The sequence below is a fragment of the Variovorax sp. PDC80 genome (assembly GCF_900115375.1).
GTDB lineage: Bacteria > Pseudomonadota > Gammaproteobacteria > Burkholderiales > Burkholderiaceae_C > Variovorax.
Window position 1 is genome coordinate 1 of record NZ_FOWG01000018.1, and the last position, 55,871, is coordinate 55,871.

At 70.4% G+C, this 55,871-nt stretch carries 51 protein-coding genes and 1 pseudogene; 23 read left to right on the plus strand and 29 right to left on the minus strand.

From position 1 onward, the window contains the following. Window positions 1–252: 252 nt before the first annotated feature. Both BM109_RS36150 and BM109_RS36155 read right to left on the minus strand, forming a co-directional pair. The gene (locus tag BM109_RS36150) at window positions 253–1,095 is read right to left on the minus strand and encodes an ABC transporter permease (RefSeq protein ID WP_093354129.1); all 843 of its coding nucleotides are present in this window, start codon (window positions 1,093–1,095) and stop codon (window positions 253–255) included. A 53-nt stretch (window positions 1,096–1,148) separates the two neighbouring features. Continuing rightward, the gene (locus tag BM109_RS36155; protein ID WP_093354132.1) at window positions 1,149–2,123 is read right to left on the minus strand and encodes an ATP-binding cassette domain-containing protein; all 975 of its coding nucleotides are present in this window, start codon (window positions 2,121–2,123) and stop codon (window positions 1,149–1,151) included. A gap of 244 nt (window positions 2,124–2,367) precedes the next feature. Here BM109_RS36155 and BM109_RS36160 point away from each other — a divergent pair, with 244 nt between their 5' ends. Both BM109_RS36160 and BM109_RS36165 read left to right on the plus strand, forming a co-directional pair. Further along, complete coding sequence (locus BM109_RS36160) at window positions 2,368–3,243, plus strand: hypothetical protein (protein WP_093354134.1); 876 nt, start codon at window positions 2,368–2,370, stop codon at window positions 3,241–3,243. Continuing rightward, window positions 3,240–3,914: a hypothetical protein gene (locus tag BM109_RS36165; protein ID WP_093354137.1), complete on the plus strand. Its 675-nt coding sequence runs from the start codon at window positions 3,240–3,242 to the stop codon at window positions 3,912–3,914. The genes BM109_RS36160 and BM109_RS36165 overlap by 4 nt, the downstream gene beginning before the upstream one ends. Window positions 3,915–3,926: 12 nt before the next feature. Here BM109_RS36165 and BM109_RS36170 read toward each other — a convergent pair whose 3' ends face one another. After that, the gene (locus BM109_RS36170) at window positions 3,927–4,817 is read right to left on the minus strand and encodes a LysR family transcriptional regulator (RefSeq protein ID WP_093354140.1); all 891 of its coding nucleotides are present in this window, start codon (window positions 4,815–4,817) and stop codon (window positions 3,927–3,929) included. Between the two features lie 120 nt (window positions 4,818–4,937). Between BM109_RS36170 and BM109_RS36175 the strand changes: the two genes are divergently transcribed. After that, window positions 4,938–5,585, plus strand: coding sequence for a glutathione S-transferase family protein (locus BM109_RS36175; protein WP_093354142.1), 648 nt, complete (start codon window positions 4,938–4,940; stop codon window positions 5,583–5,585). Between the two features lie 40 nt (window positions 5,586–5,625). Continuing rightward, window positions 5,626–6,606, plus strand: coding sequence for a pyridoxamine 5'-phosphate oxidase family protein (locus BM109_RS36180; RefSeq protein ID WP_093354145.1), 981 nt, complete (start codon window positions 5,626–5,628; stop codon window positions 6,604–6,606). Between the two features lie 16 nt (window positions 6,607–6,622). Here BM109_RS36180 and BM109_RS36185 read toward each other — a convergent pair whose 3' ends face one another. Then, entirely contained in the window at window positions 6,623–7,780 is a 1,158-nt protein-coding gene (locus tag BM109_RS36185; protein ID WP_093354451.1) for a cytochrome P450, read from the minus strand. Window positions 7,781–7,892: 112 nt separating this feature from the next. Here BM109_RS36185 and BM109_RS36190 point away from each other — a divergent pair, with 112 nt between their 5' ends. Beyond that, window positions 7,893–8,594, plus strand: coding sequence for an ArsR/SmtB family transcription factor (locus BM109_RS36190; RefSeq protein WP_093354147.1), 702 nt, complete (start codon window positions 7,893–7,895; stop codon window positions 8,592–8,594). A 24-nt stretch (window positions 8,595–8,618) separates the two neighbouring features. Here the strand turns inward: BM109_RS36190 and BM109_RS36195 are convergent, their stop codons facing one another. From BM109_RS36195 to BM109_RS36225, 7 genes are all read right to left on the minus strand, one after another. Then, window positions 8,619–9,611 carry a Bug family tripartite tricarboxylate transporter substrate binding protein gene (locus BM109_RS36195; protein WP_093354150.1) on the minus strand — a complete coding sequence of 331 codons (993 nt, stop codon included), beginning with the start codon at window positions 9,609–9,611 and terminating at the stop codon, window positions 8,619–8,621. Window positions 9,612–9,758: 147 nt separating this feature from the next. Next, window positions 9,759–11,276, minus strand: a complete 1,518-nt coding sequence (locus tag BM109_RS36200; RefSeq protein WP_093354454.1) for an AMP nucleosidase — start codon at window positions 11,274–11,276, stop codon at window positions 9,759–9,761. Between the two features lie 59 nt (window positions 11,277–11,335). Further along, the gene (locus tag BM109_RS36205) at window positions 11,336–11,887 is read right to left on the minus strand and encodes a TIGR00725 family protein (RefSeq protein ID WP_093354152.1); all 552 of its coding nucleotides are present in this window, start codon (window positions 11,885–11,887) and stop codon (window positions 11,336–11,338) included. After that, window positions 11,835–12,659: an ABC transporter permease gene (locus BM109_RS36210; protein WP_093354155.1), complete on the minus strand. Its 825-nt coding sequence runs from the start codon at window positions 12,657–12,659 to the stop codon at window positions 11,835–11,837. Before BM109_RS36210 ends, BM109_RS36205 begins: the two co-directional genes overlap by 53 nt. A 10-nt stretch (window positions 12,660–12,669) precedes the next feature. After that, window positions 12,670–13,746 carry an extracellular solute-binding protein gene (locus BM109_RS36215; protein WP_093354157.1) on the minus strand — a complete coding sequence of 359 codons (1,077 nt, stop codon included), beginning with the start codon at window positions 13,744–13,746 and terminating at the stop codon, window positions 12,670–12,672. A gap of 28 nt (window positions 13,747–13,774) precedes the next feature. Continuing rightward, window positions 13,775–14,803, minus strand: a complete 1,029-nt coding sequence (locus tag BM109_RS36220; protein ID WP_093354160.1) for an ABC transporter ATP-binding protein — start codon at window positions 14,801–14,803, stop codon at window positions 13,775–13,777. Continuing rightward, window positions 14,800–15,576 (minus strand): ABC transporter permease, encoded by a 777-nt coding sequence (locus BM109_RS36225; protein ID WP_093354162.1) that lies wholly within the window; start codon window positions 15,574–15,576, stop codon window positions 14,800–14,802. The genes BM109_RS36220 and BM109_RS36225 overlap by 4 nt, the downstream gene beginning before the upstream one ends. Before the next feature lie 184 nt (window positions 15,577–15,760). On the opposite strand from BM109_RS36225, the gene BM109_RS36230 reads away from it, so the two are divergent. Further along, on the plus strand, window positions 15,761–16,675 hold the full coding sequence (locus BM109_RS36230; protein WP_057592576.1) for a LysR substrate-binding domain-containing protein: 915 nt from the start codon (window positions 15,761–15,763) through the stop codon (window positions 16,673–16,675). A gap of 55 nt (window positions 16,676–16,730) precedes the next feature. Further along, the gene (locus BM109_RS36235) at window positions 16,731–17,633 is read left to right on the plus strand and encodes a ketopantoate reductase family protein (RefSeq protein ID WP_093354165.1); all 903 of its coding nucleotides are present in this window, start codon (window positions 16,731–16,733) and stop codon (window positions 17,631–17,633) included. Between the two features lie 8 nt (window positions 17,634–17,641). Here the strand turns inward: BM109_RS36235 and gorA are convergent, their stop codons facing one another. After that, window positions 17,642–19,003, minus strand: coding sequence for a glutathione-disulfide reductase (gene gorA, locus BM109_RS36240; RefSeq protein ID WP_093354167.1), 1,362 nt, complete (start codon window positions 19,001–19,003; stop codon window positions 17,642–17,644). A gap of 153 nt (window positions 19,004–19,156) precedes the next feature. Here gorA and BM109_RS36245 point away from each other — a divergent pair, with 153 nt between their 5' ends. From BM109_RS36245 to BM109_RS36270, 6 genes are all read left to right on the plus strand, one after another. After that, entirely contained in the window at window positions 19,157–21,193 is a 2,037-nt protein-coding gene (locus BM109_RS36245) for a PEP/pyruvate-binding domain-containing protein (protein ID WP_093354170.1), read from the plus strand. Between the two features lie 16 nt (window positions 21,194–21,209). Beyond that, a complete protein-coding gene (locus tag BM109_RS36250; protein ID WP_093354172.1) occupies window positions 21,210–22,103 on the plus strand; it encodes a LysR family transcriptional regulator in 894 nt (297 codons plus the stop codon). 130 nt (window positions 22,104–22,233) lie between these two features. Beyond that, window positions 22,234–23,619, plus strand: a complete 1,386-nt coding sequence (locus BM109_RS36255) for an MFS transporter (RefSeq protein WP_093354175.1) — start codon at window positions 22,234–22,236, stop codon at window positions 23,617–23,619. Next, window positions 23,616–24,821 carry a CaiB/BaiF CoA transferase family protein gene (locus BM109_RS36260; RefSeq protein WP_093354177.1) on the plus strand — a complete coding sequence of 402 codons (1,206 nt, stop codon included), beginning with the start codon at window positions 23,616–23,618 and terminating at the stop codon, window positions 24,819–24,821. The genes BM109_RS36255 and BM109_RS36260 overlap by 4 nt, the downstream gene beginning before the upstream one ends. Next, window positions 24,818–25,825: a hydroxymethylglutaryl-CoA lyase gene (locus BM109_RS36265; protein WP_093354179.1), complete on the plus strand. Its 1,008-nt coding sequence runs from the start codon at window positions 24,818–24,820 to the stop codon at window positions 25,823–25,825. Before BM109_RS36260 ends, BM109_RS36265 begins: the two co-directional genes overlap by 4 nt. A gap of 46 nt (window positions 25,826–25,871) precedes the next feature. Continuing rightward, window positions 25,872–26,840, plus strand: coding sequence for a Bug family tripartite tricarboxylate transporter substrate binding protein (locus BM109_RS36270; protein ID WP_093354181.1), 969 nt, complete (start codon window positions 25,872–25,874; stop codon window positions 26,838–26,840). Between the two features lie 67 nt (window positions 26,841–26,907). Here the strand turns inward: BM109_RS36270 and BM109_RS36275 are convergent, their stop codons facing one another. The 3 genes from BM109_RS36275 to BM109_RS36285 all read right to left on the minus strand — a co-directional run bounded on the left by BM109_RS36275 (window position 26,908) and on the right by BM109_RS36285 (window position 30,731). Next, complete coding sequence (locus BM109_RS36275) at window positions 26,908–28,863, minus strand: TRAP transporter large permease (protein ID WP_093354184.1); 1,956 nt, start codon at window positions 28,861–28,863, stop codon at window positions 26,908–26,910. After that, entirely contained in the window at window positions 28,860–29,489 is a 630-nt protein-coding gene (locus tag BM109_RS36280; protein WP_093354186.1) for a TRAP transporter small permease subunit, read from the minus strand. The genes BM109_RS36275 and BM109_RS36280 overlap by 4 nt, the downstream gene beginning before the upstream one ends. Before the next feature lie 126 nt (window positions 29,490–29,615). After that, window positions 29,616–30,731 (minus strand): TRAP transporter substrate-binding protein, encoded by a 1,116-nt coding sequence (locus BM109_RS36285; RefSeq protein WP_093354188.1) that lies wholly within the window; start codon window positions 30,729–30,731, stop codon window positions 29,616–29,618. Between the two features lie 226 nt (window positions 30,732–30,957). Here BM109_RS36285 and BM109_RS36290 point away from each other — a divergent pair, with 226 nt between their 5' ends. Continuing rightward, entirely contained in the window at window positions 30,958–31,368 is a 411-nt protein-coding gene (locus BM109_RS36290) for a rhodanese-like domain-containing protein (protein WP_093354456.1), read from the plus strand. A 4-nt stretch (window positions 31,369–31,372) separates the two neighbouring features. Here the strand turns inward: BM109_RS36290 and BM109_RS36295 are convergent, their stop codons facing one another. From BM109_RS36295 to lysM, 3 genes are all read right to left on the minus strand, one after another. Further along, complete coding sequence (locus tag BM109_RS36295) at window positions 31,373–31,819, minus strand: DNA-binding protein (protein WP_093354190.1); 447 nt, start codon at window positions 31,817–31,819, stop codon at window positions 31,373–31,375. Next, entirely contained in the window at window positions 31,767–32,396 is a 630-nt protein-coding gene (locus BM109_RS36300; RefSeq protein ID WP_093354193.1) for a nucleotidyltransferase domain-containing protein, read from the minus strand. Before BM109_RS36300 ends, BM109_RS36295 begins: the two co-directional genes overlap by 53 nt. 108 nt (window positions 32,397–32,504) lie before the next feature. Next, a complete protein-coding gene (gene lysM / locus BM109_RS36305) occupies window positions 32,505–32,969 on the minus strand; it encodes a peptidoglycan-binding protein LysM (RefSeq protein ID WP_093354195.1) in 465 nt (154 codons plus the stop codon). A 134-nt stretch (window positions 32,970–33,103) separates the two neighbouring features. On the opposite strand from lysM, the gene BM109_RS36310 reads away from it, so the two are divergent. Continuing rightward, a complete protein-coding gene (locus BM109_RS36310; protein ID WP_093354459.1) occupies window positions 33,104–33,886 on the plus strand; it encodes a type III pantothenate kinase in 783 nt (260 codons plus the stop codon). Between the two features lie 10 nt (window positions 33,887–33,896). Here BM109_RS36310 and BM109_RS36315 read toward each other — a convergent pair whose 3' ends face one another. Together BM109_RS36315 and argE are read right to left on the minus strand one after the other, a co-directional pair. Continuing rightward, a complete protein-coding gene (locus BM109_RS36315; RefSeq protein WP_256223014.1) occupies window positions 33,897–35,162 on the minus strand; it encodes a DUF445 domain-containing protein in 1,266 nt (421 codons plus the stop codon). A 10-nt stretch (window positions 35,163–35,172) separates the two neighbouring features. After that, entirely contained in the window at window positions 35,173–36,339 is a 1,167-nt protein-coding gene (argE, locus tag BM109_RS36320) for an acetylornithine deacetylase (RefSeq protein WP_093354197.1), read from the minus strand. 103 nt (window positions 36,340–36,442) lie between these two features. Between argE and BM109_RS36325 the strand changes: the two genes are divergently transcribed. Next, window positions 36,443–37,648, plus strand: a complete 1,206-nt coding sequence (locus BM109_RS36325; protein ID WP_093354200.1) for a glycerophosphodiester phosphodiesterase — start codon at window positions 36,443–36,445, stop codon at window positions 37,646–37,648. Window positions 37,649–37,654: 6 nt separating this feature from the next. Here BM109_RS36325 and BM109_RS36330 read toward each other — a convergent pair whose 3' ends face one another. Further along, on the minus strand, window positions 37,655–38,569 hold the full coding sequence (locus BM109_RS36330) for a LysR family transcriptional regulator (RefSeq protein ID WP_093354202.1): 915 nt from the start codon (window positions 38,567–38,569) through the stop codon (window positions 37,655–37,657). A 109-nt stretch (window positions 38,570–38,678) separates the two neighbouring features. On the opposite strand from BM109_RS36330, the gene BM109_RS36335 reads away from it, so the two are divergent. The 4 genes from BM109_RS36335 (at window position 38,679) to BM109_RS36350 (ending at window position 42,930) form a co-directional block, all read left to right on the plus strand. Beyond that, window positions 38,679–40,010 carry a nucleobase:cation symporter-2 family protein gene (locus tag BM109_RS36335; RefSeq protein WP_093354204.1) on the plus strand — a complete coding sequence of 444 codons (1,332 nt, stop codon included), beginning with the start codon at window positions 38,679–38,681 and terminating at the stop codon, window positions 40,008–40,010. A gap of 30 nt (window positions 40,011–40,040) precedes the next feature. Further along, window positions 40,041–40,544 carry a nucleoside deaminase gene (locus BM109_RS36340; protein WP_218159447.1) on the plus strand — a complete coding sequence of 168 codons (504 nt, stop codon included), beginning with the start codon at window positions 40,041–40,043 and terminating at the stop codon, window positions 40,542–40,544. Window positions 40,545–40,618: 74 nt separating this feature from the next. Beyond that, window positions 40,619–41,821, plus strand: coding sequence for a M20 aminoacylase family protein (locus tag BM109_RS36345; protein WP_093354208.1), 1,203 nt, complete (start codon window positions 40,619–40,621; stop codon window positions 41,819–41,821). Further along, window positions 41,818–42,930, plus strand: coding sequence for a M14 family metallopeptidase (locus BM109_RS36350; protein ID WP_093354210.1), 1,113 nt, complete (start codon window positions 41,818–41,820; stop codon window positions 42,928–42,930). The genes BM109_RS36345 and BM109_RS36350 overlap by 4 nt, the downstream gene beginning before the upstream one ends. Before the next feature lie 25 nt (window positions 42,931–42,955). On the opposite strand, the gene BM109_RS36355 is transcribed toward BM109_RS36350, so the two are convergent. Next, window positions 42,956–44,083 (minus strand): ABC transporter substrate-binding protein, encoded by a 1,128-nt coding sequence (locus tag BM109_RS36355; protein WP_093354213.1) that lies wholly within the window; start codon window positions 44,081–44,083, stop codon window positions 42,956–42,958. An 81-nt stretch (window positions 44,084–44,164) separates the two neighbouring features. On the opposite strand from BM109_RS36355, the gene BM109_RS36360 reads away from it, so the two are divergent. From BM109_RS36360 to BM109_RS36370, 3 genes are read left to right on the plus strand one after another with little or no spacing between them, the layout of a single operon-like run. Further along, entirely contained in the window at window positions 44,165–46,249 is a 2,085-nt protein-coding gene (locus BM109_RS36360; RefSeq protein ID WP_093354215.1) for a molybdopterin-containing oxidoreductase family protein, read from the plus strand. Beyond that, window positions 46,246–47,376, plus strand: a complete 1,131-nt coding sequence (locus BM109_RS36365; RefSeq protein WP_093354218.1) for an aminopeptidase — start codon at window positions 46,246–46,248, stop codon at window positions 47,374–47,376. The genes BM109_RS36360 and BM109_RS36365 overlap by 4 nt, the downstream gene beginning before the upstream one ends. Further along, a complete protein-coding gene (locus BM109_RS36370; protein ID WP_057592553.1) occupies window positions 47,369–47,683 on the plus strand; it encodes a polyhydroxyalkanoic acid system family protein in 315 nt (104 codons plus the stop codon). The genes BM109_RS36365 and BM109_RS36370 overlap by 8 nt, the downstream gene beginning before the upstream one ends. Before the next feature lie 12 nt (window positions 47,684–47,695). Here the strand turns inward: BM109_RS36370 and BM109_RS36375 are convergent, their stop codons facing one another. The 7 genes and pseudogenes from BM109_RS36375 to BM109_RS36405 all read right to left on the minus strand — a co-directional run bounded on the left by BM109_RS36375 (window position 47,696) and on the right by BM109_RS36405 (window position 55,862). Further along, window positions 47,696–48,433: an SDR family oxidoreductase gene (locus BM109_RS36375; protein WP_093354221.1), complete on the minus strand. Its 738-nt coding sequence runs from the start codon at window positions 48,431–48,433 to the stop codon at window positions 47,696–47,698. A 163-nt stretch (window positions 48,434–48,596) separates the two neighbouring features. Further along, window positions 48,597–50,123 (minus strand): FGGY-family carbohydrate kinase, encoded by a 1,527-nt coding sequence (locus BM109_RS36380; protein ID WP_093354223.1) that lies wholly within the window; start codon window positions 50,121–50,123, stop codon window positions 48,597–48,599. Further along, window positions 50,120–51,253, minus strand: a complete 1,134-nt coding sequence (locus tag BM109_RS36385; protein WP_093354226.1) for an alcohol dehydrogenase catalytic domain-containing protein — start codon at window positions 51,251–51,253, stop codon at window positions 50,120–50,122. Before BM109_RS36385 ends, BM109_RS36380 begins: the two co-directional genes overlap by 4 nt. 153 nt (window positions 51,254–51,406) lie before the next feature. Continuing rightward, a complete protein-coding gene (locus tag BM109_RS36390) occupies window positions 51,407–52,387 on the minus strand; it encodes an ABC transporter permease (RefSeq protein ID WP_057592549.1) in 981 nt (326 codons plus the stop codon). A 9-nt stretch (window positions 52,388–52,396) separates the two neighbouring features. Continuing rightward, window positions 52,397–53,884, minus strand: a pseudogene (locus BM109_RS36395) (sugar ABC transporter ATP-binding protein); the annotation flags it as partial. 44 nt (window positions 53,885–53,928) lie between these two features. After that, the gene (locus tag BM109_RS36400; RefSeq protein WP_093354228.1) at window positions 53,929–54,849 is read right to left on the minus strand and encodes an ABC transporter substrate-binding protein; all 921 of its coding nucleotides are present in this window, start codon (window positions 54,847–54,849) and stop codon (window positions 53,929–53,931) included. Window positions 54,850–54,962: 113 nt separating this feature from the next. Next, window positions 54,963–55,862, minus strand: coding sequence for a helix-turn-helix domain-containing protein (locus BM109_RS36405; protein WP_093354231.1), 900 nt, complete (start codon window positions 55,860–55,862; stop codon window positions 54,963–54,965). Window positions 55,863–55,871: the final 9 nt, after the last annotated feature.

The window sequence follows — 55,871 nt, forward strand, 5'->3', positions numbered from 1 at the left end:
TCTGGCTGTGCCGAGGAGCGCAGGGGAAAGCGGGATAAGGGCCGCAGCTGTCTGAGCGCAACGAAGTGGAGCGAGTTCTGCGGACCCCCGCTTTCCCCGAGCACCGCAGGTTGCCCGTAGCGAAGCGAAGGGACACAGACAGCGGGGTCGCCTTTCTTTGCTTACTTTCTTTGGCGAGACAAAGAAAGTAAGTCGCCCGCCGGGGCGAGACCCGGCCTACGGCCTAAACAAAAAGTGCGCCCTAAAAAAACATCAAGCCCTGAACCGATTCCGAGTCAAAGCCAACGCCACCCAAAACGCCACCCCCGCATACACAACCAGCACACAAGCATGCCGACCCCACCCAACAGGCCACTGATCCATGAACAAAGGCCGAACCAACGCCACAGCATTAGCCAACGGCAACCACCCCGCCACCACCTGCACAGCCCCAGGCAATTGCTCAAGCGGAAAGAACACCCCACTCAAGAACATCATCGGCGTCATGAACAAGGTGAAGTAGTACGTGAAGAAGTCATACCCCTTCGCCATCGCATTGAAGATCAGCGCGATCGATGAAAACGTGACCCCCGCCCCAGCCAACACCAGCCAGGCCACGAACAGCTTCGGACTGTGACTGATCCCCAGCCCCAGCATCACGAACAGGATCGCCGTCACCGTGAAGATCGACTTGAACGCCGCCCACAGCATCTCCGCCAGCACGATGTCGTCCAGCCCCACCGGCGCGTTCATGATCCCGTCCCAGGTCTTCTGCACGTGCATGCGCGAGAAGGCCGAATACAGCGCCTCGAACGAGGCCGCGTTCATCGCGCTCATGCAGATCGAGCCGCTCGCCAGGAACAGGATGTAGGGCACCTTCGTCTCGCCCACGCTCACCTGTCCCACCAGCGCGCCCATGCCGTAGCCGAAGGCCACGAGCCAGATCAGCGGCTCGGCGATGTTGCCGATCAGGCTCGGGATCGCGAGCTTGCGCCACACCAGCAGGTTGCGCAGGAACACGGACCACCAGCGCATCGACAGCTGCGGCGGCCGCCACGCGGAAGGCGAGTGTGGCGAAGAAGAGGAGGGCTCGGTGGCGAGGGTCGGGGTGGTCATGCGATCGGTGTGTCTCTGGGTTGTCGTTCTGCGGCGTGCACGAGGCGAGGCCCTCAGCCGTCCTCGCGAATCTGCCGCCCCGTGAGCTTGAGGAACAGATCCTCGAGGTTCGCGGGCCGGTGGAAGGTGCGCAGGCCCGGGTGCTGCGACAGCGCCTCGAGCAGGCGGCGCGCGTCCTGCGTGTAGAAGAACACCGTCTCGCCGCTGACCTCCACGCGCGCGGCCAGGGCGCGCAGTGCGTCGACGTTCGCCAGCGCGAGTGCGCCGTTGCCGTAGACCTCGACCACGTCGGGCTCGAGGTGCTCGGCGATCAGGTCGCGCGGGCGGCCCTCGGCGATCTTGCGGCCGTGGTCGAGCACCAGCAGGCGCGAGCACAGGCGCTCGGCCTCGTCCATGAAGTGGGTGGTCAGCAGGATCGACTTGCCCTGCTGCAGCAGCACCTGCAGGCGCTCCCACATCAGGTGGCGCGCCTGCGGGTCGAGGCCGGTGGTGGGTTCGTCGAGCAGCAGCAGCTTGGGGTCGTTGACCAGCGCGCGCGCCAGCGAGAGCCGGCGCCGCATGCCGCCCGAGAGCTCGCCGGGCTTGGCATCGGCCTTGTGCGAGAGCGCCGCGAACTCGAGCAACTGCGGCACGCGCTCGCGCACCTGCTTCTTCGCGAAGCCGAAGTAGCGGCCGTAGACCACGAGGTTCTCGGCGCAGCTGAAGTCGGGGTCGAGGGTGTCGAACTGCGACACCACGCCGAGCTGCGCCTTGATCGCGAGCGCGTCGCGCGGCATCTGCAGGCCCAGCGCCTCGATGCTGCCGCCGTCGGGCGCGGTGAGGCCCAGGCACATGCGGATGGTGGTGGTCTTGCCGGCGCCGTTCGGGCCGATCACGCCCAGGCATTCGCCGGGCGCGATGTCGAACGAGAGATCGTCGACCACCGTGGTGTCGCCGTAGCGCTTGCGCAGGTTCGCCACGCGAAAGAGCGGCGCGGCGGGCGCGGCGGCCGGCGAGGGAGGGGAGGCAGCTTGGGAGGAGGAGTACACGGGCGGGACCAGAAAGAGAAAGACAGGGAGGACCGCGGAACGCGACGATTCTGACGCAGGCCCGCGCGCGGCGCCGTCCGTCGGGGGACCAGGGTTCACCGCGAGCCCATGGCGCGCGCGAGCGAGACACAATCGCGGCTTCGCCGGCCCTGGCCGCAGTCCCCCCCACGCATCCTTTCGTCCGACCTTCCATGCAGACAAGCCACAGGCCGTGCACTTCCTTCTTCTTCCGGGTCCGCGGCCGATGACGGCAGCGACCGCGTCGCGGCCCTGGCGCGCGCTGCTGCTCGTGCTGTGCAGCGCGCTGCTCGCGGCCTGCGCGCCCTTCCATCGTTCGATCGGCGCGGCGGAGCGCGCGAAGCTGCCCGAGGTCGACGTGCGCGTGGTGGTCGCGCAGGAGAGCTTCATGTTCTCGGCCCAGCCTCCCGGCGCGGCCGCGGCGCTCGGCGGCGGCATGATCGGCGCGCTGATCGACTCTTCGGTGCAGCAGGCGCGGCAGAAGGAGATGAGCGCCGAGGTCGGCGCCACGGTCGGGCCGCTGCTCGACTACGACTACCGCACCGAGGCCGGCATCGCACTCGGCGAGATCGGTGCCACCGGCCTCTCTCCGCCGCTGCGCATCGCCTCGGCGCAGGTGCTGCCCGCGATGCCGCCCAAGGCGCAGCACGAGGCGCGCATCGCGGCCACGCGCAACGGGCCCGCCTATCTCGTGCTGCTGCTGCAGTACGCGCTCGAACCGGGGCTCGGCGCCTTCACCACGCGCACCACCGCGCTGCTGTGGCAGGACGGCGGCAGCGAGCCGGTCTACCGCGCGGGCGCGATCTACCAGTCGCCGATCGGCGGCGGCACGCGGCCCACGGTGGTGCGGCGGCTGGTCGCCAACGATGGGCAGGCGCTGCGCGCCGTGATGCGCGACTCGGTGATGCAGACGATGCGCCTGTTCGCGCTCGACATCGCGGGCGCGCGCTCGGGGCCGGTGAAGACCGGGCGCTTCAACGTCAACGGCACCTGGGTCGTGATCGGTGGCCAGGGCATCGAGGACACGCAGGCCGGTCCGCCGCGCGTGCTGTTCCGCGACGAGGACAAGGCGCTGTATTCGATCCGGAGCACCGTGCCATGACGCGCCTTCGCTTCCATCGCGCCGCCGCGCTCGTGCTGCTGGCCGGCGCGCTGACGCCGTTGGCGCACGCGGTCGACGAGAACGAGCCGCTCAGCATGGTCTTCGAGTCCTCGCCCGAGCCCGGGCAGCGGCCCGACGAGGCACCGGTGCCGGCGTTCCGCATCGCGCAGCGCTGCACCTTGTTCCTCGCGCGCGTCGACGACATCCGTCGCAACAAGAGCCACATGGGCAACCTCACGCGCATGCTGCCGACGGTGCATGCCACGCCGCGCCGCGTGGAGTCGCTGCGCGGCGGCGATGCCGTGCCCTGGGTGCGCGACGCGCTGCTGGCCACGCGCCGCTACGGCTTCGACACGCTCGCGGCCGCGCCGCCGGCCGCGGGCCTGGCGCGCCGCCAGCTCGGCGCCGAGGTCTCGCTGCGGCTCGCGCATGCCTGGTCGGTCGACCTCAACCTGGTCTCGCACGTGGCGATCAAGGTCGACTACCGGCTGCCGGGCGGCGCCACCGTCTCGCGCCAGTACCACGGCATGGGCACGCGCGCCAACTGGGCCAGCGCCAACGGCGAGTTCATGGCGGTGCTGAACCTCGGCCTCGAGGAAGCGGTGCGCGGCATGGTCAACGACGCCGAGCGGCTGTGCGACGGCCGGCCGCTGCCGCCCGAGGCGCCCTGAGCCCGGCACCAGCTACATCCGCAGCCCGGTGAACTCGTCCTTCATCCAGTCGATGAAGGCGCGCGTGCGCGCCGGCAGCAGCCGCGCGTTCGGATAGATCACGCTGACCGGCCGCGGCGGCGGCTCGAAGTCCTCGAGCACCAGCGCGAGCCGGCCCTGCGCCACCAGCGGCAGCACCTGGTAGGAGAAGAAGGTGCCGAAGCCCATGCCCGCGGCGCAGGCCTCGACGGCCGGCGCGAGGTGGTTGAACTCCAGCCGCGTGACGGTCGCGACATGGATCGTGCGGCTGCCTTCGTGGAAGCTCCATTGCGCGGGCGCATCGAGCCGGCCGCGCACCGCGGGCGCGCCGGCCAGGTCGCGCGGGTGGCGCGGCGTGCCGTGGCGCTTCAGGTAGGCGGGGCTCACGGCCACCACGCGGCGGATGCTGCCGAGCGTCTGCGCGACCAGCGAGGAGTCTTCCAGGCTGCCGATGCGGATGCCCACGTCGATGCCTTCCTCGAGCAGGTTCACCGTGCGGTCGTAGAGCAGCACGCTGCAGCGCACGCGTTCGTGGCGCTGCATGAAGCGCGTGATCGCGGGCGCCACGTACATGTGGCCGAACAGCACCGGCGCGGTGATCGTGAGCCGGCCCTCGGGCTCGCGCGCCTCGGCCTGCAGCGCGAGGTCGGCGGCGTCGGCCGCCAGCAGCACCTCGCGCGCAGCGGGCAGGTAGTGGCTGCCTTCCTCGGTCAGCGACAGCCGCCGCGTGGTGCGGTGGAACAGCCGCACGCCCAGGTGCGCCTCGAGCGCGGCGAGCGCGCGCACCACCGCGGGCAGCGAGGTGCCGAGCGCCTCGGCGGCGCGGGTCAGGCTGCCCTGGTCGGCAATCTGCACGAAGGTCTGCATGGCCTTGAAGCGATCCATCGGGCGATTAGAGCGGATTCATCCGAAAAACGCAGCAGTCAAATCCGATGACGTGTATTCCTTCGATCGACGCAAGAGAGAAGAATCCATTCCGACGCCATCACTTCGAGGATTCCGACCATGACCGCTTCGCGCCAACCGGCCCAGTTCATCAAGCTCTACGGCACGCCGATCTCGGGCCACGTGCACCGCGTGCGCCTGTTCCTGTCGCTGCTGGGCCTGCCCTTCGAGGCGATCGAGATCGACATGCGCGCCCGCGCCAACCGCACGCCCGAGTTCCTGGCGCGCAATGCCTTCGGCCAGGTGCCGGTGATCGAGGACGGCGAACTCACGCTCGCCGATTCGAACGCGATCCTGGTCTACCTCAACGAGCGCTATGCGGCCGACCCCGGCCGCTGGATGCCGCGCGATGCCTTCGGCGCGGCGCAGGTGCAGCGCTGGTTCTCGGTGGCCGCGGGCCAGCTCGCCTTCGGGCCGGCGGCCGCGCGCGTGTTCGCGCTGTTCGGCCGGCCCGACGATCCGAGCGAGGTGCGCAAGCGCGCCCATGCGCTGTTCGAGGTGATGGAGCAGCACCTCGCGGCCCAGCCCTTCCTGGTGGGTGAGTCGGCCACGCTGGCCGACATCGCGAACTACGCCTACGTGGCCCATGCGCCCGAGGGCGGCGTGTCGCTCGATCCCTATCCCCACGTGCGGCAATGGCTCGCGCGCGTCGAGGCGCTGCCGGGCTTCGTGCCGATGGTGCGCTCGCCCGTCGCGCTTGCCGCCTGATCGCGTCCATCCTCACTGAAGAAACTCGCGGAGGTCCGCCATGATCGATGTTCCCTTCCACGCCGGCGAACGCGCGATGCAGCTGCAGGCCGGCTCGCGCGAGGTGATGGCCGCGGCCGGCTCGCGCGTGATCCGCGACTTCATGCCCGACCAGCACCGCGACTTCTTCGCGCTGCTGCCCTTCCTGGTCACCGGCAGCATCGACGCGCAGGGCCAGCCCTGGGCCAGCATGCTGGCCGCGCCGGCCGGCTTCGCGCATTCGCCCGACCCGACGCACCTGCGCATCGATGCGCTGCCCGCTGCCGGCGATCCGCTCGCGGCCTCGCTGCGCGACGGCGCGACGCTCGGGCTGCTCGGCATCCAGCCGCACACGCGGCGGCGCAACCGCATGAATGGCACGGTCGAGGCGCTCGATGCGGCGGGCTTCACGCTCGAGGTGCAGCAGAGCTTCGGCAACTGCCCGAAGTACATCCAGGCGCGCGAACCGGCCTACCAGCCGCCGGCCTCGGCGCCCGCGGCGGCGCAATGGCTCGATGGCCTCGACGACGCGGCGCGCGCGCTGATCCGGCGCGCCGACACGCTGTTCATCGCCAGCGCCCATCTCGCGAGCGCGGCCATCGAGGGCGACGAGGTCGATGCCAGCGCGCGCGGCGTCGACGTCTCGCACCGCGGCGGCCGGCCCGGCTTCGTGCGCGTGGACGACGTCGGCGGCGGCGTGCTGACGGTGCCCGACTTCACGGGCAACCGCTTCTTCAACACCTTCGGCAACCTGCTGGCCTATCCGCGCGCGGGCCTGCTGTTCGTCGACTTCGACAGCGGCGAGATGCTGCATGTCGCGGCCACGGCCGAGATCGTGATCGACGGGCCCGAGCTCGCGTCCTTCGAGGGCGCCGAGCGGCTGCTGCGGCTGCGCGTGCAGCAGGTGCTGCGCCGGCCCGGCGCGCTGCCGCTGCGCTGGGGCGCGGCGCAGCTGTCGCCGTTCCTGGAGCGCATGGGGCAGTGGGCCGAGGCAACGGCCTGAGTACCGGGCGCCGTGTTCAGTCGAACTGCGGAATGCGCCCGTTGACCGAGGGCCGATAGCGCCAGCCGCGCTCGAGCAGCCGCTCGACCTCGGCGCGGCGCTCGCGCAGCAGGACCTCGAGCCCGGCCGCCGCGAGCGTGCAGGCCAGCGCCTGCCCCGGGCACGCATGCAGGCCATGACCGAAACCCAGCATGCGGCGCCGCGCGCGCAGCGGCTGGAAGCGATCGGGCTCGGGATTGAAGGCCGGGTCGCGGTTCGCCGCCGCCAGCACCAGCAGCACCGCATCGCCCGCGGCCAGCGTCGTGCCCGCGATGTCGACCGGCTCGGCCACGAAGCGCCGCGTGTTGTGCACGGAAGGGTCGTGGCGTGCGGTCTCCTGCACCACCATCTGTAAGCCGTCGCGCGTGGCCGCTGCCTCGCGCGCGGCCGGTTCGCGCCGCCAGGCGATCAGGCCGTTGCCGAGCAGGCCGGCCGTGGCATCGCAGGTCTGCGACAGCAGGCCGACGAGGTTCGCGAGCAGCGCGCGCGAGGGCGGCGTGCCCGCGGGCTCGGCCTCGCGCACCGCCGCGAGCAGCGTGCCGCGCGCGGCCGGTGCGTCGGCCACCAGGGCTTCGAAGCGCGTCATCAGCGCGGCCGCCGCAACGCTCGCCGCACGCAGCTGCGCTTCGCTCGACAGCGGCGACAGGCAGGCCACGAAGTCGCGCATCCAGCCATCGACCCGCAGCAGCGCCGCATCGCCGAAGCCCAGCAGCCGCGCCACCGCGCGCAGCGGGATCGAGAACAGCGCGTCCGACAACGGCAGCGCGCGCGTGCCCGTGGCCGCTTCGAGCGCGGTGGCATGCGCGCCCTGCAGGTCGAGGCCCGCGAGCGCGCGCTGCAGCGCGGGCCGGTGCGCCTGGTGCGCCGCGCCTTCGTTCATGCGCACCAGGTGGCCGAAGACCTCGCCCGCGGGCTGGCCGACGATGGCGCGCGGCACCGGCTCGGCGGCCGGGCGCACGCGCAGCGCGCCGTGGGCCTGCAGCAGCGTCTCGATGACCTCGGCGCGGCTCGCGACCCACAGGCGCGGCGTGGCGTTCCAGGCCAGCGGCGGGCCGTCGCGCAGGGTGGCGTAGTAGGGGTAGGGATCGGGATGCACGACGGCCGCGACTGGGTCGGTTGGGTCGGTTTGGGCCATCGTCTCGAGGGTGGGGTGCGGCGTGCTCATGGCCGAAGTCTGCGCCGCGCGTGTCCGCCACACTTCGCTCGCGGCCGAAGTGTGGGATGGCATGGCGCCTTAGGATCGCCGCATGAACACCGCCGCCTCCGCGAACCCGGACCTCCAGCTCGCCCGCCTCGCCGGCGCCATCGCCGAGCCCGCGCGCGCCCGCATGCTCAGCTGCCTGATGGACGGCCATGCGCGCACCGCCACCGAGCTCGCGACCGTGGCCGAGGTCGCGCCCTCGACCGCGAGCGCGCACCTCGCGCGGCTCAGGGAGGAGCGGCTGGTCGCGCTGCTGGTGCAGGGCAAGCACCGCTACTTCCGGCTCGCCGACGACGACGTGGCGGCCGCGCTTGAAGGCCTGATGGTGGTGGCCGGCGCGCCGCGCGTGGCCGGGTTCAAGCCCAGCACCCCGAGCCGGCTGCGCAGCGCGCGCACCTGCTACGACCACATGGCCGGCACGGCGGGCGTCGCGCTGCACGACCGGCTGCATGCGCAGGGCTGGCTCAGCGGCCTCGCGAGCGGCTCCTACGAACTCACGGCCGAGGGCGCGGTCGCGCTCGAGAGCCTGGGCGTGGAGGTCGATGCGGTGCGGCGTTCGCGCCGCCGCTTCGCCTGCGCCTGCCTCGACTGGAGCGAGCGCCGCCCGCACCTGGGCGGCGCGCTCGGCGCCGCCTGGCTGCAGCTTTCGCTGAAGCGCGGCTGGGTGCGCCAGGAGCTCGACGGCCGCGCGCTGGCGCTCACGCCGAAGGCCGTGCGCGAGATGCCCGAGCTGTTCGCGGGCGCCTGACCGCGCCTCGAATCGAGCTTCGAATCAGGCCTTGAGCTTGAGCAGGTAGATCAGCGGGCCCGCCATCGCGGTGTCGAGCTCGAGGAAGCCCTCGAAGTCCTTGCCCGCCATCCAGTAGGCGTCCCAGTTGTTCTTCCTGATGGTCTTCTGCCAGAGGTCGGCCACGGTCGCGCGGCGCACCGCCTCGAGCAGCACGGCGCGCCGCTCGGGCGCCACCTTCCTGCCGGTGAGCACGCCGCGCCAGTTGGCGAGGTCGGCGTCCACGCCCTGTTCGCGCACCGAGGGGATGCCGAGGAAGGGCCGCTTGGCCGACACGCCGATGGCGCGCAGCTTGCCGCTCGCGAGGGCCTCGCTGAATTCGCTGTAGCCCGAGATGCCGGCCGCCGACTTGCCCGACTCGAGCGACTCCACCACCTGCGCGCCGCCCGGGTGCGGCTGATAGACCAGCGCCGCGGTGTTCCCCGCCACGCGCGCGAGCATGCCGGCGTACATGTGGTCCACGCCGCCGGCCGAACCGCCGGCGATCACCGTCTTGGCGGCGTCGGCGCGCAGCTGGGCGATCAGGTCCTTGGGCGTTTTGATCGGCGAATCGGCGCGCACCGCGACCACCTCGTAGTCGCTGGTGAGGCGCGCCACCGGTGCCACCTGGGCCAGCGTCACGGCCGGCTTCTGCAGCGCCACCGCGCCGACCATCACCATGCCGCTCATCAGGATCGCGTCGGGGTCGGCGTCGTACTTCTCGACGTACCTGGCCAGGCCGATGGTGCCGCCCTTGCCGCCGATGTTCTCGTAGACCACGTCGCCCACCGCGCCCGAGGCCAGCATCGCGGCGCCGAGCGCGCGGCCGGTCTGGTCCCAGCCGCCGCCCTCGTTGGCGGGGATCACGATGCGCAGCTTCGCGGTCAGCTGCGGTTCGGCCGCGCGCACGGCCCCCGTTCCCAGCACGGCCATCGCGCCCAGCCAGGCATGGAAGCGCCGGCGTCCGGGCGAAGGCGGCAGGGCGGTCGGGTGCGGCATGTTTGTTTCCGATTGTCTAAAAAGGTAAACAAATGATGACGCACAGCGCTTGTCGTGTCGGTGACAGGCACCCAGGGGAAAACCCGGGGAATGGGCCTCCAGTCCTGCCAAATGCGGAACTAAGTCACGCTTTTGGCGGGCCAGGCCTTACTGGAACGCCACTTCCGCGAAGCTGCGCAGCTTGCGGCTGTGCAGCCGGGTCGAGCCTTCCTGGCGCAGGATCTCGATCGCCCGCATGCCGATGCGCAGGTGCTGCTCCACGCGCTCGCGGTAGAAGTGGTTGGCCATGCCGGGCAGCTTGATCTCGCCGTGCAGCGGCTTGTCGCTGACGCACAGCAGGGTGCCGTAGGGCACGCGGAAGCGGAAGCCGTTGGCCGCGATGGTCGCGCTCTCCATGTCGAGCGCCACCGCGCGGCTCTGGCTGAAGCGGCGCTGCGGCTGGTTGCCGGGCAGCAGCTCCCAGTTGCGGTTGTCGGTGCTCGCCACCGTGCCGGTGCGCATGATCTTCTTGAGCTCGGGCCCCTCGCACTTCGTGACGTCGGCCACCGCCTGCTCGAGCGCGAGCTGGATCTCCGACAGCGCCGGGATCGGCACCCACAGCGGCAGCTCCTCGTCGAGCACGTGGTCCTCGCGCACGTAGGCATGGGCCAGCACGTAGTCGCCGAGCTGCTGCGTGTTGCGCAGGCCTGCGCAGTGGCCCAGCATCATCCAGGCATGCGGGCGCAGCACCGCGATGTGGTCGGTGATGGTCTTGGCATTGGCCGGGCCGACGCCGATGTTGACCATGGTGATGCCGCTGTAGTCCTCGCGCACCAGATGGTAGGCCGGCATCTGCGGCAGCCGCGGCGGCGCCGTGCCCTGGCTGCCGTCGAGCAGGTGGCCGAAGGTGGCGCTGGCGCCGGCCGAGAGCCCGCGCCGGCGCGTCACCACGTTGCCGGGCTCGATGAAGGCGATGTACTCGCTGTTCTCGTCGGCCATCGCCTCGTGGCCCAGGCGCACGAACTCGTCGATGTAGAACTGGTAGTTGGTGAACAGCACGAAGTTCTGGAACCAGTCGGGCAGGGTGCCCGTGTAGTGGCGCAGCCGGTGCAGCGAGTAGTCGACGCGCGCGCCGGTGAACAGCGCCAGCGGCTGCGCCTCGCCGGGCAGCGCCTCGAAGGTGCCGTTGGCGATGCCGTCGTCCATCGCGCCCAGGTCGGGCAGGTCGAACACGTCGCGCATCAGCGCGCGCCGCTCGGGGCTCATCGTGCCCTCGATGTGGTCGTTCTCGGCGAACGAGAAATGGATCGGGATCGGCTGCGTGCTGGTGCCCACCTCGAGCTCGACCTGGTGGTTCTCGAGCAGCAGCCGGAACTGGTCGAGGTAGTAGCGCGCATAGAGATCGGGCCGCGTCAGCGTGGTCTCGTAGCGTCCCGGTCCGGCCACGAAGCCGTAGCTCAGGCCGGCATTGGCCGGCGGCGTGTGGCGCGCCACCGTGTGGGTGTGGACCCGCACGAAGGGATAGCAGGCGCGCACGCGGCCCGGCAGCTCGTCGCCGTCCACGAAGCGCAGCATCGATTCGCGCAGATGGGCGAGTCCGCCCTGGTAGATGGCCTTCACCTGGTCGAGCGCGGCGGCGGCGTCGGTGAAGCGGGCGGGTGCGACGAAGGGGGGCATGTAGGGCATGGCGGCATTGTGCAATGCCGTCGTGACCGCTTTCGGAACGCTTCCGGCCGGCTCGCCCTTCAGGCCAGCAGGCAGCCCAGCACCTTCGCGAGCATGTCGTCCGCATCCGTCGCGGGCACCGCGCCCGGCAGCTCGACGTCGCCGTGCATCACGAACACCGGCTTGCCCCACTTGAGGCCCATCGCCATTTCCGACAGCGTGCCCATGTTGCCGCCGATGGCGACCAGGCACAGGCCGCTGCGCGCGACGATGCCGTTGCGCAGCTCGCCCATGCCGGTGGGGATGGCGACGCTGAGCCATTCGTTGGCGTTGCGGTCGTCGTCCTCGGGCAGGATGCCCACGGCGATGCCGCCGGCCTCGGCGGCGCCGCGCGAGGCCGCGGCCATCACGCCGCCGCGCCCGCCGCACACCACCGCCATGCCCGCGCCGGCCAGCGCATGCGCCACCGCATAGGCGGCCTCGCACTCGGCGGGCCCGCCATCGCCCGGGCCGATGATGGCCACCGGCTGGCGATGGCGATCGGGGCCGCGCTGCCTCTGCGCGAGGCGCGCGAGCGCCTCAATGACCGGCGCCGACCACTGCACCGCGTTCACGCCTTTGCGCAAGCACATCGCCCACTCCCATCACGATCACACACACCACCATCAGCACCAGCGACAGGGCCGCCGCCACCGCGAAATCGGAACCGCCGTCGCCCACCTGCGCCAGCAGCATCAGCGGCAGGATGTTGAGCTGCGTGCCCACCAGCGCCAGCGCCGTGCCGTAGGTGCCCATCGCGATCGCGGCCACCATGCAGGCGTTCGACAGCACCGAGGGCGCGACCTCGGGCAGCACCGTGTCCCAGAAGGCGCGTGCGCGCGAGGCGCCGAGCGTGCGCGCGGCCTGCGCCGGGCGCGGGTCGAGGTTGGCGAACACCGGGTACAGCGACAGCGCCACGCGCGGGATCAGGTAGTAGGCATAGGCGAAGCCCAGGCCCGACACGCTGTAGATCCAGCTGCCGAGCACGGCAGGATCGGCGCCGAGCCCGGCCATGAGCTGGGTCACGAAGCCCGCGCGGCCGAAGGCCAGGATGAAGCCGTAGGCGATCACCAGCCCCGAGAAGGCCAGCGGCAGGCCCAGCAGGGTCATCAGCCACTGGCGCCGCGCGGCCGGCTGGCGCGCGAGCTCGATCGCGATGCAGGTGCCGACCAGCGCCGACACCGCGCCCGCCGCCAGCCCGAGCGCCAGCGTGTTGCGCAGCGCGCCGAAGAACAGCGGGTTGCCGACCAGCCGGCCGAAGGCGCTGCCGCGCTCGGCGAAGGCCTCGGGCAGCAGCGCCGCCAGCGGCACCGCGAAGAACAGCGCCATGAAGGCCCAGGCGGGCCAGGCACCGAAGCGTCTCATCACGAAGTGCCTACTTCCCCAGCGCGGCCTGGGCCCAGAGCTTGTCGAGCTCGGCCTTGCGCTCCGAGGCCTTCACCACGTCGAGCGGCTTGATCTGCGGCGCGGCCGGCATCTTGGCCGCGACGTCGGCGGACAGCGGCGTGCCCGGCACCGCGGGCCGCACGAAGCCCTGCGCGAACAGCGACTGGCCGGCCTCGCTCATGATGAAGTTGAGCCACAGCTTGCCGGCGTTCGGGTTCGGGCCGTTCTTCACCAGGCTGATCGCATAGGGCGCGGCCACGCTGGCCTCCTTCGGGATCACGACCTCGACCGCGTCGCCCATGCCGTCGACATGCTTGGCCTTGAGGCCGTCGTTCTCGTAGCTGATCCACACCGGGATCTCGCCCTTGAGGAACTTGGCGTAAGGCGTGGTGCCTTCCACGCGCAGCACGTTGCCGGCCGCATGCAGCTTGCCGAGGTAGTCGGTGCCGGGCTGCACGTTGTCGACGCCGCCGCCGTTGGCATAGGCCGCGGCGAAGGTCAGCACCTGGCCGATGCCGGTGGAGCGCGGGTCGAGGTAGACCACCGTGCTCTTGAACTCGGGCTTGAGCAGGTCGGCCCAGCCGGTGGGCACGTTCTTCACCAGCTTCCTGTTCACGAGGAACGCGATGTTGAGCGTGTGGATGGTGAACCAGCGGCCCTCGGCCTCGCGGAACACGGCCGGCAGCTTGTCGAAGTTGACGGGCTTGAACGGTGCGACCACGTCCTTCTTCGCGGCATCGACGGCCGAGGCCGCGAAGTAGTAGGCGGTGTCGGCCTGCGGGCGGCGTTTCGTTTTTTCCAGCGCGACCACGGTGGCGGCCGAGCCGATGTCGTTGTAGGTCAGCTCGATCTCGGGATAGCGCTTCTTGAAGTCGCGGAACAGCGACTTCCAGTTGGCCCATTCGGGGCCGGTGTCGAAGGAGACGCACAGGCCTTCCTTCTGCGCCTCGGCGTAGAGCGCCTTCTCGCCCGCGTAGAGCTCGGGGCCGTCGAAGGCGAAGGCGGTGCGCGCGAGCGCCAGCACGGGCAGGGCGCCGGCGGCCTGGATCAGATGTCTGCGTTGCATGGGAGTGGCTCCTTGGGAGGAAGGGATGTCAGTGGTCGAGCAGGCGGAGGTGTTCGGGCGCGATCGCGATGGCCTCCGTGGCCGGCCGCGCCGATTCGGCGAGAAAGGGTCTGGCCGCGCCCGGCACCTCGAAGTCGTAGCGCGTCAGCGAGCCCAGGTAGCGCTGCGCGCCGCAGCGGCCCGCGATGCGGTTCGGCGTGCCGGGCGCGGGATCGGGCGCGATGTGCTCGGGCCGCACCAGCACGTGCAGCGCGGTGCCGGGCGCGCGCATGCCGGTCGGCGCCGCGAGCTGGGCGAAGCCCAGGTCGAGCTTGTTGAGGCCCGCCACCCTGGCCGGCAGGATCGTCGAGAGCCCGACGAACTCGGCCACCGCGCGGCTCGCGGGCTGCTCGTAGATCTCGCGCGGCGTGGCGATCTGCAGCAGCCGGCCGTCCTTGAGCATCGCCACGCGGTCGGCCATGGCGAGCGCCTCTTCCTGGTCGTGCGTGACCAGCAAGGTGGTGGCGCCGAAGCGCTGCTGGATCGCGCGGATCTGGTCGCGCAGGTGGCCGCGCACGCCGGCATCGAGCGCCGACAGCGGCTCGTCGAGCAGCAGCGCGCGCGGGTCGATCGCGAGCGCGCGCGCCAGCGCCACGCGCTGCTGCTGCCCGCCCGAGAGCTGCGCGACGGCGCGCTGCGCGTACTCGCCCAGGCCCACGGTGTCGAGCAGCGCCTGCGCGCGCTGGCGGCGCTCGGCGGTCGCCACCTTGCGCAGCTTGAGGCCGTAGGCCACGTTGTCGAGCACGCTCAGGTGCGGGAACAGCGCATAGCTCTGGAACACCATGCCGATGTGGCGCCGGTGCACCGGCGTGCGCGACATGTCCTCGCCGTCGAGCGCGATGCGGCCCGTGTGGCCGGTCTCGAGGCCCGACACCAGCTTGAGCAGGGTCGACTTGCCCGAGCCGCTGGGCCCGATCACCGCGACCAGCTCGCCGGTGCGCACGTCGAGCGAGACCTCGTGCAGCCCGTGCGTGCTGCCGGGGTAGTTGTAGCTGACCGTGTCGAGGAGGAGGCTCATGGCGTGGGGGCGCGTTGCTTCACCAGGGAGGAGGAAAGAAGCGCCGACGCGCTCGCCAGCACCAGGAGGATGACCGTGGCCGCGCAGGCGAAGCCCGTGGCGCCGTAGAAGGCCTGCAGCAGCACCACCGGGTAGGTGCGGTTCTGGAAGCTGGTGAGCAGGTTCGACACGCCGAACTCGCCGACCGAGATCGCCGCCACCATCACCAGCCCGCTGATCAGGCTCTGGCGCAGGCTCGGCAGCACGATGCCGCTGAACTGCTGCCAGCCCGAGGCGCCGAGCGTGGCCGCGGCCTGCTCGAGCCGGTCCAGGTCGAGGTGGCGCAGGTCGGTCAGCAGCGTGTTCGTGAGGTAGGGCAGCGTGAGGATCGCGTGCGCCGCGATCAGAAGCGGCATCGAGCCCAGCCAGGGCGCGAGGTCGGTGTTGAACACGATCATGTAGCCGAAGGCCAGCGTGATCGCCGGCACCGCCACCGGCGTGGCGCTCACGATGCGCGCCGCCAGGCTGCCGCCGCGGCGCGCGCCGTGGTACAGCGCATAGGCCAGCGGCAGCGCCAGCACGGTGTTGATCGCGCAGGCCGAGAGCGCCACCACCAGGCTGCTCACGAAGGCCTTGCGAAACGAGGTGTCGAGCCAGAGGTCGACATACCACTGCCCGGTCAGGCCCGTGGGCAGCAGCGTGTTGGTCCAGTTGCCGCCCACGCTGCCGACCAGCAGCAGGGCGATGGGCAGCAGCAGGTACAGGCCGTAGAGGAGCGAGATGCCGCGAACCAAGGGTTGTCTCCGTGTCACGCGCGGCCGGCATACTTTCCGGATGCGCTACTGTCTGCGTCGGGTCTTCCGCCGCATCGGCCTGAATTCTAGGAAGCGACTTGGTATTCATGGGTGAAAGTTGGATGACGACACTTGAGCTGTTGGCAACTGTTTTTCACCGAACTTTCATCAACCGGAGCCATGCATGAAGCGCGACTGCCCCACCATCCAGGAGCTGCTGGCCTTCGACGCGGTGGCGCGCCACGAGAGCCTGACGCTCGCGGCCGGCGCCCTGTGCATCACAGTGAGCGCGGTCAGCAAGCAGATCGCGGGGCTCGAGGCCTTCCTCGGCCGTGCCCTGCTGCAGAAGAACGGGCGCGGCGTGCAGCTCACGCCGCAGGGCCGCGTCTACTGGCAGAAGATCGCCGGCGGCCTGCGCGCGATCGAGACCGCCACCTTCGAGGCGCGCTCGGGCGATGCCGGCGCCGGCCTGCTCACGCTCGCGAGCGTGCCCACCTTCCTCACCAAGTGGCTGATCCCGCGGCTGCCGGCCTTCAGCCAGAAGAGCCGCCACGTCATGCTGAGCTTCAGCCGCCATCTCGAGCCCAGCGACGGCATCCCGGCCGGGGTCGACGCGGCGATCCGCTACGGCCCCGACGGCTGGCCCGGCGTGGTGTCCGAATACATCGCGGGCCGCGAGTTCGTGCTGATCGTGGCGCGCTCGCTGGTCGAGGGGCGGCACCGCATCGCGCAGCCGGCCGACATCCTCGGCCACACGCTGCTGCACCACGAGGGCGCGCCCACCGCGTGGCGCCAGTGGGCCGCGCAGCACGGCGTGCCCGAGGTGCAGACCGTGGCCGGCCCGCGCTTCGCGCAGTACTCGGCGCTGATCCAGGCCGCGCTCAACGGCCTGGGCATCGGCCTGGTGCCGAAGCTGCTGGTGCAGGAGGAGTTCGCCGAGGGCTCGCTGCTCAGTCCCTGCGGCACGCCGGTCGGCGTGAACCAGGGCCACTACCTCTGCTACCGGCCCGACCGGCTCGACCTGCCGGCCTTCGCGGCCTTTCGCGCCTGGCTGCTCGACGAAGGCCAGAAGTCGCGCGGCGTGGAGGCCGAGGCATGAAAGCGCGCGAGTGGTTACGCTCGCCATCCCTCATCACGACAAGGACGATGCATCGATGAAAGTCGCAGTCATGGGCGCCGGCGCGGTCGGCTGCTATTACGGCGCCATGCTGGCGCGCGCGGGCCACGAGGTGGTGCTGATCGGCCGGCCCGCGCACGTGGAGGCCGTCCGGGCCCGCGGCCTGCGCCTCGAGGCCCAGAGCTTCGACGAACACGTGCCCATGGCCGCGAGCACCGAGCCCGACGCCGTGCGGGGCGCCGACCTCGTGCTGTTCTGCGTCAAGTCGACCGACACCGAGGCCGCGGCCGCGCAGATCGCGCCGCATCTCGCGCCCGGCGCGCTGGTGCTCACGCTGCAGAACGGCGTGGACAACGACGAGCGCGCGCGTTCCGTGCTGCGATCCCACGAGGTGGCCGCGGCCGTGGTCTATGTCGCGACCGGCATGGCGGGCCCGGGCCACGTCAAGCACAACGGCCGCGGCGAACTCGTGATCGCGCCCTCGGCCCGCGGCGAGGAAGTGGCGCAGGCGCTGCGCGCGGCCGGCGTGCCGACGGAGATATCCGGCAACGTGCGCGGCGCGCTGTGGGCCAAGCTGGTGCTCAACTGCGCCTACAACGCGCTGTCGGCGATCACGCAGCTGCCCTACGGCGTGCTGGTGCGCAACGAGGGCGTGCCCGGCGTGCTGCGCGACGTGGTGGCCGAGTGCCTCGCGGTCGCGCGGGCCGAGGGCGTGACGATCCCGGGCGACATCGATGCCGCGGTGGCGGGCATCGCGCGCACCATGCCCGCGCAGTTCTCCTCCACCGCGCAGGACCTCGCGCGCGGCAAGCGCAGCGAGATCGACCATCTCAACGGTTTCGTGCTGCGCCGCGGCGAGGTGCTGGGCGTGCCGGTGCCGGCCAACCGGCTGCTGTGGACGCTGGTGCGGCTGCTCGAGGACAAGCCGACGCAGGCCTGAACCGGGCCTCAGCCCGGCATCGGCTCGCGCATCGTCACGAACTCCTCGGCCGCGGTCGGGTGGATGCCCACCGTGCTGTCGAACATCGCCTTGGTCGCGCCCGCGCGCATCGCGACCGCGAAGCCCTGCACCACCTCGCCCGCGTCGGCGCCCACCATGTGCAGGCCCACCACGCGGTCGCTCTTCGTGTCGACCACCAGCTTCATGAAGGTGCGCTCGCTGCGGCCCGAGAGCGTGTGGCGCAGCGACTTGAACTCGCTCGAGAACACCGTGACCTGGCCGAACTTCGCGCGCGCGTCGAGCTCGCCGTAGCCGCAGGTGCCGATGTTCGGGTGCGTGAACACGGCCGTGGGAATGAACTCGTAGTCGAGCCGGCGCTTGCCCTTGCCGAACAGTTCGTCGACCACCACCATCGCCTCGGCCAGCGCCACCGGCGTGAGCTGCACGCGCGTGGAGACGTCGCCCACGGCATAGATCGAAGGCACCGAGCTGCGGTAGTGCGCATCGACCGCGATCGCGCCGCGCTCGTCGAGCGCCACGCCCGCGGCCTCGAGGCCCAGGCCCTGCGTGTTGGGCACGCGGCCGGTGGCGAACAGCACCGTGTCGGCCTCGATCTGCTGGCCGCGCGCGAGCGTGGCCACCAGGCCGTCGGCGGTGCGCGTGACCGAGGCCACCTCGCAGTTCAGGCGCACGTCGACGCCGGCCTTGCCCATCTCGTTGGCGAGGAACTGCCGCACGTCGTCGTCGAAGCCGGTCAAGAGGTGCGCGCGGCGGTGCAGCAGCGTGACCTTCGCGTCGAGCCCGTTGAAGATCGAGGCGAACTCGCAGGCGATGTAGCCGCCGCCCACCACCAGCAGGCGGCGCGGGAACGGGTCGAGGTCGAACATCGCATCGGAGGTCACGATGTGCTCGCGGCCCGGGATCTCGGGCACGAAGGGCGTGCCGCCGGTGGCCACCAGCAGGTGGCGCGCGGTGTAGCGCTTGCCGTCGACCTCCACCGTGTGCGCATCGGCGAGCTGGGCCCAGCCCGTGACCAGCGTGACGCCCGAGTTCTTGAGCAGCGAGGCATAGATGCCGTTGAGCCGCGAGATCTCCTTGGCGCGTTGCGACTTCAGGTGCGACCAGTCGAACACCGGTTCGCCGGGCAACTGCCAGCCGTAGCCTGCCGCTTCCTCGAAGGACTCGGCATAGCCGGCCGCGTAGCTGTAGAGCTTCTTGGGGATGCAGCCGACGTTGACGCAGGTGCCGCCGAGCTCGGCGGCCTCGGCCAGGCCGACGCGGGCACCGGTCTGCGCGGCCATGCGCGCGGCGCGCACGCCGCCGCTGCCGCCGCCGATGACGAAGAGATCGAAGTCGTAAGGGGTGGACATGGAAGAAAGGCGCTCCTTTGCGAGCGCACTGTAGCCCGCGCCGATGACCGCTGCCGGGCACGGGGCTTGGAACGGGTTCCGAGGAGCTGCGCGTGTCGGCGGCAGCCGAGCGAGAATCCGCGCTCGTCGGCAACGAAGGACAGAGACAAGCGCATGAAGAACGACCCCAGGCACCTTCCACGCGGCGCGGTTGCGCGCCGGCTTGCGCTGCTCGTGTCGTGCCTGTCGGTTCTCGCGCCCCTGTCCGCCGATGCGCAGCTCGCGCGCAAGCCCTCGTTCTATGACGCGCAAAAGCGCGATGAGGCGCCGGCCTTGCCCGTGCGCCCCGCCGGCGGCGCCTCGTCGCTGCCCGCGCTCGCCAGCCGCGCCGACTTCGACGCGCTCGCGCGCACCTACGACGCCGGCACGCCGATGGCGCTGCCGCATGTGCTGTTCGTGATCGACCGGCGCGCGAAGCCGGCGCCGCGCATCTACTACCTCGACACGCCGCGCTGGCAGCTCCATGTGCGCTTCGTGCGCGACAACGGCCTGGCGCCCCACGCGGGCAAGCGCGAGATCGACCGCAACTACCTCGTGCCCGACCGCCGCTTCCTGTTCGGCACGCTGAGCTGGCAGCAGAACGTCGCGGGCTTCGGCTACGAATTCTGGGAAGGCGACCGCCTCACCGCGCCGCTGCTGCGCGAGGCCGACCGCGCGGTGAAGGCCAGCTTCTTCGCGCCCGTGAAGTTCAAGACCAACGCCACGCTGCACGAGCGCGTGGCACGCGAGGCCGGCGTCGACTTCGTGACGCAGGAGGCGCTGATCCGCGAGCAGCCCTACCTGCCGATGAACCTCGGCACGGCCAGCGGCCGGGTGCGCATCGTCGAGGACGAGGGCGCCGTCAACGCGCTGCTGCCCGAGGACATCGCGGTGCTGCGCCAGGTGCCGATCGCGCTGCCGCCGGTGGCGGGCGTGCTGACCGAGCGGCCGTCCACGGCGCTGTCGCACGTCAACTTGCTGGCCAAGGGCTGGGGCATTCCCAATGCCTACGTGCGCGACGCGGCCGAGGCGCTGCGCGCGCATGCGGGCCAGTGGGTGGCGCTCAAGGTCGCGGCCTCGGGCTACCAGGTGCGCCCGCTCACGCCCGAGGAGATCGCGGCGCTGCCCACGCGCGCCGCGCGCACCGCCGCCATGGGCCGCGGTGCCGCCGCGCCGGGCGGCGCCGCGGCCGTGCGGCCCGACCTGCGCGAGGCGCGGCTGCTGCCGCTGGCTTCGCTGCGCGCTCGCAGCAGCGCGCAGTGCGGCGTGAAGGCGGCCAACCTCGGCGCGTTGCAGGCCGCGCGCATCCCGTCGACCAGCGTGCCCGACGGCTTCTGCATTCCGTTCGCGCACTACGACCGCTTCATGCGCGCCAACGGCCTGGCCGAGCGCATCGCGCGCATGCAGCAGGCGCCGGGCTTCGCGGCCGATCCGCTGGTGCGCCAGCGCGCGCTCGAGGCGCTGCGCGCCGAGATCGTGCAGTGGCCGGTCGATCCCGCCACCGCGGCCGCGTGGCGCGCGGCCTGGCAGTCGCAGCTCGGCGGCGGCGGCGTGTTCGTGCGCAGCTCGTCCAACTCCGAGGACCTGCCGGGCTTCAGCGGCGCCGGCCTCTACACCACCGTGCCCAACGTGAAGAGCGGCGACGCGCTCGAGCTCGCGGTGAAGAAGGTCTGGGCCTCGGTCTTCAATGCCGAGGCCTGGGAGGCGCGCGGCGCCGCGGGCTTCGGCGCCGAGTCGGTGCTGATGGGCGTGTTCGTGCAGACCGCGATCGACGCCACCAGCGCGGGCGTGATGATCACGCGCGACCCCTTCGACGCCGGCCATCCGCACGTCACCTACATCTCGGCCAAGCGCGGCATCGGCATCCGCGTGGTCGAGGGCCGGCGCGTGGCCGAGCAGCTCATGTACTCGAGCTGGTCGAAGGCGATCCAGGTGCTGAGCCGCTCGGCCGAGGACAGCGCGCTGCAGCTCGACAAGGACGGCGGCGTGAAGGAAGTGCCGCTGGAGGCCGGCCGCAGCGTGCTGACCGACGAACTCGTGGTGCGGCTCGCGAACGTGGGTGCGGCGGTCAAGCGCGGCTTCGGTGGCGTCGACCAGGACATCGAATGGGCCACCGTGGGCGAGCGCATCGTGCTGCTGCAGGCGCGGCCGTACGTCGAGCGCCGCCGCTGAAGCAGGGACCGGCGCCATGAACCTGCACCGCCTCGACCTGGTCTCGCTGTCGCTGTTCAACCTGGTGGTGCGCACCGGCAGCATCAGCAAGGGCGCCGAGCTCGCGCACCTCGCGGTGGGCGCGGCCAGCAAGCGCATCTCCGACCTCGAGGCGGCCGTGGGCACGCCGCTGCTCGAGCGCCATTCGCGCGGCGTCACGCTCACGGTGGCGGGCGATGCGCTGCACCGCCATGCGCAGCGCATCCTCGACGACGTCGACCAGCTCGCGGCCGACCTGTCCGACTACGCCTCGGGCGTGCTCGGCGTGGTGCGGCTGTGGGTCAACACCTCGGCCGTCACGCAGTTCCTGCCGCGCGGGCTGTCGGGCTTCGTGGCCGCCAATCCCGGCATCCGCATCGAGCTCGAGGAACGCAACAGCAGCGAGATCGTGCTCGCGGTGCTCGACGGCCGCGCCGACGCGGGCATCTTCGCGGAAGGCACGCCGAGCCTCGGGCTGCACCTCGTCAACTACCGCATCGACCGGCTGGTGATGGTGGTGCCGCGCGGCCATCCGCTCGCGCGCCGGCGCAGCGTGCGGCTCGAGGAAGCGACCGAGTACGACTTCGTGAGCCTGCCGGCCGAGACCTCGCTCGCGCAGCGGCTGCAGGCCGCGGCCGAGGCGCTGGGCCGGCGGCTGCGGCTGCGCATCCAGGTGCGCAGCTTCGATGCCGTGTGCCAGATGGTGGCCGCCGGCATGGGCGTGGCCGTGCTGCCGCACGCGGCGATCCAGCCGCACCTGCGCTCGATGGGCCTGCGCGAGATCGCGCTCGACGACGCCTGGGCCGAGCGCCGGCTGCTGATCGGCCTGCGCGACGCCGGCGTGGTGCCGCGCCACGTGCGCACCCTGATCGACCACCTCTGCCAGGGTTAACCCTCAGGCGCTTTCGCGTTCCGCGAAAGCTGCGTGCGCGCCTTTGTCGTTCTCCCGCGCGGCCGCGCTGCCCAGAATCCGGGCAACGAATGCGGTGTCGTGCTGGCGAGCCGCGCAGACAAAGGCTCCCATGGCTACCCCCACTTCCCTCCTCGACGACGACGGCGCCATCGTGCGCAAGGTCGCGTGGCGAATCATGCCGCTCATCATGGTGTGCTATCTCTTCGCCTTCTTCGACCGCATCAACATCAGCTTCGCCAAGTTCGCGCTGCAGAGCGACCTGGGCCTGAGCGACACCGCCTACGGCTTCGGCGCCGGCCTGTTCGTGGTCGGCTACGTGCTGTTCGAGGTGCCGAGCAACCTGATGCTCTACAAGGTCGGCGCGCGGCGCTGGATCGCGCGCATCATGGTCTCGTGGGGCGTGGCCACCGCGCTCATGATGTTCGTGCAGACCGAGTGGCAGTTCTATGCGCTGCGCTTCGTGATCGGCGCGATGGAAGCGGGCTTCGCGCCCGGCGTGCTGTTCTACCTCACGCTGTGGTTCCCCGCCGCGCACCGCGGCCGCATCACCTCGATGCTGTTCCTGGCCTCGGCCTTCGCGGGCCTGTTCGGCGCGCCGGCCGCGGGCCTGGTGCTCGCGCACTTCGACGGCCTGCTCGGCATGGCCGGCTGGCACTGGCTGTTCCTGGTCGGCGGGCTGCCGTGCATCGCGCTCGGCCTGCTGGTGTTCGTGCGGCTCGACGACCGCATCGCCGACGCGCACTGGCTCACGCCCGACGAGCGCACGCGGCTGTCGCTGCGCATCGCCGAGCAGGGCGGCGCGGCCGGCGCCCACGGCTCGCTGCTCGACGCGCTGAAGACGCCGGGCTTCCTCATGCTCGGGCTGATCTACTTCCTGATCCAGGTCGCGTCCTATGGTCTCAACTTCTGGGCCCCGCACCTGATCCGCGCCTCGGGCAGCACCGATCCCACGGCGATCGGCCTGCTGACGGCCGTGCCCTACCTGTGCGGCGCGATCGCGATGGTGGTGGTCGGGCGGCTGTCGGACCGCAGCGGCGAGCGCCGCCGCTTCGTGATCGCGCTGCTGCTGCTCGCGGCCATCGGCTTCTTCGCGGCCGGCCTGTTCGACCACCACACCGACCTGCTGGTGCTCGCGCTGGCCGTGATGGGCGCGGGCGTGATCGCCTCGATCCCGGCCTTCTGGGCGCTGCCGCCCAAGCTGGTGAGCGGCGCGGCCGCGGCCGGCGGCATCGCGCTGATCAACACCCTGGGCCAGCTCGGCGGCATCGTGAGCCCGGTGATGGTGGGCCGCATCAAGGACCTGAGCGGCAGCACCACGCCCGCGCTCTACGTCATCGGCGCGCTGGCGCTGCTGTGCGCGGCGCTGCTGGCCTTCGCGCTGCCCGAATCGCTGCGCCGGCGCGAGCCGCGCCCGTCGGCCGCTTCACGTTCCCCCGCGAGCGGCGCGCTGCATGCGTCCGGCATCGCCTTCGCCGAGAAAGCCCCCAAGCCATGAACCTTCCCCTGAGTCCCGGCGCGCTGCAAGGCCTGCGCGTCATCGAGATGGGCCAGCTGATCGCCGGCCCCTTCGCCGGCAAGACGCTCGGCGAGTTCGGCGCCGACGTGATCAAGATCGAGCCGCCCGGCAGCGGCGACCCGCTGCGCAACTGGCGCCTGCTGCAGGACGGCACCTCGGTCTGGTGGCAGGTGCAGTCGCGCAACAAGCGCTCGCTGGCGCTCGACCTGCGCAGCGAGGAGGGCCAGCAGATCGCGCGCCGGCTGATCGCCGAGGCCGACGTGCTGATCGAGAACTTCCGCCCCGGCACGCTCGAGGGCTGGGGCATGGGCTACGAGGTGCTGCGCGAGCGCAACCCGGGCCTGGTCATGCTGCGCATCTCGGGCTATGGCCAGACCGGCCCCTACCGCGACCTGCCGGGCTTCGGCGCCATCGGCGAGGCGATGGGCGGGCTGCGCCACCTCACGGGCGAGCCGGGCCGGGTGCCGGTGCGCTGCGGCATCTCGATCGGCGACACGCTGGCCGCGCTGCACGGCACCATCGGCGTGCTGACCGCGCTCTACCACCGCAAGGTCAACGGCGGCCACGGCCAGGTCATCGACGTGGCGCTCAACGAGGCGGTGTTCAACGTGATGGAGAGCCTGGTGCCCGAGTACAGCGCCTTCGGCGCGGTGCGCGAGGCCGCGGGCAGCGCGCTGCCGGGCATCGCGCCCTCGAACGCCTACCGCTGCGCCGACGGCTACGTGCTGATCGCGGGCAACGGCGACAGCATCTTCCGCCGGCTCATGCAGCGCATCGGCCGCGACGACCTCGGCGCCGATCCCGCGCTCGCGAACAACGCGGGCCGCGTGGCGCGCGTGGCCGAGATCGACCAGGCGATCGAGGCCTGGACGCTGCCGCAGTCGGTGGCGACGGTGCTCGAAGTCCTCGGCGCGGCGCGCGTGCCCGCGGGCAAGGTCTACACCGCGAAGGACATCGCCGAGGACCCGCACTACCGCGCGCGCGAGATGCTGCTGCGCCAGTCCACGCGCGACGGCCACGAGATCGAGGTGCCCGGCGTGGTGCCCAAGCTCATGGGCACGCCGGGCACGGTGCGTTCCTCGGCGCCGCGGCTGGGCGACGACACCGACGCGGTGCTCGGCGAGATCGGATTCACATCGGAAGACATCGCCGCCTTGCGCGGCAGGAAGGTGGTTGCATGAACGACGCGGTCTGGAACGGAAGAACATTCGACGGCGATCGCCGCGTGCGGATGTGCGAGGTGGGCCTGCGCGACGGCCTGCAGGTCGAGGCGGCCTTCGTGCCGACCGAGGACAAGATCGCGCTGTGCAACGCGCTCTCGCGCGCCGGCATGGCGAAGATCGAGGTCTCGGCCTTCGTCTCGCCGCAGGCCATTCCCGCGCTGCGCGACGCCGAGGTGGTGCTGCGCGAGATCGAGCGCGTGGACGGCGTGGCCTACACCGCGCTGGTGCCCAACGTGCGCGGTGCCGAGCGCGCCATCGATGCGCGCGTGGACGAGATGAACCTCGTGATGTCGGCCAGCGAGAGCCACAACCTCGCCAACCTGCGCATGATGCGCGAGCAGTCGTTCCGCGCGCTGGCCGAGGTGGCCGCGCTCGCGCGCCAGGCCGGCGTGGCGGTCAACGTCTCGCTGTCGTGCAGCTTCGGCTGCCCGATCGAGGGCGACGTGGCCGAGGCCGGCGTGCTCGGCTGGTGCGAGCGCTTCGTCGAGGAGCTCGGCGCCGGCGGCGTCACCCTGTGCGACACCACCGGCATGGCCTGGCCCGGCCAGGTGCACGGGCTCGCGCGCGCCTTCCTGCAGCGCTGGCCCGGCACCGAGCTCACGCTGCACTTCCACAACACGCGCGGCATGGGGCTGGCCAACGTGCTGGCCGGCATCGACGCCGGCGCGCGCCGCTTCGATGCCTCGATCGGCGGCATCGGCGGCTGCCCCTATGCGCCGGGCGCCACCGGCAACGTCTGCAGCGAGGAGATCGTGCATGCGCTCGAGCTCTCGGGCTGGGACACCGGCGTCGACCTCGCGCGCGTGATCGAGGCCGCGCGCCGGCTGCCGGCGCTGATCGGCCACGACATCCCGAGCCAGATCGTCAAGGCCGGCCGCCGGCTCGACCTGCATGCGCCGCCGGCGGACTTCGAGGCCACGCGCGAACGCGCGCTGGCGCGCGAGGCCGCGCGCGCGCACTGAGACCGCTTCGCTTCCCTTTCATTCCACAAGACCAGGAGACATTCGCATGCAACCCCTTCGCTTCATCGCCGCGCTCGCAGCGGCCGCGCTGCTCGCCGGCCCGGCCCTGGCCCAGACCTATCCCTCCAAGCCGATCACGATGCTGGTGCCCACGGCCGCCGGCGGCACCACCGACATCGCGGGGCGCATGCTCGCCGACCCGCTGGGCAAGGCGCTGGGCCAGCCGGTGGTGGTCGACAACCGCGGCGGCGCCAGCGGCGTGATCGCGGCGGTGGCGGTCAAGCGCGCCGAGGCCGACGGCCACACGCTGCTGATGCAGTACTCGGGCTACCACGTGATCTCGCCCCACGTCACGAAGCAGAAGGCGCAGTGGGTGCCCGAGGACTTCCGCGCCGTGGCCAACGTGCTGAGCGCGCCGCAGGTGGTGGTGGTGCGCGAGGGCCTGCCGGTGAAGACCATGGCCGAGCTGATCGCCTATGCCAAGGCCAACCCGGGCAAGCTGACCTATGCCTCCTCGGGCCCGGGCTCGCTGCAGCACGTGACCGGCGCCATGCTCGAGCAGCAGGCCGGCATCCAGCTCACGCACATCCCCTACAAGGGCACCGGCCCGGCGCTGCAGGACCTGCTGGGCGCGCAGGTCGACATGACCTTCGGCACGCCGCCGCCGTTCATGCCCTTCATCCAGTCGGGCAAGCTGCGCGCGGTGGCCGTCACCGGCAAGGCGCGCGTGGCCTCGCTGCCCAACGTGCCGACCGCGGCCGAGGTCGGGCTGCCGAACCTCGACGCGACCTCGTGGTTCGCCGTGTTCGCACCCGCGAAGACGCCGCAGCCCGTGATCGACAAGCTCAGCGCCGAGATCGCCAAGGTGGTGGCCACGCCGGCCTTCCAGCAGAAGGCCGCCGAGCTCGGCGCCACGGCCGACTACATGAGCCCGCAGAAGCTCGCCGACTACAGCAAGGCCGAGTCCCTGCGCTGGGGCAAGGTGGTCGAGGCCGCGAAGATCGAAGGCGAGTGAGACCGCGCGCATGGCGGCGGTCGGTGGTCGGCCGCCGCCATGCGTTTCCCCTCCGCCGTCGTTCTTACTACTTGTAGAGCAGCTGCGGCAGCCACAGGCCGATCTGCGGCCACATGTAGAGCAGGAAGATCGCGAAGATCTGGATGCCCATGAAGGGCAGCATGCCGAGGAAGATCTGGTTCAGCGTCACATGCGGCGGGCTCACGCCCTTGAGGTAGAAGGCCGCCATCGCCACCGGCGGCGACAGGAAGGCGGTCTGCAGGTTCAGCGCCACCAAGAGGCCGAAGAACAGCGGATCGACGCCGAAGTTGTCGAGCAGCGGGATGAAGATCGGCATGAAGATCACGATGATCTCGGTCCACTCGAGCGGCCAGCCGAGCAGGAAGATGATCACCTGGCTCAGCAGCAGGAACTGCACCTTCGTGAGGTTCATGCTCAGCACCCATTCCTCGACCAGCGCCTGGCCGCCGAGCAGCGCGAAGGCGGCCGAGAAGATGGCCGAGCCCACGAACAGCCAGCACACCATCGCCGAGGTCTTGGCGGTGAGGAACACCGACTCCTTGAGCACCGCGAGGTTGAGCCGCCGGTAGGCCGCCGCCAGCAGCATGCCGCCGAGCGCGCCCATGGCCGCGGCCTCGGTGGGCGTGGCCAGGCCCAGCACGATCGAGCCCAGCACCGAGAGGATCAGCAGCACCAGCGGGAAGAAGGAGGCCAGCAGCATCTTGAAGATCTCGAGCCGCGCGAAGCTCAGGAACAGGTAGAACAGCGCCGTGATCGCGCCGAGCACCGAGAAGGTCGCGACCCACCAGGTGGGCGGCGGCCGGGTGCTGGCGCCGGCCGGCGCGGTCTGCGCGGTCTGCGCGACGGCGGGCGCGGGCGCCGCCGGCGGTGCTTCGGCGCCCGGCGGTTCGGCGACGGCGCCGGCCGCGGGCTCCTCGCTCGGCGGTTCCTGCAGCCCGCCCTCGCTCGGCGGCTCCTGCAGGCCACCTTCGGCCGGCGGTTCCTGCAAGCCGCCCGAACTGCTGCCGCTGCCGCTGCTGCTGCCGCGCGACGCACCGATCTCCTCGATGTCGTAGCGCGCCTCGGCCTCGACCGTGGTCACGGCCTGGTAGCTGCCCAGCGCCAGCAGCGCGTAGATGACGGCGGGCAGCGCCACGATGCCGAGCTGCCTGAGCACGTGTGAGAGCGGCACCTCGGCATTGCGCCGGCCCTTGAGCAGGCCCAGCAGCGCATGCGCCGACGGGCTGGCCGCGATCCGCTGCGTCAGCGGCGGCAGCGGCACCACGCGCTCGGCGGCCGACAGCGGCGGTGCCCACTGCGGCTTGAGCTTGGCGATCAGGATCACGTAGACCACGTAGAGGCCGGCCAGCATCAGGCCCGGGAAGAAGGCGCCCGCGTAGAGCTGCACCACCGACACGCCGGCGGTGGCGCCGTAGACGATCAGCAGCACCGAGGGCGGGATCAGGATGCCGAGGCAGCCGCCCGCCGTGATCGCGCCCGCGGCCAGCGGCACGCTGTAGCCGCCGCGCAGCATCGCGGGCAGCGCCAAGAGGCCCATCAGCGTGACCACCGCGCCGACGATGCCGGTGGCGGTCGCGAAGATGGTGCAGGTCACGAGCGTGGCGACCGCGAGCGCGCCCGGCAGCCGCGCGAGCGCGAGGTGCAGGCTCTTGAACAGCGACTCGATCAGGTTGGCGCGCTCGACCAGGTAGCCCATGAAGACGAACAGCGGCACGGCGATCAGCACGTCGTTGGCCATGGTCTTGTAGGCCGACTGCACCATCAGGTCGAGCGTGCGGTGCCAGTCGCGCTCGTAGGCCAGGAAGGTGAAGAGCATGCCCATGCCCATCAGCGTGAAGGCGGTGGGAAAGCCCAGCATGATCGCCACCACGACGAGCGACAGCATCAGCAGGCCCAGGTGGCCGTTGGTGATGGTCTCGGCGCGCAGCAGCATGGTGGCGCCGGCGATCACGACCAGCGCCATGAAGGTGAGGCCGAACCAGAGTTCGCGGCGGATCTTCATCGCGCGCCCTCCCGTGCCTCGTTGGCGACCACCACGCGGTCGAGCGCGGCGATGTCGGCGTCCTTCACGTGCACCATCTCCTTGAGCTTCTCGACGTCGACCTCCTCGACGTCCTGCTCGCGCGAGGGCCAGGCGCCGTCGCGGATGCACTGCACGCAGCGGATGATCTCGACGAAGCCCTGCAGCAGCAGGGTGAAGCCCGCGAGCGGGATGATGAACTTGAACGGGTACAGCGGCAGCGGCTCGGCCGAGAAGGTCTGTTCGCGGATCGCGAGCGCCTCGCTCGCGTAGATCCAGCCGGCCCAGGTCAGCGCGACGATGCCGGGCAGGAAGAAGACGATGTAGAGCACCAGGTCGACCAGCGCCTGCGTGCGCGGCCTGAAGAAGCCATAGAGCACGTCGCCGCGCACGTGGCCGTTCTTCGAGAGCGTGTAGGCCCCGGCGGTCATGAACATGGCGCCGTAGAGCATGATCTGCGCGTCGAGCACCCAGGCATGCGGGCGGTTGAGCACGTAGCGCGAGAACACCTCCCAGCTGATCAGCAGCGTGAGCAGCAGGGCACACCAGGCGAAAGTCTTGCCGATCCACGTCGAGAACCGGTCGACCGCCAACAGGAAGGATTGCATCGGGACGAAACTCCTCGCCGGGCGCTGCGCGCGTCGTGCGCGGCCAGCGTTAGGCGAAATCGGGAATGAGAAGAGGGCACCCGCCTCGGGGTGCCCTCGCGTTCTTTCTCTGGCCGGAAGACCCGTTCAGGTCTTTTTGGCCTGCCGTCCGAAGTAGTGGTTGTAGGCCATCTTGAAATCGACCGAGTAGTCGTTCTGCCACTGGCCCGCGCGCTCGGCGAAGGCGCGCTGCGAATCGAGCACCTTCTTGAACAGCGGGTTCTCGGCCGACTTCTTCGCGATGGTCTTGTCCCACGAGGCGAGCTGCGCGCGCAGCACCGTGTCGGGCGTCTTGTAGAACTTGATGCCGCTCTTCTTGAGCTCCTCGTAGTCCTTGGAGTTGCGGTCGATCGCCTTCCAGCTCATGTCGGCGCTCGCGGCCTGGGTCGCGTACTCGATCACGGCCTTGAGCTCGGGCGGCAGCGCGCGCAGCTTGGGGCCGTTCCACAGCACCTCGAACTGCTCGCCGCACTGGTGGAAGCTCTGCAGCATGCAGTTCTTGGCCACGTCGGGGAAGCCCAGCACGCGGTCGCTCGAGGCGTTGTTGAACTCGGCCGCGTCGATCAGGCCGCGGTCGAGCGCGGGCACGATCTCGCCGCCGGGCAGCGGGTTCACGGCCGCGCCCATGTCGGTGAACACGTCGACCGCGAGGCCCACGGTGCGGAACTTCAGGCCCTTCATGTCCTCGGCCTTGGACACCGGCTTCTTGAACCAGCCCAGCGGCTGCGTGGGCATCGGACCGTAGAGGTACGAGGCGACGTCGAGGTTGAGGCTCTTGTAGATCTCCTCCATCAGCGCCTTGCCGCCGCCGTAGGTGTGCCAGGCCAGGATCATGTTGGCGTCCATGCCGTAGCCCGGGCCCGAACCCCAGAGCGCGAGCGCGGAGTTCTTGCCGTACCAGTAGGCGACCACGCCGTGGCCGCCGTCGAGCGTGCCCTTGGCGACGGCGTCGAGCAGCTGGAAGGCCGGCACCACCGAGCCCGCGGGCAGCACCTCGATCTTGAGGCGGCTGCCGGCCATGTCGTTGACCTTCTTGGCGTAGTCCTGCGCGTACTCGTGGAAGATGTCCTTGGCCGGCCAGGTGCTCTGGAAGCGCAGGGTGGTGGTCTGGGCCATGGCGACCATCGGCGCCGACATGGCGCCCGCGGCCACCGCGGCGCCCTTGAGCAGGCTGCGACGGCGGGTCGGTTTGCTGTCTGTCATGTTGTCTCTCTCCATAGGTCTGACTGGGGAAATCCCAGGCCGCCTCTTGGAGTTATGGTTGACAGGCCAAGCCGCCATCTTTGGCGCGCAAGCAAAACACGACAAACAGGGTTTTCACGAACCGGTGAAAAATTTCACCATCCGACGGCCACCGGGAACCGGTAAAGATGGCCGCCGCTTCGTGGGAACCCTCTTGCCATCGATCGAATTGGAAGGAATGCAGAAGATGACCGAACCCGTGGGTGAAAAAGGCTATGCCGGCGACGTGACGCCCGAACAGGCGGCGCAATGGATGGCCAGCGGCGAGGCCGTGCTGGTCGACGTGCGCACCGATGCCGAGCGCGAGTGGGTCGGCTTCGTGCCGGGCGCGGTGCCGCTGGCGTGGAAGCAATGGCCGGGGATGGCGTTGAACCCCGGCTTCGACGAGGGCGTGCGTGCGGCTGGCGAGGGTGGGAAGAAGGTGGTGCTGTTGTGCCGCAGCGGTGTGCGTTCGATCGCGGCTGCGAAGCGGGCGACTGAGCTGGGGGTGGAGGCTTACAACATCCTCGAGGGGTTCGAGGGGAACCCGGATGAGAGCGGGCACCGGGGGCAGGTCGGTGGGTGGCGCAAGCGGGGGTTGCCCTGGAAGCAGAACTGAGCCGCTAAGGGGACAGCAGATCGGGCCGATGGGCGCGCAGCCAACCCTCGGCACCAGCCAGCAATTGCGCGGCCTGGTCGATGCAGGCCTGGAGCGCGGCATTGGAGATCGGGTCGCCCTCGTAGTCGCTCACGTTGCGTTGCCGGCGCAGCGCATCGAGCACGATGATGTCCGGTTGCGCCACGCCGATCGTCAGCCCCAGGCTCTGGATGGCCGTCTGGTGATGGCCCGGTTGGCTGGTGGCCGTGCGGTAGCCGTTGGCCCACAGGCCCAGCATCGCGCATTGCATGATGCACTTGTAGGCCGCATCGAAGCGGTTGTCGGTGCTGACCTGTGCGACATGCGCGTCGGCCAGGTTGCGACGCGCCGCCTGAAGCAGCTTGGCGATGCCCGCGGCGTCAGGCTGGTGGACCTGCAGCCGCCCGATCGCCTGCAAGTTCTGCAAGCTCATCCGCTCCTCCCTTCACGAGCAGTTTGGGTTTGGCGAGTATGTCGCGTGCGAAGGCATCGCCGGCGCGTGCGCGCCGTGCAAATTCCTCGGTTGTGTAGAGCACCGTGTTCACTTCGCGGCCCAGCGTCGCGTGCAGGGGAAACACCGCCTGCGCGAGCGTCATGAAGTCGACGCTGCCCAGCACGAGCAGATCCACGTCGCTGCCGGGCGATGGCGTGCCGCGCGCGATCGAGCCGAAGACCAGCGCGAACCGGATCTGCGCATCCAGCGGTGCCAGCGCTTCGCGCACGGCAGGCACCACGCCATGTGTCTTGCGAAACATCGCCGCGAGGTCCTCGAACAGGGGATGGCGGGTGTCGGCGTTGTAGCGCACCTGGTTGCCTTGTTCGCTGCGCTTCAGCAGACCGGTGCGCGCCAGCTTGTCCACCTCGCGCGCGAGCGTGCCCGCATGGCTGTCGGTCAGGCGCGCCAGCTCGCGCAGATGGAACGCGGACTGCGGCTGCAGCAGCAGCACCGCCAGCACGCGCTGCCGCGCGGCGGGGAACAGCAGGTCCATCAAGGAAGAATCGTTGCTCATTGGGCGACGATTGTTGCTATTGAGGCGACATTCGGCAAGTCGCCGAGTTCAAAGAAAAAGGCCCGCGGGCAAGCCGCGGGCCTTTTCCTGTGAGGGTCGCGCCGAAGCTCAGTTCAACGGCGGAATCCGCAGCTTCTGCCCCGGATAGATCTTGTCCGGATGCGAAAGCATCGGCTTGTTCGCCTCGAAGATCGCGTTGTACTTGTTGGCGTCGCCGTAGTACTTCTTGGAGATGGCCGACAGCGTGTCGCCCTTGACCACGTCGTGGTACTGCGCGGGCGGTGCCGCGGGCGCGACCAGGTTGTTCTCCACGCTCGTCACGTTGGCCACGTTGCCGGCCGCGAGCGAGGCTTTCTCGCTGGCTTCCTGCGAGGGTGCGTTGCCCGCCAGCGTCACGATGCCGGTGCTCGCGACATAGGTCACGGCGAGGTTCGTGAGGCCGAGGTTCTGCGTCTCGATGTAGGTCTTGATGGCGGCAGCGGCCTTGTCGTTGGCATCGGGTTCGGCCGCCTGGGCCGACGAGCCGCCGAACAGCTTCTCACCCGCTTCCTTGATGAAACTCAACAATCCCATGGTTCTCTCCTTGGTCGGTGGTCGATGGAATTCGCGAATGTAGCGGCGCGCCGGGGTGCCCCTGCGTAGTCCCCGACCGCGACCGACAACACCGCGACAGCAGGAATCGTCACAAAGTCGCAATAATGCCGCGCATGTCCGCAGCCACCGCTCCCTTTCTCGCGATCGACATCGGCAACACGCGCCTCAAGTGGGCGCTCTACGATGCGGCTCGCCCCGGCGCCGCCCTGCTGGCGCAGGGTGCAGAGTTCCTCGATCACATCGAGCGGCTCGCCGACGGCCCCTGGGCCGATCTTCCATCGCCTTCCAGCATGCTCGGCTGCGTCGTCGCCGGCGATGCGCTGCGCCGCCGCGCCGAGGAGCAGGTGGTCGAGCGCTTCGACTGTCCGCCGCGCTGGGTCATGCCCAGCCTTGCCGAGGCCGGCATCGTCAACGGCTACGACCATCCCACGCGCCTCGGCGCCGACCGCTGGGTCGCCATGATCGGCGCGCGCCACCGCATGCTGCGCGAAGGCGCGCCGCGGCCCATGGTGGTGGTGCTGATCGGCACCGCGGTCACGGTCGAGGCCGTCGATGCCGACGGCAAGTTCCTCGGCGGCCTGATCCTGCCGGGCCACGGCATCATGCTGCGCGCGCTCGAGTCGGGCACCGCGGGCCTGCACGTGCCCACCGGCGAGGTGCGCGAATTCCCCACCAACACCAGCGACGCGCTGACCAGCGGCGGCACCTACGCCATCGCCGGCGCGGTCGAGCGCATGGTGCAGCACGTGCGCTCGCACTGCGGCGCCGAGCCGGCCTGCTACATGACCGGCGGCGCGGGCTGGAAGATGGCGCCCGTGATGAACGGCCACTTCGAGCTGGTCGAGAGCCTGATCATGGACGGGCTGCTGGTGATCGCGCAGCAACGCGCCGGCTGAGGCTCGCCGCTCAGGCGCGCAGCAGCTGCGTTGCCGCGTGGATGAGCAGCCCCACGAGCCCGCCCACCAGCGTGCCGTTGACGCGGATGAACTGCAGGTCGCGCCCGATGTTGCGCTCGAGCTCGGCCGTCATCTCCTCGGTGTTCCACTGCGCCACGCGCTCCACGATGTAGCGCCGGATGTCCTCGCGGTAGCGCTCGATCGCGAGCGGCGCCGCGGCCTCGATCTGCTCGTTGATCCAGCGCCGGATCGCCTCGTCGCCCTGCAACCGCTGGCCGAGCGCGGCCGCCATCGACGCGATGCGGCGGCGGATCGTCGAATCGCCGCGGCCGAGGTCCTCGTGCAGCCAGGCCAGCAGCTCGCCCCACAGCCCGTGCAGGTAGTCGCCCAGCGCCGGGTGCGCGATCAGCTCGGCGCGGATGCGCTCGCCGCGCGCGTGGAATTCGGGGTCGTGCTGCAGCCGCACGATGAAGTCGTCGACGAAATGGTCGAAGCGCCGCCGCATCGGATGCGCGGGCTCGGCCGCGAGCTCGGCGATGGTGTGGGCCACGGCCGCCACGATCTTGCGCGTGGCCAGGCGCGCCGCCACCTGGTCGAGGCCCACGAAGCGCAGCGTCTTGATCTCGCGCGCGATCGCCTCCGTGATGTGCGCCTGCACCTCCTCGCCGTCGAGCACGCCCGCGAGCTGCTCGAGCACGCCGTCGAGCAGCGCCTGGTGGCGCCCGCCCGCGGTCAGCGCGCCCAGCGTCTGGCCCATGAGCTGCGACAGGTCGATCTTCTCGAGCCCGGCCGCCGCGGCCTTGCCGATGAAGTCGCGCACGCGCGCGTCGTCGAAGGCCGAGAGCCCGTAGCGCGTGGCGGCCACGCCCCATTCGCCGAGCCGCTCGCCGCTGGCCGGCCGCGCGAGCCACTCGGCCATGCGGCCGGCCGGATCGAACTCGCGCAGCTTCGCGAGCACCTGCGCGGTGCTCAGGAAGTTGTTGCAGATGAAGCCCGCGAGCTTGGCGCCGATGCGGTCCTTGTTGCTCGGGATGATCGCGGTGTGCGGGATCGGCAGCCCCAGCGGATGGCGGAACAGCGCCACCACCGCGAACCAGTCGGCGATGGCGCCGACCATCGCGGCCTCGGCGAAGGCCGCGAGGTAGCCGAACACCGGGTGCCGGTCGTGCAGCACCGTGGCGACCGCATAGAGCGCCGCGGCGGCGCACAGCAGGCCCAGCGCCACGCGCTTCATGCGCCGCAGCGCGTCGTCGCCCTCGGCCGCCGGGGTCGTCAACGCAGCCTGTTCAGCCGATGGCCGGCGAGGACGCCAGGCGGTGCATGAACAGCTCGCAGCGCGCGAGCTGGTCGAGGCTCACGTACTCGTCGGGCTGGTGCGCCTGCTCGATGCTGCCGGGGCCGCACACCACGGTGGGGATGCCGGCGTTCTTGAACAGGCCCGCCTCGGTGCCGAAGGCCACCAGCGTGGTGCGCTCCTCGCCCGCCAGGCGCTGCGCCAGCTTGGTGATGGCGTCGTTGGCGCTGCCGAGGAAGCTCGGGATCTCGCAGATGGTGTCGAAGCTGAAGCCGGCGTCGGGCGCGACCTTCTTCATCGCCGGCTCGAGCGAGCCCGCATAGGCCAGCACCTCCTGCTGCATGCGCTTCGCGTCGGCCGTCGGCAGGTCGCGGAACTCGTAGCGGAACTCGGCGTCGCGCGGCACCACGTTGTCGGCGATGCCGCCGTGGAACTGGCCCACGCTGGCGGTGCTGAAGGGCACGTCGAAGCCCTCGTAGCGCGGCTCGTCGCGCTCGAAGCCCTCGGCCATGTCGCGCACCTTGCCGATCACGCGCGCGGCCATCTCGATGGCGTTGACCGACTTCGGCGTGAGCGAGGAGTGCGCCTCCTTGCCGCGCACGCAGCACTTGTAGCGGTACACGCCCTTGTGGGCGATGGCCGGCACCATGCTCGTGGGTTCGCCCACGATGCAGGCCAGCGGCTTGATGCCCGCGTCGCGCATGTCGGCGATCAGCTCCTTCACGCCGAAGCAGCCGATCTCCTCCTCGTAGCTGAAGGCGAAGTGCACTGCGAAGGGGGCCTCGCTCTCGAGGAAGCGGTGCGCATTGGCCAGCGCCACCGCGATGAAGCTCTTCATGTCGGCCGAGCCGCGGCCGTACAGGCGCCCGTCGCGCACCGTGGCCGAGAGCGGGTCGACGCTCCAGTCCTGGCCGTCCCAGGGCACCGTGTCGGTGTGGCCCGAGACGATCACGCCGGCCGGCTTGCCTTCGCCCAGCGTGGCGAACAGGTTGGCCTTGGTGCGTTCGGCGTTGTAGGTGATGCGGCTCTTCACGCCGAGGGCGGCGAGATGGGCCTGCGCGAAGTCGATCAGCTGGAGGTTGCTGTTGGCGCTGATGGTGTTCATGCGCACCAGGGCCTGGGCCAGCGCGAGGCTTTGGGGGGAAAGCGTGTGGGACATGCAACACATTCTCCCGGAACTCGGCGCGGCGCGTGCACGGCGGTCGAGGTCGTCACACGAAGCGGATACCCTGCGCCTTCCTTTTGGACGGAGAAACAGGATCATGCGCACTGTTCGGATCGTTTTCAACGCCACGGCCCTCGCCACCGCCACCCTGGTCCTCGCGGCCTGCGGCACCACCGGTTCCGGCGGTCCGGGCAAGCTGCTCACGCTCGACGGCAAGCCGCCGCTGGTCATCGCGCACCGCGGCGCCTCGGGCTACCTGCCCGAGCAGACGCTCGAGGCCTATGCGCGCGCCATCGAACTGGGCGCCGACGTGATCGAGATGGACCTGGTGTCGACCAAGGACGGCGTGCTGATCGCGCGCCACGATCCCAACCTCGCGATCAGCACCGACGTGGCCAGGCACCCGCGCTTCGCCGCGCGCAAGAAGACCATCAAGGTCGACGGCGAGACCCAGACCGGCTGGTTCAGCAACGACTTCACGCTGGCCGAGATCAAGACCCTGGGCGGCATCTCGACCGACGCCGAGCGGCCGCAGGAGTTCAACGGCAAGTTCAAGGTCGTGACCTTCCAGGAGATCATCGATTTCGCGAAGGCCAAGTCGAAGGAGACCGGCCGCACCATCGCGATCTATCCCGAGACCAAGAACCCGACCTACTTCCGCGACCTCGGGATGCCGATGGAGGACAAGGTCATCGCCGCGATCAACGCGGCCGGCTGGAACAGCAAGACCGCGCCGATCTACGTGCAGTCCTTCGAGCCCGGCAGCCTCAAGTACATGAAGAGCAAGGGCCTGAACACGAAGATCATCCAGCTGATCGACGGCGACGGCATCGACCTCAAGACCGGCGCCATGACCTATGCCGTGCCGGTGGACCGCCCCTACGAATGGACCAAGGCCGGCGACAAGCGCAACTTCGACGTCATGGTCACGCCCGCGGGCCTGGCCGAGATCAAGACCTATGCCGACGGCATCGGGCCGTGGAAGCGCTACATCGTGAGCATCAAGGGCATCATCGGCCCCGACGGCAAGCCGGTCGACGTCAACAAGGACGGCAAGGTCAACGATGCCGACGCCACCTCGATGGCGCCGACCACGCTGATCGCCGACGCCCACAAGGCCGGCCTGTTCGTGCACCCCTTCACCTTTCGCGACGAGTCGCGCCGCCTCGCCTCCGACTACGACAAGGACGGCAGGAACGAGTACCGCCTCTACTACCAGCTCGGCGTGGACGGCGTGTTCACCGACTTCACCGACACCGCGCTGGCCGCGCGCGCCGACTACCTGAAGAGCATCGGCCGCTGAGGTCGTTCAAAAAGCGGTCGGATGGCCGCCGCTGTCGGTCTCCGACACCTTGAGGCGCGCGAGTTCGTCGCGCAGCCAGCCGCCCGCCTGGCCCAGCGGACGCGCCTTGTTCCACAGCAGGTCGACGCCCAGCAGCCAGTCGGTGTGCGGGTAGGCCTCGAGCTGCAGCTCGACCAGCTCGCCCGCGGCCAGTTCGCGCCGCACCAGCAGGCGCGGCAGCGTGGCCCAGCCCAGGCCCGCGTGCGTCATCTCGAGCAGCGCGAGGTAGCTCTCGGCGCGCCAGCAGCGCGTGGCATCGAGGTACTCGGTGGTGGGCAGCCGCTCGCTGTGCGCGCTGAAGGCGAGCCGGCGGTGCCGGTGCAGCTCGCCGAAGCTCACCGTGGGCAGGGCCGCGAGCGGATGCGTGCACGCCGCGACGTGCGCCATCACCAGCTTGCCCATCTGCACGAACGCCAGCTCGCGCGCATAGCCGGGCTGCGCGAAGCCGATGCCCAGCTGCGCCTCGCCCTGGCGCACCAGCACGCTGACGTCGCCGTGCAGCGGATGCCGCACCTCGAGGTCGACGTGCGGGAAGCGCTCGGCGAAGGCCGAGAACACCGGCATCAGCACGTTGTAGGGAATCTCGATCGCCAGCGTGAGGCTGGCCTCGACCGCGTCGGCGAGGCTTTGCGCATGGCCCTCGAGCGCGAGGCAGCGGTCGAGCACGCCATGGGCCTCGCGCAGCAGGCGGCGGCCGGCCTCGGTCAGCGCGGGGATCTTGGTCGCGCGGTCGAACAGCGCCACGCCGAGGTCGACCTCGAGGTTGCCGATGGCCGCGCTCACGGTCGACTGGGTCTTGCCGAGCTGGCGTGCCGCCGCCGAAAAGGAGCCGGCGCGCGCCACGGCGGCCAAGGTCTCGAGCTGGTCCAGCGAATAGCGCACGGTCCGTCTTCCATCGAAAAAAACGATCGATATTAACTTTGACCCATGACGGAGGAAATCGATCATCCGATCGCGACTCGACCCACAACGCCAACGCGGAGACTTTTCGATGACCCCTTCTTCCGGCGTCCACCCCGTGGACGAAGTGCTGCCCCCGCAGCAGATGGCCAGCTACGGCCTGCAGCACGTGCTGGTGCTCTACGCGGGCGCGGTGGCGGTGCCGCTGATCCTGGGCGGTGCGCTCGGCCTCACGCCCGCGCAGGTCGTGACCCTGATCAACGCCAACCTGCTGACCTCGGGCATCGCCACCCTGATCCAGACCCTGGGCTGCTGGAAGTTCGGCGCGCGGCTGCCGCTGGTGCAGGCCTGCTCGTTCATCGCGCTGGCGCCGATGATCATGATCGGCAAGGAATACGGCCTGCCGCACGTGTTCGGTGCCGTCATCGCGGGCGGCGCGATCACGGTGCTGCTGGCACCGACCATCAGCCGGCTGCTGCGCTTCTTCCCGCCGGTGGTGATCGGCAGCCTGATCACCGTGATCGGCATCTCGCTGATGCCGGCCGCCGCGATCTGGCTCGGCGGCGGCAACCCCGACGCGCCGGACTTCGGCAGCGCGCCGAACCTGCTGCTGGGCCTCGCCACCGTCGCCATCACGCTGGGCATCTATGCGCGCTTCGGTGGTTTCGTCGGCAACCTCGCGGTGCTGCTCGGGCTGGTGGCGGGCACGGCGATTGCTGCGGTTTTCGGGCTCACCGATTTCGCGCAGGTGGGCCACGCGGCATGGTTCGAATTCAGCGCGCCCTTCGCCTTCGGCCTGCCCGCGTTCGGGCTGGCACCGATCCTGATCATGACGCTCGCGATGATGGTCATCATGGCCGAGACCACCGGCAACTGCCTGGCCATCGGCCAGATCGTCGGCCGCCCCGCGACGCCGGCCACGCTCGGCAACGCCTTCCGCGCCGACGGGCTGTCGACCATGATCGGCGGCGTCTTCAACAGCTTTCCGTACAACGCCTTCACGCAGAACACCGGGCTGATCGCGCTGTCGGGCATCAAGAGCCGCTACGTGGTGGCCTCGGCCGGCGCGATCATGGTGCTGATGGGCCTGTTTCCCAAGCTCGGTGCCCTGATCGCCTCGGTGCCGCGGCCGGTGCTCGGCGGCTGCGCGATCGTGATGTTCGGCATGACCACGGTGGCGGGCATCCAGGAACTCTCGCGCGTGCGCTTCGAGGGCACGCGCAATGCGATCGTGGTGGCGGTGTCGGTCAGCGTGGGCGTGCTGCCGATGTCGTTCCCGGCGCTGTTCGCGCAGGCCGCCGGGCCGCTCAAGCTGGTGCTCGAGAGCGGCATCTTCCTGGCCGCGATCACGGCGGTGCTGCTGAACCTGCTGCTCAACCGCGGTGCCGCCGGGCAGGAAGCGCCGGCGGCCGCGACGCACTGATCCCAGACCTTCACAATGAATTCGACCGACATGAACACAGCTCCCTCCCTGTCCCCACGCGACCTCGAACTGCTGCGCATGACGATCGCGCTGTCCGAGGAATCGAAGGCCCGCGGTCGTCATCCCTTCGCCGCGCTGGTGGCGAACGAGCATGGCGAGGTCGTCGTCACGGCCGGCAACAACTCGATGCCGCCCGAGGGCGATCCCACGCAGCATGCCGAGCTGGTCGCGGCCGCGCAGGCGGCGCGGCTGCTCACGCCCGAGCAACTCGCGCGCTGCACGCTCTACACCAGCGCCGAGCCCTGCTGCATGTGCGCCGGCGCGATCTACTGGACCAACATCGGCCGCGTGGTCTATGCGCTGTCGGAGCACGCACTGCTCGGCCTCACGGGCGACCATCCGGAAAACCCGACCTTTTCGCTGCCCTGCCGCGAAGTCTTCGTGCGCGGCCAGCGGCAGGTGGAGGTCGTCGGACCGGTGCTCGAGGACGAGGCGGCCGCGCCGCACCGCGGCTTCTGGACCCACACCCCATGAAGCCCTTGGGTCGGGTGTTTTCCGACGTGCCCGGAAATGCCTTAGTGGATAGACTGGCGTTTTGAGAGCAAGCCATGAAACTCATCGATTCGCTCGTCACGCAGGCGGCCGGCATCGCCGCCGTCCGACGTGACCTCCACGCCCACCCCGAACTCTGCTTCGAAGAAGTCCGCACCGCCGACGTGGTCGCGGGCAAGCTCACCGAATGGGGCATCCCGATCCACCGCGGCCTCGGCACGACCGGCGTGGTGGGCATCGTCAAGAACGGCACCAGCAACCGCGCGGTCGGCCTGCGTGCCGACATGGATGCGCTGCCGGTCACCGAGCTCAACACCTTCGCGCATGCGAGCAAGCACCACGGCAAGATGCACGCCTGCGGCCACGACGGCCACACGGCGATGCTGCTTGCCGCGGCGCAGCATCTGGCCAAGAACCGCAACTTCGACGGCACCGTCTACCTGATCTTCCAGCCGGCCGAGGAGGGCGGCGGCGGCGCGCGCGAGATGATCAAGGAGGGGCTGTTCGAGCAGTTCCCGATGGACGCCGTGTTCGGCATGCACAACTGGCCCGGCATGAAGGCCGGCCAGTTCGCGGTGAGCCCGGGCCCGGTGATGGCCTCGGGCAACAAGTTCTACGTCAACGTGGTGGGCAAGGGCGGCCATGCGGCGCTGCCGCAGACCGGCATCGACCCGGTGCCGATCGCCTGCGAGATCGTGCAGGCCTTCCAGACCATCCTCACGCGCAAGATGAAGCCGACCGATTCGGCCGTGATCTCGGTCACCACCATCCATGCCGGCGAAACCAACAACGTGATCCCCGACAACTGCGAGCTGTCGGGCACGGTGCGCACCTTCTCGCTCGAGGTGCTCGACATGATCGAGGCGCGCATGAAGCAGATCTGCGACCACATCTGCGCGGCGCACGACGCCACCTGCGAGTTCCGCTTCGAGCGCTACTACCCGCCCACCATCAACACCGAGGCCGAGGCCGACTTCGCGCGCCGCGTGATGGGCGGCATCGTCGGCCCCGAGAACGTGCTCAAGCAGGAAGCCGCCATGACCTCGGAAGACTTCGCCTTCATGCTGGAGGCCAAGCCCGGCGCCTATGCCTTCATCGGCAACGGCGACGGCGCGCACCGCGACGTGCACCACGGCGAGGGCCCGTGCACGCTGCACAACGCCAGCTACGACTTCAACGACGACCTGATCCCGCTGGGCGCCACCTGCTGGGTGCAGATCGCCGAGCAGTACCTCGCCACCGGCGCCGCTCGGAAATGATCGGCATCGGCGAGGCTTTCGCGCCGCGCTATGCGCAGGCGCGCCAGAAATTCCTGCAGGCCTGCCTGAGCGCAGGCCTGACCGTGGAACCCCACCTGCTGCCGATGCGCGGGCGCGACGGCGAGGAACTCTCGTGCGACGTGGCCTTCGACGGCGCGCCCGATGCCGACCGGCTGCTGATCCTCAGCAGCGGCTGCCACGGCGTGGAGGGCCACTGCGGCAGCGGCGTGCAGGTGTTCGCGCTGCACGACGCCGAGTGGCGCGAGAAGGCGCGCTCGGCCGGCGTGGCGGTGCTCTACGTGCATGCGCTCAATCCGCACGGCTTCTCGTTCGGCCGCCGCGTGACGCAGGAGAACGTCGACCTGAACCGCAACTTCGTCGACTTCACGCAGCCGCTGCCGGTCAATGCCGCCTATGCCGAGCTGCATGCGCTGCTCGTGCCCGACACCTGGCCGCCCACGGCCGAGAACCAGGCCGCGGTCAATGCCTGGATCGAGAAGAACGGCATCGGTGCCTACCAGACCGCGGTGAGCGGCGGCCAGTACCAGTTCGAGGACGGCCTGTTCTTCGGCGGCAAGGCGCCGACCTGGAGCCACCGGATGATCCGCGCCGTGCTGCGCCGCCACACGCGGCGCACGCGCCGGCTGGCCTGGATCGACCTGCACACCGGCCTGGGCCCGAACGGCATCGGCGAGCGCATCTTCGCCTGCCGCGACGACAAGAGCGCCTACGAGCGCGCCAACGCCTGGTGGGGCAACGGCGCCGGCCAGGCCGACGCGGCGCCGGTCACCTCGATCTACGACGGCTCCTCGACCTCGGCGCTGCTGCGCGGCCTGATGTGGGATGCCGTCTACGACGAATGCCCGCAGGCCGAGTACACCGGCATCGCGATGGAGTACGGCACGGTGCCGGTGCTCGACGTGCTGACCGCGCTGCGCGGCGACCACTGGCTGCACCGCCATCCCGAGGCGCCGGCCGACCTGTCGGACGCGATCCGCCGGCGCACGCTCGAGGCCTTCTACACCGACACCGATGCCTGGCGCGGCCAGATCGTGAGCCAGGCGCGGCAGGCCATGTTCCAGGCCGCCGACGGGCTCAGCGGGCGCTGAGCCGCTCGAACCGGGCGGACCCGCTTCAGGTCCGCACCTTGCCGTCGCCCGTGAGCATCGAGAGCTCGACGAACTTCGAGCCCACGTGGTTCTTCGCCGAGAACGAGACCTCGAAGCCGCCGAGCTGCAGCCGGTCGATGCTCTCGAGGCCGGTGATCAGCCCCTCGCGCGACAGCTTGCCGGGCGCCTTGCGCAGGCCCTCGACCAGCACCTTGGCCGCGAGATAGCCCTCGAGGCTCGAGAAATTGGCGCTGGCGCCGTTGCCGGCCTTGCGCACCGCCTCGGTGAACTCGCGCGCGATCGCGTTGGCCTGGCTGTAGGGCGAGGGCACGACCTGGGTCACGAGCACGCCCGCGGCCTCCTTGCCGAGCTCGTCCGACAGCGCCTGGGTGCCGACGAACGAGAGGTTGAAGAAGGTGCCGCCGAAGCCGGCCTTGCGCGCCTCGCGGATGAAGGCCGCGCAGGCCTTGTAGGCGCCGACCTGGACCACCGCGTCGGGCCGCGCCGCCAGCAACGTCTTCACGGCCGGCGCCACCTCGGCCGAGTTGCGCTCCACCGTGGCCTGCGCGATCGGCTTGAGCTGCTGCTCGGCCAGCGCCAGCGTCACGCCGTCGAGGCCGGCCTTGCCGTAGGCGTCGTTCTGGTGGAACACCGCGATCTTCTTCAGGCCCAGGTGGGTGAGCTGCCTGACCATCAGCGCGGTCTCGTCGTTGTACGAGGCGCGCAGGTGGAACACGTTCTTGTGGAAGGGCTCGCGCAGCGCCATCGCGCCGGTGAAGGGCGCCACGAACGGCACCTTGTCCTTCACCGCCAGCGGCAGCGCCGCCAGGCTGGTGGGCGTGCCGATGTAGCCGAACAGCGCGAACACGTCCTCGTCGATCAGCTTCTGCGTGTTGGCGGCGCAGCGCTCGGGCTCGTAGCCGTCGTCGAGCGTCTTGATCTGCACCGCGCGGCGGCCGGACTGGGCGTTGTAGGCGTCCAGGAACACCTTGGCGCCCTGGTGGAACTGGATGCCCAGTTGCGCCGCCGGGCCGGTGAACGGCGCCGACTGGCCGAGCACGATCGGGCCGTCGCCCTGGGCCCGGGCGACGGCGGCGAAACCGCCGAGCGCGGCGGCACCGGCCGCCATCGAGAAATGCCTGCGATTCATCATTGCGAAAACCCCCTCCTGCCATACGTCATGCGCCGAACCCGCCGCATGCCCTGAAAACGCCAAAAACTTTAGACTCGCCCGATGGCCCACGCCTCGAACGACACCCCCCACGAATCCCCGCCCGCCGACACCGCCACGGTGCTCGGCGCCTGCCCCCACGATTGCCCGGACACCTGCGCGCTCGTCACCACCGTCAAGGACGGGGTGGCGGTCAAGCTGCAGGGAAATCCGGCCCATTCGCACACGGGCGGCGTGCTGTGCACCAAGGTGTCCCGCTACATCGAACGCAACGACCATGCCGAACGGCTGGTCCAGCCGCTCAAGCGCGTCGGCCCCAAGGGCAGCGGCCGCTTCGAGCCGGTGAGCTGGGAGGCCGCGCTCGACGGCATCGCCGCGCATCTTCGGTCATTGCGCGCCGATCCCGAGGCCATTCTCCCCTACAGCTATGCGGGAACCATGGGCCTGGTGCAGGGCGAATCGATGGACCGGCGCTTCTTCCACAAGCTCGGCGCCAGCCTGCTCGACCGCACCATCTGCTCGATGGCCGGCGGCGAGGCCATGGTCCACACGCTGGGCGGCAAGGTCGGCATGCGCATCGAGTTCTTCGCCGAGGCGAAGCTGATCCTGATCTGGGGCAGCAACTCGATCGCGAGCAACCTGCACTTCTGGCGCCATGCCCAGGCGGCCCGGCGCGCCGGTGCGCGGCTGGTGTGCATCGACCCGCGCCGCACCGAGACCGCCGACAAGTGCGACGAGCACATCGCGCTGCTGCCGGGCACGGATGCCGCGCTGGCATTGGCGCTGATGCACGAGCTGATCGTGCACGACTGGCTCGACCACGACTACATCGCGAACCACACGCTGGGCTGGGAGCAACTGCGCGAGCGCGCGCTGCAATGGCCGCCCGCGCGCGCGGCACGCGTGTGCGGCGTGCCCGAGGAACAGATCGTGGCGCTGGCCCGGGCCTATGGCACCACGAAGCCGGCCGCGATCCGCCTGAACTACGGCATGCAGCGCGTGCGCGGCGGCGGCAACGCGGCGCGCGCGGTCGCCTGCCTGCCGGCGCTGGTGGGCGCCTGGCGCGACCGCGCGGGCGGGCTGCTGCTGAGCAGTTCGGGCCATTACCCGGTCGACCGCGCCGCGCTGCAGCGGGCCGACCTGCTGGCCGGCCGCCGGCCGCGCACCATCAACATGAGCACCATCGGCGACGCGCTGCTCGACACCGCGAAGCCGGTCAAGGCGATCGTGGTCTACAACAGCAACCCGGTGGCGGTGGCGCCCGAATCGGCCAAGGTAGCGGCGGGCTTCGCGCGCGAGGACCTGTTCACCGTGGTGCTCGAGCAGTTCCGCACCGACACCGCCGACTACGCCGACTATTTGCTGCCGGCCACCACGCAGCTCGAGCACTGGGACATCCACTGCAGCTACGGCCACACCGACGTGCTGCTGAACCGCCCGGCCGTGGCGCCGCGCGGCGAGGCGCGCAGCAATGCCTGGGTGTTCCGCGAGCTGGCGCGCCGCCTGGGCTTCGACGAGCCCTGCTTCGCCGAGAGCGACGAGTCGCTGTGCCGCACCGCCTTCGCCGAGGGGAGCATCGACTTCGCGCAGCTGCTGGCGCAGGGCTTCACCAGCGTGAAGCTGGCCGAGGCGCCGTTCGCCGAGGGCCGCTTCCCCACGCCCTCGGGCCGCTGCGAGTTCTACAGCGCGCGCCTGGCGGCCATGGGCATGGACGGCCTGCCCGACCATGTGCCCAACTGGGAGCCGGCGGGCAGCTCCACCGAATTCCCGCTCGCGATGATTTCGCCGCCGGCGCGCAACTTCCTCAACTCCACCTTCGTCAACGTGACCAGCCTGCGCGCGATCGAGGTCGAGCCGCTGCTCGAGATCCATGCCGACGACGCGGCCGTGCGCGGCATCGAGGACGGCGCGCTGGTGCGCGTGTTCAACGGCCGCGGCGAGCACCGCTGCCGCGCCGAGGTCTCGCGCCGCGCGCGCCCCGGCGTGGTCAACGGCATGGGCATCTGGTGGCGCAAGCTCGGCATGGACGGCACCAACGTCAACCAGCTCACGAGCCAGCGCCTGACCGACATCGGCCGCGGCCCGACCTTCTACGACTGCCTGGTCGAGGTCGAGCGCGTGGCCGGCGCGCAGGCGGCGACGGCGTGAAGGCCGCTTCCGTCGCGGTGCTGGCCGGCGCGCTGCTGCTCGGCGGCTGCGCCGACCTGCGCTACTACTGGCAGTCGGCCAGCGGCCACATCGGCATCATGCGCGCCGCCAAGCCGGTGCCCGACTGGCTGGCCGATCCCGCGGTGCCCGCGGCGCTCAAGGCCAAGCTCGAGCTCACGCAGCGCATCCGCCGCTTCGCGAGCGACGAGCTGGGCCTGCCCGACAACCCCAGCTACACCGCCTACGCCGACCTGCACCGCGCCGCCGCGGTGTGGAACGTGGTGGCCGCGCCGCCGTATTCGCTCACGCTCAAGAGCTGGTGCTTCCCCGTGGCGGGCTGCGTGGGTTATCGCGGCTACTACAGCGAGGAGGCGGCCAAGGCCGAGGCCGAGGCGCAGCAGCGGCAGGACCTCGAGGTCTCGGTCTACCCGGTGCCCGCCTACTCCACGCTGGGCTGGATGAACTGGGCCGGCGGCGATCCGCTGCTGTCGACCTTCATCGGCTACCCCGAGGGCGAGCTCGCGCGGCTGGTGTTCCACGAGCTCGCGCACCAGGTGCTCTACGTGGCGGGCGACACGGTGTTCAACGAGTCCTATGCGACGGCGGTCGAGCGCATCGGCGGCGCGCTGTGGCTGCAGCGCGAGGCCGGCGAGCCGGCGCGCCGCGAGTACGCGCAGTTCGATGCCCAGCGCCAGCAGTTCCGCGCGCTCGCGCTCGACACCCGGCGCGCGCTCACGCGCGTCTACGAATCGCCCGAGGCCAAGGCCCAGGACTGGAAGGCCGTGGCCGCGATGAAGCAGGCCGCGATGGACGACTTCCGGGCCCGCTACGCGGCGCTGCGCGAGGGCTGGGCCGGCCCGCGCCAGCATGCCTACGACGGCTGGGTGGCGCGCGCCAACAACGCGGCCTTCGGCGCGCAGGGCGCCTACGACGACCTGGTGCCGAGTTTCGAGGCGCTGTTCGAACGCGAGGGCAGGAGCTGGCCGCGCTTTTACACTGAGGTCCGCCGCATCGGCCGGTTGCCGACCATGGAGGAGCGCCGCCAGGCGCTCGCCACGGCCAGCGGCATCCTGCAGACGCGGCGCGGCCGCGGCCACGACAACAACGGAGAACACGACGGTGCCTGACATCCATATCGAACGCCAACACACCCTGGGCATCGCCCGCGCACGCCAGGTGGCACGCAAGTGGGTGCGGCAGGCCGAGCAGGAGTTCGGGCTCGATTGCGTCTACACCGAGGGCGAGGAGCGCGACGTGGCGACCTTCACGCGCGCCGGCATCGACGGCACGGTCGAGGTGACGGCCCAGACCCTCACCTTCGATGCGACGCTGGGATTCCTCTTCAGCAGCTTCAGCGAAATGATCGAGCAGAAGATCAGCCGCAACCTCGATGCGCTGCTGGGGCCGGCCGAGGGCGGCAACCGCTTCGCCTGAAGCGCGGCCGTTTCAGGCGATGGTGTAGCCGCCGTCCACGGGCAGCGATGCGCCGCTGATCATCGACGCGCCCTCGCTCAGCAGGAAGAGGATCGGCGCGACCACTTCCTCCACGCGCGCGAAGCGCCCGAGCGGGATGCCCGCGATGGCGGCCGCGCTCTTGGCCGGATCGGCCCAGGCCTGCTCGGCCATGGGCGTGAGGGTGACGGTGGGATTGACGCTGTTGACGCGGATGCCGTGCGGCCCGAGCTCGAGGCACAGCGAGCGCGTGATCGCATCGAGCGCGGCCTTCGAGGCGCAGTAGCAGAGGTGGTCGTCGAGCGCGACCAGCGCGGCCTGGCTCGAGACATTGACGATGCTGCCGCGCACGCCGGCCGCGGCCATCGCCTTGCCGCAGCGCGCGGCGACCAGCGCGGCGGCACGCGCGTTGACGGCCATGACGGCATCGAAGCTCCGGGCCTGCAGTTCGAGCGCCGGTTCGAGCAGCGCGATGCCGGCGCAGTTCACGACCAGGTCGAAGGCGGGGAGCTCGGCGAATGCCTGGTCGAGGGCTTGGGAGTCGGCCACGTCGAGCACTCGCGGTGTGCAGCCTGTCTGCGCCGCCAGTTTCTGAAGCGCCTCGGCGTTGCGGCCCACGGCCGTCACGGCGGCGCCCGAGCGCGCGAGCTGCGTAGCCACGGCGTGGCCGATGCCGCTGCTGGCGCCGGTGACCAGGGCTTTGCGGTTCTTGAAATCGAAGGTGAGGGTCATGTCGGGTGGCTCTTGTTCGGGGCGCGTGCACAGGACAGCGGGTACTTCCCTCCGCGAATGTCCCCCGGCCTTCGGCCTCCTCCTTGATTTCGCTGCGGGAAGCACCCGCTGCCCTGTGCACGGGAGGCGTCGTCGTGGTGCAGCCGGTGCTGTCGTCGTGCGTTCATTGGAGCCGGTGCATCGCATCGCGCAATGCGGGGTAGAGGGACTTGTAGATCTCGAAGCGCTCGCGGTAGACGGCCTGCGCCTGGGGCTCGGGCCTTGCGCGTTCCACCAGCGTGACCCAGCCTCGCTCGGCCGTCGCCGCATCGACCAGCCCCGCGCCCAGCGCCGCGAGCATCGCCGCGCCGAGGGCAGCCTCGACCTCTTCCTCGATGGTGAACACGGGGTAGCCGGTGATGTCGGCCACGATCTGCATCCAGAGGTCGGAGTGGGCCGCGCCGCCGACCACGATCAGGCGCGGGTCCAGCGGCTGGCCGCTTTGGCGTCCGGCCTCGATGTTGTGCTGCAGGGCGAAGCTCACCCCCTCGAGCACGGCACGGTAGAGGTGGGCGCGGCCGTGCGCGAGCGAGAGGCCGATGAAGGCGCCCTTGGCCTGCGCGTCCCAGATCGGGCTGCGCTCGCCCATCAGGTAGGGCAGGAACACCAGGCCCTGCGCGCCGGGCGGCACGTCGATGGCCTGACGCTCGATCAGCGCATGCGCGTCCTCGCCGGTGCGCGCGGCCTCGGCCAGCTCGGCCTGGCAGAAGGTCTCGCGGAACCAGGTGACGGCCGCGCCCGCGGCGATGGCGCCACCGAACACGTAGCTGCGATCCGCGCCGCGGTACACGTGCGGCATGCCGATGAGCCGGTGGCGCGCATCCACGCTCGGGCTCACGAAGCCCCAGCACATGCTGGTGCCGATCATCGCGACATGGTCGCCGCTGCCGGTCACGCCCGCGCAGAAGGTGGCCACCGCGGCATCGACACCGCCGCCCATCAGGGGCATGCCTTCGGCGAGGCCGAGCCGCGCGGCCCATTCGGCCTTCAGGCCGCCGACCACGTCGCTCGATTCGACCAGCCGCGGCGGCATCATGCGCGCCGGAATGCCCAGCATGCCGAGCGCCTCGTGGGACCAGCCGCGCCGCGCCGCGTCGTAGACGCCGCCGATGTTGCCGGCCGAGCTGTGGTCGACCGCGAGCTCGCCGGTCAGGCGCCAGTTGACGTAGCTGTTGGGTGGCAGGAACCAGCGCGTCCTGTCCCACACCTCGGGCCGGTGCTCGCGGAGCCACAGCATCTTGGTGTAGCCGTAGTAGCTGTCCACGCCGTTGCCCGTGATCGCCTGCAGCTTCTGGACGTCGACGGTCGCGTTCACCGCATCGACCTGTGCGGTGGCGCGCCGGTCCATCCAGATCAGGCAGGGGTGCAGCGGCTGCATGGCCTCGTCGACCGGGATGCCGGCGCCCCCATAGAGGCTGCTCACGCACATCGCGGCGATGTCGGCGGGCGCGACGCCGCTCTTCGCGACGCAGGCGCGCACGCTCTCGCACACGGCATCGAACCACACGGCGCAGTCCTGCTGCGCCCAGAGCGGCTTCGGCGTCTCGGGCTGGTAGGCCACGCCGGCCCGCGCGCGCACGCGCCCGTCGATGCCGACCAGCAGGCACTTGGTGCTCTGCGTGCCGATGTCGACGCCGATCACGTACTTCATGGGGCGGTCCGCGGCTGCGGCTTGAGCAGCACCTTGATCGAGTCGAGCGAGTTGGCGAGCGCGAAGGCGCGCTCCCATTCGGTCAGCGGGAAGTCGTGCGTGACGATGCCCTTCGAGGTCACGAGCCCGCGCGCCAGCAGGTCGATGGCGATCGGGTAGCAGTAGGGCCCGAGGTGGGCGCCGCGCACGTCGAGCTCCTTGCGGTCGCCGATGATCGACCAGTCGGCGCTGGTCTCCGAACCGAAGACGCTGAACTCGACGAAGCGGCCGAGCTTGCGGATCATCTCGAGGCCCTGCGTCACGCCGATCGGCGCGCCCGTGGTCTCGATGTAGACGTCGCAGCCATAGCCCTCGGTCAGGCCCTTGACGATGGCGTCGGCGTTCTCGGTCTTCGGGTTGATGACGACGTCGGCGCCGTATTGTTTTGCCAGCGCGAGGCGCTCGGGCACGAGGTCGATCACGATCAGCTGCCTGGGCGTCTTGAGCGCCGCCACCTGCGCCATCATCAGGCCGAGCGGGCCGGCGCCCGCGATCACCACCACGTCGTCGAGCTGGATGTCGCCGCGGTTCACGGTATGGATCGCGCACGACAGTGGCTCGATGATGGCCGCGTCCTCGAGCGGGATGCCGTCGGGGATTTTGTGCACGCGCGCGGTCGGCGGCAGCCGCATGTAGTCGGCCATGCCGCCGTCGGCCACGATGCGCTGGAAGCCGAAGATGTTGTGCACCTCGCACATCCAGTACTTGCCCGAGGTGCAGAAGCGGCACTTGCCGCAGGGCACGATCTGCTCGGCGATCACGCGGTCGCCCTTGCTCACGCCGAAGTGCTCGGCCGCGCCTTCGCCGAGTGCCTCGACGTAGCCGAAGAATTCATGGCCCGGGATCACCGGCGCCTTGACCCACGAGGGCTGGCCGTCGCCGCCCCAGAACATCTTCGCGCCCGAGTGGCACTTGCAGTCGGAGGCGCAGATGCCGCAGGCCGCGATCGAGATCAGCAGTTCGTTGGCGCCGATGGCGGGCACCTCGACGGTCTCGAGGCGGTAGTCCTTGGGGCCGTGGCAGACGACGGCCTGCATGGCGAGCCGGGCGATGGCGCCCGTGCTGCCGGACTGGAGCTTTTGATAAGACATGGGTTCCTTGTGAGGAGAGAGGGTTGGGTGTTTCTCCCTCCCCCGCTGGGGGAGGGCCGGGGTGGGGGCACGCAGCCTCCCGAACGAGCGCCGCGTGCCCCCATCCCGGCCTTCCCCCAGAGGGGGAAGGAGCAAGGCAGAAGAGGGAGGGGTCTAGCGCTTCGCTTCCCGGCTGATGAAGATCGCCAGCAGCACGATGCCGCCCTTGATGATCAGTTGCAGGTACGGCGACACGCCGATCATGTTGAGCCCGTTGTTGAGCACGCCCAGCAGCAGCGCGCCGACGAGGGTGCCGACGATCGCGCCGCGGCCGCCGGCGATCGAGGTGCCGCCCATCACCACGGCGGCGATGGCGTCGAGCTCGAAGCCCACGCCCACGCCGGGCTGGCCGCTGGTCACGCGCGAGGCCTGCACGATGCCGGCGACCGCGGCCGTGAAGCCGCTGAGCGCATACACCAGCAGCTTGTAGCGCGCCACCCGCACGCCCGACAGCCGCGTCGCTTCCTCGTTGCCGCCGATGGCGTAGACGTAGCGGCCGAAGGGCGCCATGTTCAGCAGCACGTAGGCCGCGAGGTAGGTGGCGAGCATGAGCAGGATCGGCACCTTGATGCCTGCGAGCGTGCCGCCGCCGAGGAAGGCGAAGGACTCGGGCAGGCCGTCGATCGGGTAGCCGCCGGTGTAGATCAGCGCGATGCCGCGCGCGATGCCCATGGTGGCCAGGGTCACGATGATCGGCGGCATGCGCAGGTAGGCCACGCAGTAGCCGTTGAACAGGCCGATGACCGCGCCCACGGCCAGGCCCAGCGGCACCGCGAGCAGCGGCGGCAGCCCGAACTGCACCATCAGCCCCGAGGCCAATGTTCCCGACAGCGCCACCACCGCGCCCACCGAGAGATCGATGCCGCCGGTGAGGATGGCCGCGGTCATGCCGACCGCGATGATGGCGTTGATCGAGGACTGCAGCGCGATGTTCTGCAGGTTGCCCCAGGACAGGAAGTTGTCGGTCGCGACGATCATGAAGACCGAGATCGCGACCAGCCCGACCAGCGGCAGGAAGGCCGTGGAGCGGCGCAGCTCGGTGAGGAATCCGCCGGCGGGAGCGGGCGGCGCGGGATGGCTGGCGGTGGCGTTCATGGCGAACCCCCCTGTGGTTGCGTGGCGCATGATGTCGCCGGAGTGGATGGAGTCGCCCTCGAGCGTGGCCACGATGGACCCGCCCGAGAACACCGCGACGCGGTCGCACATGCCGACGATCTCGGGCAGCTCGCTCGAGATCATCAGCACCGCCTTGCCCTGGCGCGTGAGCTCGCGCATGAGGGCGTAGATATCGGCCTTGGCGCCGACGTCGATGCCGCGCGTGGGCTCGTCGAAGATCAGCACCTCGCAGGCGTGGCCGAGCCAGCGCGCGATCACCACCTTCTGCTGGTTGCCGCCCGAGAGCGTGGCCACGCGGGTCTCGAGGTCCGGCGCCTTCACGCCCACGCGGCGCGCGAGCTCGGCGGCCTCGCGCTTCTCGGCGCCCTCGCGCACCAGGCCCGCGCGGCGGTGCCGGCCCAGGTTGTTGAGCGTGATGTTGAAGCGGATCGTGAAGTCGGTGATCAGCCCCTGCACCTTGCGGCTCTCGGGCAGGAGGCCGATGCCGTGCGCCAGCGCCTGCGTCGGGTCGTCGAGCCGCACGGGCGCACCGTTGCGCAGCACCGTCTTGCGGTGCGCGCGGTCGGCGCCCATCATGCCGAGCGCGAGCTCGGTGCGGCCCGAGCCGACCAGGCCCGCGAAGCCGAGGATCTCGCCCGCATGCAGTTCGAAGGCATTGACCGGCCCGCCCTTCGCGAGCTGGATCGCGGGCACCTCGAGCAGCTTGCGCGCGCCGGCCGCATGCGGTGCCGGTTGCGGCTTGGGCGGAAAGCTCTGTTCGATGCGCCGGCCCACCATCATCTCGACCAGCGCGTCGATGTCGGTCGCGCCGACCTCCGCATGGCCCGCGTTGGCGCCGTCGCGCAGCACGCTGATGCGGTCGCAGACCTCGAAGATCTCGTCGAGGTGGTGCGAGATGAAGATCATCGCCACGCCCCGGTCGCGCAGCGAACGCATGATGCGGAACAGGTGGTCCGCCTCGTTCGGCGTGAGCGTGGCGGTCGGCTCGTCGAGCACCAGCAGGCGCGCCTTCAGCGACAGCGCCTTGCCGATCTCCACGAACTGCTGCTGCGCCACCGAGAGCCGGCACACCGGCACGCGCAGGTCGATGCGCACGCCGAGCTCGTCGAACAGCTGCCGCGCCGCGCGCCGCATCGCGGCCTTGTCGATCAGGCCGAAGCGCCGCGTGGGGTAGCGGCCCAGGAAGATGTTCTCGGCCGCGTCCAGGTGCGGGATCAGGCTGAACTCCTGGAAGATGATCCCCACGCCCGCCGCGATGGCGTCGGCATAGCCCGCGAAGCGGCGCTCGCTGCCGTCGATGTAGATGCGGCCCTCGTCGGCCTGGTGGATGCCGCAGAGGATCTTCATCAGCGTCGACTTGCCCGCGCCGTTCTCGCCGAGCAGCGCATGCACCTCGCCCTTGCGGATCGAGAGGTCGATGCCCGAGAGCGCCTGCACGCCGGGAAAGCGCTTCGAGACGCCCTCCAGCCGCAGCATCTCGGCGGTGTCGTTCGTGGTCACGGCCAGGGTCCGTCCGCGCCTTACCAGCTGAAGCTCTTCGCGCCTTCGGCGTCGATCAGCTTCACGTCGACCGGCACCGCCGCCGGCACGTTGGCGCCCCACTTCTTCGCGAGCGCGATGCCGATCGCCAGCCGGATCTGGTCGCGCGGGTACTGCGCGGTGGTGGCGATGAACTTCGAGCCCGGCTTCTGCATCGCCTTGATGGCCTCGGGCGCGCCGTCGACGCTGGTGAGCTTCACGTCCTTGCCGCTGGCCTCGATGGCCGCGAGCGCGCCCATCGCGCCGCCGTCGTTGACGCTGAATATGCCCTTCAGGTCCTTGTTGGCCTGCAGGATGTTCTCGGTCACCGTGAGCGCGGTGGCGCGTTCCTGCTTGCCGTTCTGCGTGCTCACCACCTTGATGCCCGGGTACTTGGCGAGCGCCTCGCGACAGCCCTTCACGCGCTCGAGGATCGGCACCACCGGGATGCCGTCGAGGATCGCCACGTCGCCCTTCTCGCCGATGGCCTTGGCCAGGTGCTCGCAGGCCAGCCGGCCCGCGTCGGTGTTCTTCGAGCCGACGAAGGAATCGACCGGGCCCTGTGCGTTGGCATCGACCGCCACCACCACCAGCCCGGCCTTCTTGGCCGAGCGCACCGCCGACTGCACGCCGGTGGAGTCGGTCGGGTTCAAGAGCAGGATGTCGACCTTCTTCTGGATCATGTCCTCCACGTCGCCGATCTGCTTGGCCACGTCGTGGCGCGCGTCGGTCGCGACCACGCTGGCGCCGATGCTCGCGGCCGCTTCCTCGAGTGCCTGCTTCATGGTCACGAAGTAGGGGTTGTTGAGCTCCTGGAAGCTCATGCCGATGCGCAGCGGCTGCTTCGGCGCCTGGGCCTGCGCGGCGGAGGCGGCGCACAGCAGCGCGGCGAGGGTGGCGGTGGCGAGGATGTTCTTCTTCATGGCATGTCTCCTTGGGTGATGACGGTTGAAACGACGCGGGCAAGGCTTCGCCCCGCGCGGTGCCCGGACGGGCCCGCGCCGATGGCGATGCGGGAAACGGGGGGCGGGGCCGCCTACGGCGGACTGGCGCCGCGCAGGTGCGCGGCCTGCGCCGCCTGCATGCGGTGGAAGTTGCGGAACTTGGTCGGCGGCATGCGCTTGTGCAGCAGGAACTGCCGGTTGAAGTTCGACACGTTGTTGAAGCCCACGTCCATGCAGACGTCGAGCACCGGCTTCTCGCTGCTGGTCAGCAGCTCGCAGGCGCGGCTGATGCGCAGCCGGTTCACGTAGCGCACGAAGGACTGGCCGGTGTGCTTGCGGAAGGCGCGCGAGAAGGCGCTCGGGCTCTGGCCCACCAGCTCGGCCAGCATCGGCTCGCGCAGCTCGTCGCCGAGGTTGGCCGCGATGTGGGCCAGCACGTTGTTGATGGCGTGCGACATGAAGGCCTTGGGATCGGGCTTGAAGGCCGGGCTCGCGAGCCGCTGGCGGTCCTGGCTCGCGGCCAGCAGCTCGAGCAGCGACAGCAGCAGGATCACGCGGCGCAGCCCGCGCGCCTCGAGCAGCGCCTCCATGAGCGGCTTGGCGGCCGCCGCGGTCTCGGCCGAGAACAGCAGGCCCGCGCCCGACTCGGCGATCAGCGGCGCGATGCGCGCGAACTCGGGGAAGCTCGCGGCCATGCGCTGCACCAGGCCGGCCGGGAACTGGATCACGATGCCGCGCCGCTCCACGCTCTGGCCCGCGGGCACGTCGCTGATCCAGTTGTGCGGCAGGTCGGGACCCATCATCACGAGGTTGCCGGGCTCGAAGTGGCCGACATGGTCGCCCACGAAGTACACGCCCTGGGTCTCGACGATGAGCTGGATCTCGTACTCCGGATGGAAGTGCCAGCGCACGGTGCGGTAGGGGTAGCCGTGGGCCCAGCAGGCGAACGATTCGTCACCGCGGACTTCGACGATTTCCAGATCGGGTTGCATGGGGCTCGG

Coding starts and splice junctions, on each gene's coding strand:
- BM109_RS36150 (WP_093354129.1), bottom strand. CDS start 1,095: ATGACCACCCCGACCCTCGCCACCGAGCCCTCCTCTTCTTCGCCACAC.
- BM109_RS36160 (WP_093354134.1), top strand. CDS start 2,368: ATGACGGCAGCGACCGCGTCGCGGCCCTGGCGCGCGCTGCTGCTCGTG.
- BM109_RS36165 (WP_093354137.1), top strand. CDS start 3,240: ATGACGCGCCTTCGCTTCCATCGCGCCGCCGCGCTCGTGCTGCTGGCC.
- BM109_RS36170 (WP_093354140.1), bottom strand. CDS start 4,817: ATGGATCGCTTCAAGGCCATGCAGACCTTCGTGCAGATTGCCGACCAG.
- BM109_RS36175 (WP_093354142.1), top strand. CDS start 4,938: ATGACCGCTTCGCGCCAACCGGCCCAGTTCATCAAGCTCTACGGCACG.
- BM109_RS36180 (WP_093354145.1), top strand. CDS start 5,626: ATGATCGATGTTCCCTTCCACGCCGGCGAACGCGCGATGCAGCTGCAG.
- BM109_RS36185 (WP_093354451.1), bottom strand. CDS start 7,780: ATGGCCCAAACCGACCCAACCGACCCAGTCGCGGCCGTCGTGCATCCC.
- BM109_RS36190 (WP_093354147.1), top strand. CDS start 7,893: ATGAACACCGCCGCCTCCGCGAACCCGGACCTCCAGCTCGCCCGCCTC.
- BM109_RS36195 (WP_093354150.1), bottom strand. CDS start 9,611: ATGCCGCACCCGACCGCCCTGCCGCCTTCGCCCGGACGCCGGCGCTTC.
- BM109_RS36200 (WP_093354454.1), bottom strand. CDS start 11,276: ATGCCCTACATGCCCCCCTTCGTCGCACCCGCCCGCTTCACCGACGCC.
- BM109_RS36205 (WP_093354152.1), bottom strand. CDS start 11,887: ATGTGCTTGCGCAAAGGCGTGAACGCGGTGCAGTGGTCGGCGCCGGTC.
- BM109_RS36210 (WP_093354155.1), bottom strand. CDS start 12,659: ATGAGACGCTTCGGTGCCTGGCCCGCCTGGGCCTTCATGGCGCTGTTC.
- BM109_RS36215 (WP_093354157.1), bottom strand. CDS start 13,746: ATGCAACGCAGACATCTGATCCAGGCCGCCGGCGCCCTGCCCGTGCTG.
- BM109_RS36220 (WP_093354160.1), bottom strand. CDS start 14,803: ATGAGCCTCCTCCTCGACACGGTCAGCTACAACTACCCCGGCAGCACG.
- BM109_RS36230 (WP_057592576.1), top strand. CDS start 15,761: ATGAAGCGCGACTGCCCCACCATCCAGGAGCTGCTGGCCTTCGACGCG.
- BM109_RS36235 (WP_093354165.1), top strand. CDS start 16,731: ATGAAAGTCGCAGTCATGGGCGCCGGCGCGGTCGGCTGCTATTACGGC.
- gorA (WP_093354167.1), bottom strand. CDS start 19,003: ATGTCCACCCCTTACGACTTCGATCTCTTCGTCATCGGCGGCGGCAGC.
- BM109_RS36245 (WP_093354170.1), top strand. CDS start 19,157: ATGAAGAACGACCCCAGGCACCTTCCACGCGGCGCGGTTGCGCGCCGG.
- BM109_RS36250 (WP_093354172.1), top strand. CDS start 21,210: ATGAACCTGCACCGCCTCGACCTGGTCTCGCTGTCGCTGTTCAACCTG.
- BM109_RS36255 (WP_093354175.1), top strand. CDS start 22,234: ATGGCTACCCCCACTTCCCTCCTCGACGACGACGGCGCCATCGTGCGC.
- BM109_RS36260 (WP_093354177.1), top strand. CDS start 23,616: ATGAACCTTCCCCTGAGTCCCGGCGCGCTGCAAGGCCTGCGCGTCATC.
- BM109_RS36265 (WP_093354179.1), top strand. CDS start 24,818: ATGAACGACGCGGTCTGGAACGGAAGAACATTCGACGGCGATCGCCGC.
- BM109_RS36270 (WP_093354181.1), top strand. CDS start 25,872: ATGCAACCCCTTCGCTTCATCGCCGCGCTCGCAGCGGCCGCGCTGCTC.
- BM109_RS36275 (WP_093354184.1), bottom strand. CDS start 28,863: ATGAAGATCCGCCGCGAACTCTGGTTCGGCCTCACCTTCATGGCGCTG.
- BM109_RS36280 (WP_093354186.1), bottom strand. CDS start 29,489: ATGCAATCCTTCCTGTTGGCGGTCGACCGGTTCTCGACGTGGATCGGC.
- BM109_RS36285 (WP_093354188.1), bottom strand. CDS start 30,731: ATGACAGACAGCAAACCGACCCGCCGTCGCAGCCTGCTCAAGGGCGCC.
- BM109_RS36290 (WP_093354456.1), top strand. CDS start 30,958: ATGACCGAACCCGTGGGTGAAAAAGGCTATGCCGGCGACGTGACGCCC.
- BM109_RS36295 (WP_093354190.1), bottom strand. CDS start 31,819: ATGAGCTTGCAGAACTTGCAGGCGATCGGGCGGCTGCAGGTCCACCAG.
- BM109_RS36300 (WP_093354193.1), bottom strand. CDS start 32,396: ATGAGCAACGATTCTTCCTTGATGGACCTGCTGTTCCCCGCCGCGCGG.
- lysM (WP_093354195.1), bottom strand. CDS start 32,969: ATGGGATTGTTGAGTTTCATCAAGGAAGCGGGTGAGAAGCTGTTCGGC.
- BM109_RS36310 (WP_093354459.1), top strand. CDS start 33,104: ATGTCCGCAGCCACCGCTCCCTTTCTCGCGATCGACATCGGCAACACG.
- argE (WP_093354197.1), bottom strand. CDS start 36,339: ATGTCCCACACGCTTTCCCCCCAAAGCCTCGCGCTGGCCCAGGCCCTG.
- BM109_RS36325 (WP_093354200.1), top strand. CDS start 36,443: ATGCGCACTGTTCGGATCGTTTTCAACGCCACGGCCCTCGCCACCGCC.
- BM109_RS36335 (WP_093354204.1), top strand. CDS start 38,679: ATGACCCCTTCTTCCGGCGTCCACCCCGTGGACGAAGTGCTGCCCCCG.
- BM109_RS36340 (WP_218159447.1), top strand. CDS start 40,041: ATGAACACAGCTCCCTCCCTGTCCCCACGCGACCTCGAACTGCTGCGC.
- BM109_RS36345 (WP_093354208.1), top strand. CDS start 40,619: ATGAAACTCATCGATTCGCTCGTCACGCAGGCGGCCGGCATCGCCGCC.
- BM109_RS36350 (WP_093354210.1), top strand. CDS start 41,818: ATGATCGGCATCGGCGAGGCTTTCGCGCCGCGCTATGCGCAGGCGCGC.
- BM109_RS36355 (WP_093354213.1), bottom strand. CDS start 44,083: ATGATGAATCGCAGGCATTTCTCGATGGCGGCCGGTGCCGCCGCGCTC.
- BM109_RS36360 (WP_093354215.1), top strand. CDS start 44,165: ATGGCCCACGCCTCGAACGACACCCCCCACGAATCCCCGCCCGCCGAC.
- BM109_RS36375 (WP_093354221.1), bottom strand. CDS start 48,433: ATGACCCTCACCTTCGATTTCAAGAACCGCAAAGCCCTGGTCACCGGC.
- BM109_RS36380 (WP_093354223.1), bottom strand. CDS start 50,123: ATGAAGTACGTGATCGGCGTCGACATCGGCACGCAGAGCACCAAGTGC.
- BM109_RS36385 (WP_093354226.1), bottom strand. CDS start 51,253: ATGTCTTATCAAAAGCTCCAGTCCGGCAGCACGGGCGCCATCGCCCGG.
- BM109_RS36390 (WP_057592549.1), bottom strand. CDS start 52,387: ATGAACGCCACCGCCAGCCATCCCGCGCCGCCCGCTCCCGCCGGCGGA.
- BM109_RS36400 (WP_093354228.1), bottom strand. CDS start 54,849: ATGAAGAAGAACATCCTCGCCACCGCCACCCTCGCCGCGCTGCTGTGC.
- BM109_RS36405 (WP_093354231.1), bottom strand. CDS start 55,862: ATGCAACCCGATCTGGAAATCGTCGAAGTCCGCGGTGACGAATCGTTC.